Source organism: Telluria sp. ZB4P36, from assembly GCF_059685865.1.
Genome location: NZ_JCASIE010000016.1, coordinates 56,861 through 113,353 on the forward strand (window position 1 = coordinate 56,861; position 56,493 = coordinate 113,353).

The 56,493-nt window shown below is 67.4% G+C and carries 51 protein-coding genes and 1 riboswitch (1 of these 52 running past the window's edge); of the genes, 19 read left to right on the forward strand and 32 right to left on the reverse strand.

All coding sequences use genetic code 11. The features are described from left to right. The first annotated feature begins 200 nt into the window (after positions 1-200). Positions 201-785, forward strand: a complete 585-nt coding sequence (locus tag AC56LK_RS19010; RefSeq protein ID WP_497186049.1) for a PEP-CTERM sorting domain-containing protein — start codon at positions 201-203, stop codon at positions 783-785. Positions 786-939: 154 nt separating this feature from the next. Here the strand turns inward: AC56LK_RS19010 and AC56LK_RS19015 are convergent, their stop codons facing one another. The 10 genes from AC56LK_RS19015 to AC56LK_RS19060 all read right to left on the reverse strand — a co-directional run bounded on the left by AC56LK_RS19015 (position 940) and on the right by AC56LK_RS19060 (position 15,007). After that, positions 940-1,434 (reverse strand): MarR family winged helix-turn-helix transcriptional regulator, encoded by a 495-nt coding sequence (locus AC56LK_RS19015; protein WP_497186050.1) that lies wholly within the window; start codon positions 1,432-1,434, stop codon positions 940-942. Between the two features lie 7 nt (positions 1,435-1,441). Then, the gene (locus AC56LK_RS19020) at positions 1,442-3,076 is read right to left on the reverse strand and encodes an AMP-binding protein (RefSeq protein ID WP_497186051.1); all 1,635 of its coding nucleotides are present in this window, start codon (positions 3,074-3,076) and stop codon (positions 1,442-1,444) included. Between the two features lie 103 nt (positions 3,077-3,179). Then, complete coding sequence (locus AC56LK_RS19025; protein ID WP_497186052.1) at positions 3,180-3,830, reverse strand: response regulator; 651 nt, start codon at positions 3,828-3,830, stop codon at positions 3,180-3,182. Between the two features lie 77 nt (positions 3,831-3,907). After that, complete coding sequence (locus AC56LK_RS19030; protein WP_497186053.1) at positions 3,908-8,203, reverse strand: hybrid sensor histidine kinase/response regulator; 4,296 nt, start codon at positions 8,201-8,203, stop codon at positions 3,908-3,910. Further along, complete coding sequence (locus tag AC56LK_RS19035; protein ID WP_497186054.1) at positions 8,200-9,381, reverse strand: patatin-like phospholipase family protein; 1,182 nt, start codon at positions 9,379-9,381, stop codon at positions 8,200-8,202. Before AC56LK_RS19035 ends, AC56LK_RS19030 begins: the two co-directional genes overlap by 4 nt. Before the next feature lie 94 nt (positions 9,382-9,475). Further along, a complete protein-coding gene (locus tag AC56LK_RS19040; RefSeq protein ID WP_497186055.1) occupies positions 9,476-10,879 on the reverse strand; it encodes a hypothetical protein in 1,404 nt (467 codons plus the stop codon). A gap of 71 nt (positions 10,880-10,950) precedes the next feature. After that, positions 10,951-11,583: a class I SAM-dependent DNA methyltransferase gene (locus tag AC56LK_RS19045; protein ID WP_497186056.1), complete on the reverse strand. Its 633-nt coding sequence runs from the start codon at positions 11,581-11,583 to the stop codon at positions 10,951-10,953. Between the two features lie 4 nt (positions 11,584-11,587). Next, positions 11,588-13,369, reverse strand: a complete 1,782-nt coding sequence (gene ggt, locus AC56LK_RS19050; RefSeq protein ID WP_497186057.1) for a gamma-glutamyltransferase — start codon at positions 13,367-13,369, stop codon at positions 11,588-11,590. A 94-nt stretch (positions 13,370-13,463) separates the two neighbouring features. Next, on the reverse strand, positions 13,464-14,222 hold the full coding sequence (locus AC56LK_RS19055) for a 3-hydroxyacyl-CoA dehydrogenase (protein WP_497186058.1): 759 nt from the start codon (positions 14,220-14,222) through the stop codon (positions 13,464-13,466). A gap of 113 nt (positions 14,223-14,335) precedes the next feature. Beyond that, positions 14,336-15,007: a hypothetical protein gene (locus tag AC56LK_RS19060; protein ID WP_497186059.1), complete on the reverse strand. Its 672-nt coding sequence runs from the start codon at positions 15,005-15,007 to the stop codon at positions 14,336-14,338. A 248-nt stretch (positions 15,008-15,255) separates the two neighbouring features. Here AC56LK_RS19060 and AC56LK_RS19065 point away from each other — a divergent pair, with 248 nt between their 5' ends. Further along, complete coding sequence (locus AC56LK_RS19065) at positions 15,256-15,363, forward strand: DsbA family protein (RefSeq protein WP_497186060.1); 108 nt, start codon at positions 15,256-15,258, stop codon at positions 15,361-15,363. A gap of 44 nt (positions 15,364-15,407) precedes the next feature. On the opposite strand, the gene adk is transcribed toward AC56LK_RS19065, so the two are convergent. The 6 genes from adk to AC56LK_RS19095 form a co-directional block, all read right to left on the reverse strand. Further along, a complete protein-coding gene (adk, locus tag AC56LK_RS19070) occupies positions 15,408-16,064 on the reverse strand; it encodes an adenylate kinase (RefSeq protein WP_436106984.1) in 657 nt (218 codons plus the stop codon). Between the two features lie 173 nt (positions 16,065-16,237). Beyond that, positions 16,238-16,990, reverse strand: coding sequence for a 3-deoxy-manno-octulosonate cytidylyltransferase (gene kdsB / locus AC56LK_RS19075; protein WP_497186061.1), 753 nt, complete (start codon positions 16,988-16,990; stop codon positions 16,238-16,240). Then, positions 16,987-17,157: a Trm112 family protein gene (locus AC56LK_RS19080; RefSeq protein ID WP_436106986.1), complete on the reverse strand. Its 171-nt coding sequence runs from the start codon at positions 17,155-17,157 to the stop codon at positions 16,987-16,989. Before AC56LK_RS19080 ends, kdsB begins: the two co-directional genes overlap by 4 nt. Further along, the gene (gene lpxK, locus AC56LK_RS19085) at positions 17,138-18,163 is read right to left on the reverse strand and encodes a tetraacyldisaccharide 4'-kinase (RefSeq protein ID WP_497186099.1); all 1,026 of its coding nucleotides are present in this window, start codon (positions 18,161-18,163) and stop codon (positions 17,138-17,140) included. The genes AC56LK_RS19080 and lpxK overlap by 20 nt, the downstream gene beginning before the upstream one ends. Beyond that, positions 18,160-18,603 (reverse strand): ExbD/TolR family protein, encoded by a 444-nt coding sequence (locus AC56LK_RS19090; protein WP_497186100.1) that lies wholly within the window; start codon positions 18,601-18,603, stop codon positions 18,160-18,162. The genes lpxK and AC56LK_RS19090 overlap by 4 nt, the downstream gene beginning before the upstream one ends. Continuing rightward, positions 18,603-19,208 carry a MotA/TolQ/ExbB proton channel family protein gene (locus AC56LK_RS19095; RefSeq protein ID WP_497186062.1) on the reverse strand — a complete coding sequence of 202 codons (606 nt, stop codon included), beginning with the start codon at positions 19,206-19,208 and terminating at the stop codon, positions 18,603-18,605. The genes AC56LK_RS19090 and AC56LK_RS19095 overlap by 1 nt, the downstream gene beginning before the upstream one ends. A gap of 1,088 nt (positions 19,209-20,296) precedes the next feature. Between AC56LK_RS19095 and xseA the strand changes: the two genes are divergently transcribed. Then, a complete protein-coding gene (xseA, locus tag AC56LK_RS19100) occupies positions 20,297-21,667 on the forward strand; it encodes an exodeoxyribonuclease VII large subunit (RefSeq protein ID WP_497186063.1) in 1,371 nt (456 codons plus the stop codon). An 89-nt stretch (positions 21,668-21,756) separates the two neighbouring features. After that, entirely contained in the window at positions 21,757-22,335 is a 579-nt protein-coding gene (locus tag AC56LK_RS19105) for a superoxide dismutase (protein WP_497186064.1), read from the forward strand. A 55-nt stretch (positions 22,336-22,390) separates the two neighbouring features. Here the strand turns inward: AC56LK_RS19105 and AC56LK_RS19110 are convergent, their stop codons facing one another. Then, positions 22,391-23,290: a LysR substrate-binding domain-containing protein gene (locus AC56LK_RS19110; protein ID WP_497186065.1), complete on the reverse strand. Its 900-nt coding sequence runs from the start codon at positions 23,288-23,290 to the stop codon at positions 22,391-22,393. Between the two features lie 97 nt (positions 23,291-23,387). On the opposite strand from AC56LK_RS19110, the gene AC56LK_RS19115 reads away from it, so the two are divergent. Beyond that, entirely contained in the window at positions 23,388-24,470 is a 1,083-nt protein-coding gene (locus AC56LK_RS19115) for a tartrate dehydrogenase (RefSeq protein WP_497186066.1), read from the forward strand. On the opposite strand, the gene AC56LK_RS19120 is transcribed toward AC56LK_RS19115, so the two are convergent. Next, positions 24,463-26,433, reverse strand: coding sequence for a S9 family peptidase (locus AC56LK_RS19120; RefSeq protein ID WP_497186067.1), 1,971 nt, complete (start codon positions 26,431-26,433; stop codon positions 24,463-24,465). The two genes, AC56LK_RS19115 and AC56LK_RS19120, sit on opposite strands and share 8 nt — an antisense overlap. Positions 26,434-26,600: 167 nt before the next feature. On the opposite strand from AC56LK_RS19120, the gene AC56LK_RS19125 reads away from it, so the two are divergent. After that, positions 26,601-27,290, forward strand: a complete 690-nt coding sequence (locus AC56LK_RS19125) for a response regulator (RefSeq protein WP_497186068.1) — start codon at positions 26,601-26,603, stop codon at positions 27,288-27,290. Positions 27,291-27,320: 30 nt separating this feature from the next. Here AC56LK_RS19125 and AC56LK_RS19130 read toward each other — a convergent pair whose 3' ends face one another. The 3 genes from AC56LK_RS19130 to AC56LK_RS19140 all read right to left on the reverse strand — a co-directional run bounded on the left by AC56LK_RS19130 (position 27,321) and on the right by AC56LK_RS19140 (position 30,154). After that, positions 27,321-28,019, reverse strand: a complete 699-nt coding sequence (locus AC56LK_RS19130; protein WP_497186069.1) for a hypothetical protein — start codon at positions 28,017-28,019, stop codon at positions 27,321-27,323. Continuing rightward, a complete protein-coding gene (locus AC56LK_RS19135) occupies positions 28,019-28,858 on the reverse strand; it encodes a MipA/OmpV family protein (RefSeq protein ID WP_497186070.1) in 840 nt (279 codons plus the stop codon). The genes AC56LK_RS19130 and AC56LK_RS19135 overlap by 1 nt, the downstream gene beginning before the upstream one ends. A gap of 69 nt (positions 28,859-28,927) precedes the next feature. Further along, positions 28,928-30,154, reverse strand: a complete 1,227-nt coding sequence (locus tag AC56LK_RS19140; protein ID WP_497186071.1) for a protease complex subunit PrcB family protein — start codon at positions 30,152-30,154, stop codon at positions 28,928-28,930. Between the two features lie 261 nt (positions 30,155-30,415). Between AC56LK_RS19140 and AC56LK_RS19145 the strand changes: the two genes are divergently transcribed. From AC56LK_RS19145 to AC56LK_RS19160, 4 genes are read left to right on the forward strand one after another with little or no spacing between them, the layout of a single operon-like run. Continuing rightward, positions 30,416-31,717, forward strand: coding sequence for an ATP-binding protein (locus AC56LK_RS19145; protein WP_497186072.1), 1,302 nt, complete (start codon positions 30,416-30,418; stop codon positions 31,715-31,717). Between the two features lie 23 nt (positions 31,718-31,740). After that, positions 31,741-32,280: a lipopolysaccharide transport periplasmic protein LptA gene (gene lptA, locus AC56LK_RS19150; protein WP_497186073.1), complete on the forward strand. Its 540-nt coding sequence runs from the start codon at positions 31,741-31,743 to the stop codon at positions 32,278-32,280. Then, positions 32,277-32,582 carry an antibiotic biosynthesis monooxygenase family protein gene (locus tag AC56LK_RS19155; RefSeq protein ID WP_497186074.1) on the forward strand — a complete coding sequence of 102 codons (306 nt, stop codon included), beginning with the start codon at positions 32,277-32,279 and terminating at the stop codon, positions 32,580-32,582. The genes lptA and AC56LK_RS19155 overlap by 4 nt, the downstream gene beginning before the upstream one ends. Continuing rightward, entirely contained in the window at positions 32,579-33,175 is a 597-nt protein-coding gene (locus AC56LK_RS19160; protein ID WP_497186075.1) for a DUF6151 family protein, read from the forward strand. Before AC56LK_RS19155 ends, AC56LK_RS19160 begins: the two co-directional genes overlap by 4 nt. 6 nt (positions 33,176-33,181) lie before the next feature. Here AC56LK_RS19160 and AC56LK_RS19165 read toward each other — a convergent pair whose 3' ends face one another. The 4 genes from AC56LK_RS19165 to AC56LK_RS19180 all read right to left on the reverse strand — a co-directional run bounded on the left by AC56LK_RS19165 (position 33,182) and on the right by AC56LK_RS19180 (position 37,169). Beyond that, a complete protein-coding gene (locus tag AC56LK_RS19165; RefSeq protein ID WP_497186076.1) occupies positions 33,182-33,511 on the reverse strand; it encodes a hypothetical protein in 330 nt (109 codons plus the stop codon). Further along, entirely contained in the window at positions 33,508-34,170 is a 663-nt protein-coding gene (locus AC56LK_RS19170) for a thiol:disulfide interchange protein DsbA/DsbL (protein WP_497186077.1), read from the reverse strand. Before AC56LK_RS19170 ends, AC56LK_RS19165 begins: the two co-directional genes overlap by 4 nt. A gap of 90 nt (positions 34,171-34,260) precedes the next feature. After that, positions 34,261-35,169: a cobalamin-binding protein gene (locus AC56LK_RS19175; RefSeq protein WP_497186078.1), complete on the reverse strand. Its 909-nt coding sequence runs from the start codon at positions 35,167-35,169 to the stop codon at positions 34,261-34,263. Beyond that, a complete protein-coding gene (locus tag AC56LK_RS19180; protein ID WP_497186079.1) occupies positions 35,169-37,169 on the reverse strand; it encodes a TonB-dependent receptor in 2,001 nt (666 codons plus the stop codon). The genes AC56LK_RS19175 and AC56LK_RS19180 overlap by 1 nt, the downstream gene beginning before the upstream one ends. A 78-nt stretch (positions 37,170-37,247) precedes the next feature. Further along, positions 37,248-37,482: riboswitch (cobalamin riboswitch) on the reverse strand. Positions 37,483-37,596: 114 nt separating this feature from the next. Between AC56LK_RS19180 and AC56LK_RS19185 the strand changes: the two genes are divergently transcribed. Further along, positions 37,597-39,801, forward strand: coding sequence for a M1 family metallopeptidase (locus tag AC56LK_RS19185; protein ID WP_497186080.1), 2,205 nt, complete (start codon positions 37,597-37,599; stop codon positions 39,799-39,801). After that, a complete protein-coding gene (locus AC56LK_RS19190) occupies positions 39,798-40,685 on the forward strand; it encodes a hypothetical protein (RefSeq protein WP_497186081.1) in 888 nt (295 codons plus the stop codon). Before AC56LK_RS19185 ends, AC56LK_RS19190 begins: the two co-directional genes overlap by 4 nt. A 64-nt stretch (positions 40,686-40,749) precedes the next feature. On the opposite strand, the gene ylqF is transcribed toward AC56LK_RS19190, so the two are convergent. Beyond that, the gene (gene ylqF, locus AC56LK_RS19195) at positions 40,750-41,697 is read right to left on the reverse strand and encodes a ribosome biogenesis GTPase YlqF (protein WP_497186082.1); all 948 of its coding nucleotides are present in this window, start codon (positions 41,695-41,697) and stop codon (positions 40,750-40,752) included. 169 nt (positions 41,698-41,866) lie between these two features. Between ylqF and AC56LK_RS19200 the strand changes: the two genes are divergently transcribed. Both AC56LK_RS19200 and AC56LK_RS19205 read left to right on the forward strand, forming a co-directional pair. Beyond that, complete coding sequence (locus AC56LK_RS19200) at positions 41,867-42,016, forward strand: hypothetical protein (RefSeq protein WP_497186083.1); 150 nt, start codon at positions 41,867-41,869, stop codon at positions 42,014-42,016. A 74-nt stretch (positions 42,017-42,090) separates the two neighbouring features. Continuing rightward, positions 42,091-44,169, forward strand: a complete 2,079-nt coding sequence (locus AC56LK_RS19205) for an MASE4 domain-containing protein (RefSeq protein WP_497186084.1) — start codon at positions 42,091-42,093, stop codon at positions 44,167-44,169. A 6-nt stretch (positions 44,170-44,175) separates the two neighbouring features. Here AC56LK_RS19205 and AC56LK_RS19210 read toward each other — a convergent pair whose 3' ends face one another. The 4 genes from AC56LK_RS19210 to AC56LK_RS19225 all read right to left on the reverse strand — a co-directional run bounded on the left by AC56LK_RS19210 (position 44,176) and on the right by AC56LK_RS19225 (position 48,280). Further along, positions 44,176-45,390 (reverse strand): hypothetical protein, encoded by a 1,215-nt coding sequence (locus tag AC56LK_RS19210; protein ID WP_497186085.1) that lies wholly within the window; start codon positions 45,388-45,390, stop codon positions 44,176-44,178. Continuing rightward, complete coding sequence (locus tag AC56LK_RS19215; protein ID WP_497186086.1) at positions 45,380-46,255, reverse strand: hypothetical protein; 876 nt, start codon at positions 46,253-46,255, stop codon at positions 45,380-45,382. Before AC56LK_RS19215 ends, AC56LK_RS19210 begins: the two co-directional genes overlap by 11 nt. Positions 46,256-46,394: 139 nt before the next feature. Then, positions 46,395-47,276 (reverse strand): hypothetical protein, encoded by an 882-nt coding sequence (locus tag AC56LK_RS19220; RefSeq protein WP_497186087.1) that lies wholly within the window; start codon positions 47,274-47,276, stop codon positions 46,395-46,397. A 74-nt stretch (positions 47,277-47,350) separates the two neighbouring features. Continuing rightward, entirely contained in the window at positions 47,351-48,280 is a 930-nt protein-coding gene (locus tag AC56LK_RS19225) for a histone deacetylase family protein (protein WP_497186088.1), read from the reverse strand. 175 nt (positions 48,281-48,455) lie between these two features. On the opposite strand from AC56LK_RS19225, the gene AC56LK_RS19230 reads away from it, so the two are divergent. The 5 genes from AC56LK_RS19230 (at position 48,456) to AC56LK_RS19250 (ending at position 54,380) form a co-directional block, all read left to right on the forward strand. Further along, on the forward strand, positions 48,456-49,376 hold the full coding sequence (locus tag AC56LK_RS19230; RefSeq protein WP_497186089.1) for an AAA family ATPase: 921 nt from the start codon (positions 48,456-48,458) through the stop codon (positions 49,374-49,376). Further along, a complete protein-coding gene (locus AC56LK_RS19235; RefSeq protein WP_497186090.1) occupies positions 49,377-50,390 on the forward strand; it encodes a DUF58 domain-containing protein in 1,014 nt (337 codons plus the stop codon). Further along, a complete protein-coding gene (locus AC56LK_RS19240) occupies positions 50,387-52,405 on the forward strand; it encodes a transglutaminase TgpA family protein (protein WP_497186091.1) in 2,019 nt (672 codons plus the stop codon). The genes AC56LK_RS19235 and AC56LK_RS19240 overlap by 4 nt, the downstream gene beginning before the upstream one ends. Continuing rightward, a complete protein-coding gene (gene mltB, locus AC56LK_RS19245; RefSeq protein ID WP_497186092.1) occupies positions 52,402-53,592 on the forward strand; it encodes a lytic murein transglycosylase B in 1,191 nt (396 codons plus the stop codon). Before AC56LK_RS19240 ends, mltB begins: the two co-directional genes overlap by 4 nt. Before the next feature lie 452 nt (positions 53,593-54,044). Further along, positions 54,045-54,380 (forward strand): hypothetical protein, encoded by a 336-nt coding sequence (locus AC56LK_RS19250; RefSeq protein ID WP_036216124.1) that lies wholly within the window; start codon positions 54,045-54,047, stop codon positions 54,378-54,380. 115 nt (positions 54,381-54,495) lie between these two features. Here AC56LK_RS19250 and cysM read toward each other — a convergent pair whose 3' ends face one another. Continuing rightward, positions 54,496-55,398, reverse strand: coding sequence for a cysteine synthase CysM (cysM, locus tag AC56LK_RS19255; RefSeq protein WP_497186093.1), 903 nt, complete (start codon positions 55,396-55,398; stop codon positions 54,496-54,498). 98 nt (positions 55,399-55,496) lie between these two features. Further along, positions 55,497-56,493 carry the 3' portion of a M20/M25/M40 family metallo-hydrolase gene (locus tag AC56LK_RS19260; RefSeq protein WP_497186094.1) on the reverse strand. It continues 395 nt past the right edge of the window, so 997 of the gene's 1,392 nt are visible here — the last part of the coding sequence; its start codon lies off the right edge, out of view; the stop codon is at positions 55,497-55,499.

The following is a 56,493-nucleotide window of genomic DNA, read 5'->3' on the forward strand; positions in this document are numbered from 1 at the left end:
GCCCTCGTGCAGTCCTCTATTGTACCAGCCGTCTTGCCAAAGCAGAACTAGCCGGCTGCCCGATGTCGAAGAACTTTACAAGCCACCCCTCGCGGCAGCAGCGATTTTCCTTAAATCATTGATTTTCATAAATATTTTCCACCTGGCACGCACTTTGCTAAATAGAAAACATTCGTTTCCAATTTACAAAGTGAGTGAACATGACCGCAATTCTTCGCCGCCTCCCTGCCCTGCTGTGCGCGCTTGCACTGCTGAGCGCGCCTGCCGCCGCACTGGCGACACCGATCTACGCGGTCGACGTCAAGATCGGCGAAGCGAAGATGAGCAATTCCAGTGATGCGGCGGAACTCGAGATGCTGCGCAAGTTTTCCGGCGATAAGACCCTGGTCCTGAGCGGCAAGACCGACGCGAACGCGAGCAGCGCCAGCGCCGTCCCTGGCATGCCGGGCGCCTGGTTCCTCACCGACCTGAGCCAGCCGGGCTACTTCGCCCTGAAGTTCGGCATCGGCGGCACCAATGCCACGGCGACCACCTTTTTCTTCCGCAATACGAGTGAGCTCAGCTACCTGGTCTGGACCGACGAGCAGGTCCAGTACCTGACCGGCGGCGCCTGCGCGCGCAACCAGAGCAAGTGCAATATCGGCCGCCTCAGCCACTACACCACCACGGCCGGCATGCCGGACGACCTGGTCGACGTGCCTGAGCCGGGCAGCATCGCGCTGCTTGGCCTGGGCCTGCTGGCCGCCGCGGCAGGGACGCGCCGCAAGGGTGCTGCAAAGGGCTAAGCCCTGGCAGCCCCGTCGATCTCGGCCGGTTCGCGAAATGCGGGACGGCCGAACGCTTCATCCATGCAGACACGCTGCGTGAGTGGATCCATCATTAAAACTGGCATCGCCCGCACCAGGGTATCGACCGAAACAACCTCTTGCAATTTCACAGCTAGCGCTCCTCGTCCACCCTGAGCCGCTCCTTCATCGACGCCAGCAGCGCGATCAGGCTGGCCTTGTCACCGGCCGGGATATCGGCCAGCATCTCGTCGATCCAGCGTTCGTGCACGACCGCCATTTCGGCGAAGGCGCTGCGCCCGGCCGGAGTCAGGCGCACCGCCCAGGCGCGGCGGTCGTGCGGGTCGGGCACCCGGACCACCAGCCCCTCGCGCTCGAGCTGGTCGGTGATGCCGGTGACGTTGCCGCCGGTGACCATCATGCGCTTGGACAGCTCGCCCATGCGCAGGCCGTCGGGATGGCGCTCGAGCTGGGCCATCAGGTCGAAGCGCGGCAGCGTGATGCCGAAGCTCGCGCGCAGCCGGGTGCGGATCTCGTTCTCGATGCGCACGGTGCAGGACAGCATGCGCAGCCACAGCTTGAGCGACTGGTGGTGCTCCTGGCGCAGGCGGCTGGCCAGGTCGAGCTCGTGGCCCTCGAAATCCGACATGTTTTCCTCAGACCGCATCCATGCGTAATTTAAACCGCTGCAGTTTACCGGTTTCGGTGCGCGGCAGCTGTTCGCGAAAGCGCACCACGCGCGGATACTTGTAGGGCGCGATCTGGGCCTTGACGAATTCCTGCAGCACCGCGGCGGTCTCGCTGCTGGCTTCGACGCCCGGCTTGAGCACGACGTGGGCCTCGACCACCTGCCCGCGCTCCTCGTCGGCGCGCCCCACCACGCCGCACTCGGCCACCGCCGGATGGTGCAGCAGCACGTCCTCGACTTCGGCGCCGGCGATGTTGTAGCCGGCCGAGATGATCATGTCGTCCAGCCGCGAGCGGTAATAGAAATAGCCGTCGGCATCCATTTCGTAGGCGTCGCCGGTGATGTTCCAGCCGTCCTGCACGTAGTTGTGCTGGCGCGGATCGTCCAGGTAGCGGCAGCCGGTCGGACCCTTCACGGCCAGGCGCCCGATCACGCCCGGCCCCAGCTGCCGCCCGTTCTCGTCGAGGATGCAGGCCTGGTAGCCCGGCACCGGCCTGCCGGTGGCGCCGGGACGCACCTCGCTGCCGGCGGCGGAAATGAAGATGTGCAGCATCTCGGTGGCGCCGATCCCGTCGATCATGTCGAGGCCGGTCGCAGCCTTCCAGGCCTCGCGCGTCGCCACCGGCAGCGCTTCGCCGGCCGACACCGTGCGCGTCAGGCTGCGCAGGTCGAAGCGCGGGGCCATCTGGGCCATCTGGCGGTAGAAGGTGGGCGCGGTGAAGCAGACCGTGGCGCGGTGTTCCTGGATCGCCGCCAGCAGGCTTTCCGGCGTCAGCTTTTCACACAGCACGGCGCCGGCGCCCACCCGTAGCGGGAACAGCAGCAGCCCGCCCAGGCCGAAGGTGAAGGCCAGCGGCGGCGTGCCGATGAAGACGTCGTCGCGCCGCGAGCGCAGCGTATGGCGCGGGAAGCAGTCGCAGATCGCCAGCAGGTCGCGGTGGAAGTGCATGGTCCCCTTGGGCACGCCGGTGGTGCCCGAGGTGAAGCTGATCAGGCAGACATCGTCGGCCGCCGTGTCGGGCGCCCTGAAGGCCCCGTCGTGCGCCGCCATGCGCGCTTCCAGAGACTCGGGCGCGTCCGGCGCGGCGTCGAACAGCAGCAGCGGCAGGCCGCCCGGCTCCATCGCATCGACCTCGGCGCGCAGCGCGGCCGCGCACAGGATGGCATCGACGCGGGCGCGGCCGGCGATGGTGGCCAGCTCGCGCGCGCGCAGCAGCGGCATGGTCGGCACCGCGATGCAGCCGGCCTTGATCACGGCCAGGATGCAGGCCGCCATCATCGGACAATTGGCGCCGCGCAGCAGCACCCGGCTGCCGGTCGCGAGCTTGAGGTCTTGCCGCAGCACGTGGGCGATGCGGTCGACCCGGGCGCGCAGGCCGGCATAGCTGAGGCGCTCGCGGCTGCCGATCAGCGCGGTGCGCTCGTCCCAGCCGCGCAGGCTGGCCGTGTCGAGCAGTTCGGCCGCGCTGTTCAGGCGCGGCGGGTACTGCAGTTCAGGCAGGTCGAAGCGGAATTCGGGCCATTCGTCGAGTGGCGGCAGATTGGCGCGGGCAAAGCCGTCGGCGTAGCCGGACGGCGCAAGTGCTGCGGAAACGTCGGTCATGTCGGGTCCCTGGTGAAATTCCGGCAACATCCAGGCTTACTTTAAATCTAAAGTAATTTGCCAGCAAGTGAAATTGGGACCGGGTTTGCGCTCATCGTCGCCGTCATAGCCGGCGCGCCACCGCGGCGCGCGCATGCGCCAGCGCCGCACCGGTGGCGGCGGCATCCTCGCCTGCCGCCACGGCGCGCAGCCGCGCCGCGCTGTCCATCAGTCCCAGCGTGGCGCAGCCTTCGGCCAGGCGCTGCAGGCGCGCCTCGCGCTCCGGCGCCGGTTCGGACGCAGGCCCGGCCCCTGCTTCCTCGAGCTGGCGCTGCAGGCCGCCGAGGTAGAGCAGCAGCCGCTCGGGCGCGATGCCGAGGCGCTGCGCCGCCGCCGCGGGGTCTTCGTCGAGCGGCGCCAGGCGCGCGAGCTGGGCCCGCACCTGCCCGGCGGCGAAGGGCTTGACGATGTAGCCGTCGGCGCCGAGGCGCCCGGCCTCGGCCAGGGTATCGGCATCGGAAGCCGCCGACACCAGCACGAAAGGCAGCGCGGCCAGCTCCGCGCTGGCGCGCACCCGCGCCAGCAGTTCCATGCCGCCCAGCTTCGGCATGCGCAGGTCGCAGAACACGATGCCGGGACGCAGGCCGGACGCCAGCAGGCGCCAGGCGTCCTCGCCGTCCTCGGCCTCCACGATCTCGTATTGCCCGCAGCTGTCGACCAGATGCATCAGCATCATGCGCGCCACCACGTCGTCATCCACCGCCAGCACCTTCATCTCACCCTTTGCCCTTTTAACAAGTGTGTTGGCGCCATCTTACTAGGGAAGGCGAGCTGGGGCGAGCACGGAAATGCTCAGGAAGGCTGGAAGGCGGCCAGCTGCACGCCCAGCCGCGCGACGCCGGCCAGCAGGCGTTCGCGGTCGCCGCGGTCGGCGGCGGCCTCCAGCTCGGCGCACAGCTGGCCGAGCGCCGCTTCGCCCAGGTAGGCGGCGCTGCCGCGCAGGCCGTGCAGCACCCTGCCCGCCGCGTCCTGGTCGTCTGCCTGCAGGGCCGCCTCGAGTTCGGCGCGGCGGCGCGGCAGGTCGGCGGCGAAGGCGGCGCGCAGGCGCGCCGCCAGGTCGTCGGCGCGCCGGCCCGGATTCAGCGGTCCCGCCTCGCCCGCCGGCTGCGCCGCGGGCTGCACCCCGAACATCGCATCCAGCGCGGCCAGCGGCGGCACCGCCGCCTGCGGCTGCGCCAGGGCCGCGGCGCCTTCCGGCATCGGCGGCAGCGCGATGCCGCGCGCCAGCTGGCGCTCGATGGCGCGCGAGACCTGCTGGTGCAGCGCGTCCTCGTCGATCGGCTTGGTCAGGAAGGCGTCCATGCCGCAGGCCAGGTAGCGGGCCCGGTCTTCGCCGCTGGCGTTGGCGGTCAGGGCCACGATCATCAGGTGCTGGTCGAGCACCCGCGCATCCGGCGTGCCGCCGGCGCGGATGATCCGCGTCGCGGTGGCGCCGTCCATCTCGGGCATGCGCCCGTCCATCAGGATCAGGTCGTAGCGCGTGCGCGCGCACATCTGCACCGCCTGGGCGCCGTTCTCGGCGATGTCGACCTGGTGGCCCATGTCCTCGATCATGGTGCGGGCGATGATCTGGTTGGTCGGGAAGTCCTCGGCGCACAGGACGCGCAGGCGGTGGGTGTGCGGCGCGCGCGGCGCCTGTTCCGCGTGCGGCGGCTCGACGCCGTCGGCCAGCGGCAGCACCACGCTGAAGGTGCTGCCCTTGCCCTCGGCGCTGTTGACGCCGATGGAGCCGCCCATCAGGGCCACCAGCTGGCGGCAGATCGCCAGCCCCAGGCCGGTGCCGCCGTAGCGGCGCGTGGTGGTGGTGTCGGCCTGCTCGAACTTCTGGAACAGGCGCGGCAGCGCGTCGGCCGGGATGCCGATGCCGGTGTCGCGCACCGTGAAGCGCAGCATGTGCCAGCCCTCGCCGCGCACCTGGTCGTCCTCGCGCAGCTCGACCCCGAGGTAGATGGAACCGGTGCGGGTGAACTTGAAGGCATTCCCGACCAGGTTGACCAGCACCTGGCGCAGGCGGGTCGGGTCGCCCACCACGAAGCGCGGCAAGGCCGGGTCGAAGGACACGTCGAAGTCGACGCTCTTGCCGGCCGCCTGCTCCTCGAACAGGCTGGCCACGTTGCGGATCATCGCGTGCAGGTCGAAGTCGATGTTCTCGATGCTCAGCTTGCCCGCCTCGATCTTGGAGAAGTCGAGCAGGTCGTTGATGATCGCCAGCAGGGCCTGGGCATTGCCCTGGCCGCGCTCGATCTGCTCGCGCGTGGTCGCGCGCAGCAGCGGGTCGCGCAGCGCGAAGCCGAGCATGCCGATCACGCCCGCCAGCGGGGTGCGCATCTCGTGGCTCATGTTGGCCAGGAATTCCGACTTCTGGCGCGTCGCGTCCTCGGCGCGCTGCTTGGCCTGGCGCAGGAACTCCTCGTTCTCCTGCAGCGCGCGGTAGGCGCGCGCCAGCTCGTTGGACTGCTGGCGCACGCGCTTCTCCTGGTCGCGCAGTTCCTGGGTCTGCTGCTCGAGCATGCGGTTCTGCTGCTCGACCTGCTCGGTGCGCGCGCCGACCTGGCGCGCCAGCTGCTCCTTCTGGCGCCGCAATCCCGACATGCGCATGCGCACGCCGGTGTAGCCGAGCGTCGCCAGCAGCAGCACGGCGATGGCGCGGAACCAGGGCGTGCCCCAGGGCGGCGGCTCGATCGTGATGGCCAGCGCCGCCACCTGCTCGCTCCAGACGCCGTCCTTGTTGGCCGCGCGCAGGCGGAACACGTAGGTGCCGGGATCGAGGTTGGTGTAGGTGGCAAAGCGCTTGCTCGCATCGCCCTGCACCCAGTCGCGGTCGAAGCCGTCGAGGCGGTAGGCGAAGCGGTTGCGCTCGGGCGCGGCGAAGTGCAGGGCCGAGAATTCCAGCGAGAACACCGAGGCGCCGGCCGGCAGCGTCACCGTCTCGGCATGCTCGACCGGCCCCTTGAGCAGGCCGGGCAGCACCTCCTCGACCGGCTTGTTGAAGATCGTCAGGCCGGTGATGACGGGACGCGGCGCCACCCGGTTGTCGCGGATTGCGCGCGGGTCGAAGGCGGTGATGCCGTTGAAGCCCCCGAAGTACAGGACGCCGCCGGCGCCGCGCACCGCCGAGGAGTCGAAGAAGGCTCCCTCGGTGAGGCCGTCGGCGGCGGTGTAGTTGCGCCAGCGGCCCGACTCGGGATCGAGGCGGGAGATGCCGCTGGTGGTGCTGACCCACAGGAGGCCGTCCTCGTCTTCCAGGATGGCGGCCACCGCGTCGTCCAGCAGCCCTTCGCGCGTCGTGTAGCGCACGAAGCTCACCGAACCGTCGCCGGCCGTGACCATGCGGTTCAGGCCCACCGCCGTGCCGACCCAGACGTCGCCGCGGCTGTCCTCGAACAGGGCATGCACCTCGTCGTGGCTCAGGCTTGCCGCATCGTAGGGATCGTGGCGGAAGTGCCGGAAGCGCCCGCTGCCGCGGTCCATCAGGTCGAGACCGTCGAAGGTGCCGATCCACATGCGGCCGCGCCGGTCCTGCAGCATCGGGCGCACGATGTCGTCTGCCAGGCTGGTGGACCGGGACGGATCGTGGCGCCAGCTCTCGACCTTGCGGGTGGCGGGGTCGAGCCGGTGCAGGCCGCCGCGGGTGGCGACCCAGATGCTGCCGTCCGGCGTCGCATACAGGCCGCGCACGTTGTTGGCGTCGGCGTCGCCGGGCAGCGCCAGGCGCGTGAAACGCCGCGTCTTCGGGTCGAACGAGCTCAGGCCGGTTCGGCTGCCGATCCACAGCAGGCCCTTGCGGTCGCGCGCCAGCGCCGATGCCGGCAGGCCGCCCAGGCTGTTCGGCTGGTTCGCCTCGTGGCGGTACACGGTGGTGGCGCCGGTGGCCGGGTCCACGTGGTTCAGTGCGGTGGCGGTGCCGACCCACAGCTTCTGTCCCTGGCCCGGCGCATCGGCGAGCAGCGCACGCGCCTTGTTGTCCGGCAGGGTGTCGGGCAGGCCCGGTGCATCTGCGCTGCGTACGATGCGGGCGAAGCCGCCGCTGCCCAGGTCCACGCGCGAGACGCCGGCGTACCAGGTGCCGACCCAGAAGGTGCCGAGGCGGTCGCGGTACAGCGCCGACACCTGGTTGTCGCCCAGGCTGTGACGGTCGGTGACGACGTGGCGGTGGCTCTCGAAGCTGTCTTCGCGGCCGCGCCAGCGCAGCAGGCCGTCGTCATGGGTGCCGATCCAGATCTCGCCGCCGGCGTCGCGGTACAGGGCCGTGATCCACCAGGGGCCGATGCCGTCCGCCGGGCCGAAGCGGCGCACCGTTCCCGCCTCCGGGCCCTTGAGGGCCTGCCGTTCCAGTCCGCCCAGGCGCCCGACCCACAGGCGCTGCTCGCCGTCCACCATCAGCGCATGCACCGGGCTGCTGCGCGGCCCGAGGCCGGACGGGTGGTGCTCGATGTGGGCGCGGCCGGCGTCGGCGGCGGGCCCGGTGGCGAGGCTGTCGAGTCCCCCGCCGGTGCCGATCCACAGGCGTCCGCCGGCGTCCAGCGCCAGCGCGTTGACGTTGTCGTCGCTCAGGCTGCGCTCGTTGCCCCGCTCGTGATGCCAGGTGGTGAAGCGGCGCAGCGCGGTGTCGAAGTGCTGCAGGCCGTCGTTGGTGCCGATCCACAGGCCGTCGCGGCCGTCGCCGACGATGGCGTTGATGTGGCGGTTGCCGTTGCCGCGCCGCGCAGTCTCTTCCGGCACGAACAGGGTGAAGGACTGGGTGACGGGATCGTAGAGGTTGAGGCCGCCGTCGGTGCCCAGCCAAAGCCTGCCGTGGCGGTCGAGGTGCAGCACCCGCACCCAGCTGTTCGACAGCGAACGCGGCTTGCCCGGCACGCTGCGGTAGTTGATGACACGGTAGCCGTCGAAGCGCGACAGGCCGTTCTGGGTGCCGAACCACATGAAGCCGTCGCGGTCCTGCAGCACGGCCAGCACGGATTCCTGCGCCAGGCCTTCGGCCACCGACAGGTGCTCGAAGCGCAGCGTCGGACGCGGCGGCGCGGCGGCGGCGCCCACGCACAGGGCCAGCAGCAGCGTGGCGGCCAGGAGCCTGAAGAAGGCGCTCATTGCGGGAAAAACGCCAGCACGTCGTCGCGCCGGGCCAGGGTGTCGCGTTCGCCGAGGCGGATCAGCTCGCGCGTGTAGCCGCCTTCGAACAGCAGGTAGGACGCCAGCGCCGCGCCGCGGGTTTCAGTCGCGCCGATCCCGCCCAGCAGCGTGCGCACCGGGGCCGGCAGGCTGTGGACGTGGCGCAGCGCGATGTCGTCGAGCCGCTCGGACGGCGCGATCACCAGCAGTTCCACGCGCCGCAGCGGCAGCGCGGCGCGCGCCTCGGGCGGCACCCGTTCGAGCGTCTGGTTGACCCGCTGCAGGCGCTCGATGTCGGCCGCCAGGCTGTCGAGGAAGATCGAGGACAGCGCATGGCCGGCGACCTGCGCCAGGCTGGGGTAGCCGCTGCTTGTCAGCACACCTTGCGCGGGATCGACGGCCGGCTCCGACATGCGCCCCGCCCCCACCACCAGCACGCGCGTCGCGCCCAGGTGGATGGCCGGCGCGATCGGCGCCAGCTGGCGCATCGAGCCGTCGCCGCAGTATTCGCGCCGCCCGCCCAGGTACAGGGGCACCGCCGGGAAGATGAAGGGGATCGCGCTCGAGGCCAGCAGGTGCTCGACGCTGATCTGGGTCGCCAGCGCCAGGCGCTGGTGGCGCAGCCAGGGCGCGATCTCTCGCGCCGACTGGTAGAAGGTGATGTGGTGGCCGCTGGAGTACGAGGAAGCGGTGATCGCCAGCGCGTGCAGCACGCCGTCGGCCAGGGCGGCATCGAGGCGCGGCAGGTCGAGCGCGCGGTGCAGCAGGCCGGCCAGCGGGGTGTTGTCGAGCAGGGACTGGGGCGGCGCAGCATGCCACTTGCGCAACAGCCAGCCGAAGGACAGCAGCGACAGCCAGCGTGCGCCCGAGCGCAGCACGGCGAGCGAATCGGCGCGGTAGACCTGGTGGGCGGCCACGCCTTCCCACACGCCCAGCAGGCCGCGCACGGCGCTGGTGAAGTCGTCGGCGCGGCAGGCCAGCGCGGTGGCGTTCAGCGCGCCGGCCGAGGTGCCGCAGATGATGTCGAAGGGCGAACGCAGGGCCGGACGGCCGGCGTCGGCGAGAATGCGGGCGATCGCATGCATCACGCCGGCCTGGTAGGCGGCGCGCGCTCCACCGCCTGTGAGGACCAGGCCTGTTTTCTCGTTGCTGTCCACCCGCCAAGCTTAGCAAAAGTCCGGTATCTCTTGGGAAATAAATGCTTGTTAGTTGGTTTTCGCTGACGTTCAGACCGCTTTCTGTTCCTCAGTCTCAGGGAACCCGGAGGCTGCGCACGTAGCCGTCTGCCCGCAGCAAGGCAGAATCCGCATCGGCCGAATGCGTACCCGGCCCGTTCTCCATGCCCGCACCCAGCCAGGTGCCGTCATATGGCGCCACCGAGCGCAACTGGTTGTGGCGCGGTCCGGCGGCAACGCTCAGCTGCTCGCGCACCCTGCCCTCGCTGTCGAGGACAGCCAGCAGCGGCCTGGCCTGCTCGGAAATGCTGGCGCCGGTCGGGTTCTGCCAGTAGCCGGTGCTGCCCGCCGCCAGGAGGCGCCCATCCGGCAAGGAGGCGACGTCGAGCAGCACGTCGCCCTTGTCGATATCGACCGCATGGTAGGCGGCCCGTCCCGTCCGGCCGGCCGGAATCACGCTCAGCATCCCATCCCATCCATGGCCGTCCGGCAAGCGGGCCGGCAGCAGGCGGCCGACCGCGACGATCGCATTGCCATGCCAGCGCACGGCTTTCAGTTCGGTCGGCACCCGTGTGTCGAGATAACTGGTGCCGACCCGGCGTCCGTCGGCCGCCAGTTCGGTAATCAATGCGCCGCTGTAGAAGTCGGCCGGCAGCGCTTCCCTGAAATGCTCGGCATGGCCGGCGGCGTAGTCGGTCGGATTCAGGTTGACGCCCACGGCGATGCGCCCGCTGGCGTCGGCATCCAGCAGCACCTGCCACTGTCCGGCCAGGCCGCCGAAGGGATCATACGTGCCGGTGATGGCCGAGCGGCCGCCAACGAAGACGCCGGGTTCGACCAGGGTGCGCCAGCTGCGCACGAAACCGGCGGCGCCGTAGGAGTAGCGGTAGGCGAGGATCGAATTGCGCGCCGTGTGCAGGGCCAGCGCCAGGTGCTCGCCGAGGGGCGCCAGGCGCACGGCGTCGCGGGTGGCGCGCGGCAGCAATGCCTTGTGGTCGGGGATGTAGAGGGGTTCGCCGATAAAGGGGTCGTCTGGGATGGCGGCGTCCTGGAAATCGAGGGTGCCGATGGGCGCGCCGCGCCGGTCCAGGCGCAGCAGGCGCACCTGGCTGTCCGTTGCGATGACGACGCTGATCTCGCGGCTGGGGTGGACGGCGAAGTCGAGCAGCGACCAGCCTTGCGGCGGCGTGTAGCCGCCCGTTGGCGTCGCGCCTTCGGCCACCAGCAGGCGGCGTATCGGGCGCAGCAGGGGCACGAAGGAGGGTTCCAGCTTCTCGGCCAGCGCCACCCAGCCACCGCCGCTGCTGCGTACCTTGACGATGGCTTCGCCGGTGACACGGTGTTCGACCGACGTCGGGACCGGCGGCGGACGGTTGCCGTTGCCGCCGTCATTGCCTGCGTCCCCACCTCCACCGCCGCAGGCGGAAAGCAGGAAAAACAGGCTGGCGGAAAGGATGGAAAGGCTGGTAGTGGGGCGCATGGTCGTCACGATGAGGAAGGAGTCCCCTCATCGTAGGCAGGCGCGGCGCCCCGTCTGTCGCAAGATTGTCCTCAGGGCGTCATGATTTCGTCACCGGCTGTCGGCCGTTGCACGACGACGAACAGGTGCTTCTCCGGATACTGGTCGAATTCGAGGTGCCGGCAGACGCAGCCCCCTTCCTCCACCACCTCGAGCAGTCCCGGGATCCCGAGGGTGCTGTAATGGACCGCGGGGCCCATCGTGGCGTCGACATGTTCATCGGGCCGGTCGAGGCCGCCCGCCGAGAAAACGAAGACCCCGCCCGGTTCCAGCCCGCGCATCAGCTTCAGCATCAGCGGACGCTGTTGCTCCAGCCGCAGGTGCCAGATGCTGTCCCAGGCCGTGATGAAGCGGTAGGCGCGCGGGAGCGGCCAGGCCGTGACGTCGGCCTGGTGCACGACCACCGCCGGGTCGGCGGCACGGGCCATGCCGATCATGCGCCCCGAGACATCGACGCCTTCGATCTGCAAGCCATGTTCGCGCAGCAGGCCATTGAAACGGGTATTGCCGCCGCAGCCGACGTTCAGGGCCCAGCCATCGGCCCCGTGCTCGAGGAAGCCAAGCGCCTGCCGGTGCTGGCGCATGCCGTTGGCGCCGTCGAAGACACCGTCGCGCCAGCGTTCGGCCAGGGCGTCATAGGCGGCGGCGATCGACGGCGCTTCCATGCCTTCAGTCGCCTTTCGCCACGCCTTCGCGGCGCGGGTCCGCCCCGCCGTACCACAGTGGCACGCCATGCACCTCGATGCGCTGGATGCCATGCAGGCCCGAGGTCTGTTCGCCCAGGCGCACCTTGTGGCCGCGCGCATTCAGGGCCTCGATGGTGGTGGACGGGAAGCGCCCCACTTCGAGTTCGGTCGGACCGTTGCGGCTGCCGAAGTTCGGCAGGGCGATCGCCTGCTGCACGTTGAGGCCCCAGTCGAGGGTCCCGACCAGCACCTTGGCGACGTAGTTGATGATGGCCGGGCCGCCGGGCGAGCCGACCGTCAGCACCAGCTTGCCGGTCTGGCGGTCGAACACCACGGTCGGCGACATCGCGCTGCGCGGGCGCTTGCCCGCTTCCACGCGGTTGGCGATCGGGCCGTCGGCGTCACGCGAGGCGAAGGAAAAATCGGTCAGCTGGTTGTTGAGGATGAAGCCGTTCACCATCTGGCGCGCACCGAAGGCGTCTTCGATGGTGGTGGTCATCGCCAGGCCCATGAAGTAACCGTCGACCACTGCCACGTGCGAGGTGGACGGGGTCTCGATGGCGTTGTCCCTGCCCCAGTGCCAGGCCATCTCCATGCCGGGCGGTTTGCCGGCCGGCGCCTCGCCCATCGAGCGCGGCCCCACCAGCCCGGCACGCGCGGCCAGGTAGGTCTTGTCGATCAGGCTCGGCACGCCGCGCCCCGGCAGCGGCACGAAGTCGGTGTCGGCGGCATAGCGGTTGCGGTCCGCGTAGGCCAGGCGCCCCACTTCGCTGAACACGTGCAGCGCGTCCGGGCCCGGCACGCCGTTGGACGGCGCCAGCGCCCGCATGTCCATGGTCTCGAACATGCCCAGCATCTGGGCCACGGCGATGCCTCCGGAAGAAGGCGGCGGCATGCCACATACCGTATAGGCGCGATAGTCGCTGCACACGGGGGTGCGGACCTTGGGCTGGTAGCCGGCGATGTCGGCGGCGCTGAGCAGGCCCGGATTGGTCGGGTGGGACTGCACCTTGGCTGCGATGTCGCGCGCGATGCGGCCGGTGTAGAAGGCGTCGGCGCCGCCGTCCGCGATCTCGCGCAGGGTCCTGGCCAGCGCCGGGTTCTTCAGGACGTGGCCGACCGGCCAGGGCTTGCCGCCGTTGCCGTAGAAGTAGCGGGCGGCTTCCGGGTCCTTGCGCAGGTGGGCATCGCCCGACAGGAGCGCGTGCAGGCGCGGGCTGACCGCGAAGCCTTGTTCCGACAGCGCGATGGCGGGCGCGAACAGCGCCTTCCACGGCAGCTTGCCATGTTCGCGGTGGGCCAGTTCGAGCATGCGCAGCACGCCGGGCGCGCCGACCGAGCGGCCGCCGACCACACCCTCGGTGCGCGACACCGGCGTGCCGTCGGGACGCTGGAACAGGCGCTCGTCGGCTTTCGAGGGCGCGGTCTCGCGGCCGTCGAAGGCCTGGGTCTTGCGGCCGTCGTAATGCACCAGGAAGGCGCCGCCGCCGATGCCGGAAGACTGCGGCTCGACCAGGGTCAGCACCAGCTGGGTGGCGATGGCGGCGTCGATTGCGCTGCCGCCCTGCTTCAGGATGCGGTAGCCGGCTTCCACCGCCAGCGGATTGGCCGCGGCCACCATGTAGTTCCGGGCAGGCCAGCCGGCCTTTTCCTGGTAGCCGGTGGCGGCTTCGGGGGCGGCCTGGCGGGTGTCCTGCGCCAGGGACGGCGCGGCGCCGGCCAGCGCCAGTGCCAGCGTCGAAGCCGGCAGGGTCAGTTTGTTCAATCGTTTCTCCAGAAAGCAAAACGGGCGCGCGGCTTGCGCCACGCGCCCGACATCTGCCAATCGTACAACAATTGGCAGCAGCCTTCAGGCCGGCTTACTTCGGCTGCATGCGGATCGCGCCGTCGAGGCGGATCGTTTCGCCGTTGAGCATGACGTTTTCGATGATGGCCTTGGCCAGGTGCGCATACTCCTTCGGCATGCCGAGGCGCGGCGGGAAGGGCACCATCTTGCCCAGCGAGTCGCGCACTTCCTGCGGCATGCCCATCAGCATCGGGGTCTCGAAGATGCCCGGGGCGATGGTCATCACGCGCACGCCGCTGCGCGCCAGGTCGCGCGCCATCGGCAGGGTCATGCCGGCGACCGCCGCTTTCGAGGAGCCGTAGGCGGCCTGACCGATCTGGCCGTCGAAGGCCGCGACCGAGGCGGTGTTGATGATGATGCCACGCTCGCCGTACTCGCCGGCTTCGGTTTTGCCCATGGCGTCGGCCGCCAGGCGGCACATGTTGAAGGTACCGACCAGGTTGATGTTCACGGCGCGCTGGAAGGCATCCAGCGGATGCGGGCCGTCCTTGCCGACGGTCTTGACGGCCGGCGCCACGCCGGCGCAGTTGACCAGGCCGCGCAGCGTGCCCAGCTTGACGGCGGCGTCCACGACCGCCTGGCCGTCGGCTTCCGAGGTGACGTCGCACTTGACGAACTGGCCGCCCAGCTCGGCTGCCAGGGCCGCGCCGGCGTCCGCCTGCACGTCGGCGATGACGACCTTGCCGCCCGCTTCGGTGATCATGCGCGCGGTGGCTGCTCCAAGGCCCGAGGCGCCACCGGTCACGATGAACACATTGTTCTGAATTTGCATGGTTTTCCCTTTTAAAAGTTCTAGTGTGCTGAGGTCAAGCGGTCTTACGTTAACGTAAACGTCAAACAGCGGCATTGTAGCGAACTTTTAGCAAGAAAAACCATGTCACGGCCTCACAGGCACTGCATATTGGCGCCGTTCTGGGTGCACAGGCGGCCGTTGCTGCTGACCGTGGTGTTGCCGGGGCCGCCGGCGTTGTAGGTGGCGCCGGCGGCGTCGGTGCAGGTGCCGCCCACGCAGCCCACCACCTGGCTGGAGGTCGGGCCGACCGGGGTCGGCACCGCCGGCGTCCCGGCGCGCGCAGCCGGCGCGGGCGCCGGGGCGACGATGCGCGGCGTGGCTTCGACGCGCTGGACCGCGCCCGGACGGCGCTGGGCCTGCTTGTCCTTCTTCGTTTGCTGCTTCGGCTCGGGGCGCCCTTGGAGCTCCTGCTGGGTCTTCGGCTGCATCTGCGGGGTTTGCGGGATTTGCGGCGGCGTTTGCGGCTGCACGGTCTCCGGCGCCGGGCGGGCCGAGGGATCGACTTCGTTCTGCTTGCCGGTCACCGGCGGCTGGCCGGCACGTTCTTCCTGCGCCTGCGGCCGGCCCTCGCCGATGGCCTGGCTGCCGTTCTGGGTCGGCTGCTGGGCGGCGGGGGCCGATCGGGGCGTCAGCACCGGGCCGTAGGTGGCGCTGTCGGACACCGGCTTGCCGGTCGGCGGCTGCGGCGCTACCTGGTTCTGGGCCGGCGCGCCCGCCGAACCCAGCGCGAACAGCACGGCAATCATGGACTTGATGGGACTCATGGTGCACCTCATGCGATTCGAATAGTGGAGGACCATTATCTGCCTGTGCAGCTCGCGCGGGCGCACGCGAAACACGCACTGACAGGATTGATGGATGGTAACGGGCGGCGTGCCCGGCGGCAGGCATGCGAAGATCGGGCCCTCACCTTCAGGGGGAGCGGGATGCGCCAGGTGCAGATCACGGAACACGACCACGTGCGCGGCAAACCGGATGCCGACATCGTCATCGTCGAGTATGGGGATTTCCAGTGGCGCTGGGGGCGAGCGGGACGCCGAGCTTTTTCATCAATGGCGAGCGCTACCAGGGGGATTCGGACCGCGAAGCGCTGACGGCGGCGGTGGAGCGCTACCTGTAAAACAAAACGGCCCCGCGGGGCCGTTTGCTCAAGTTGCTGAGTATTTATTCCGACAGCGCCGCGAAGGCTGCATCGCGCACCTGCTCGACCGGGCCGACGCCCGAGATCTTGCGGTACTTCGGTGCGCCCGGCAGGCCCGACTGGGCCCACTTGTTGTAGTAGCCGAGCAGGACTTCGGTCTGGTTGTGGTACACGGACAGGCGCTTCAGGACGGTTTCTTCCTTGTCGTCGTCGCGCTGCACCAGCGGCTCGCCGGTGAGGTCGTCGATGCCTTCGGCCTTGGGCGGATTGAACTTGGTGTGGTACACGCGGCCCGAGGCGGCGTGGGTGCGGCGGCCCGACATGCGCTCGACGATCAGCTCGTCCGGCACGTCGATTTCCAGCACGTAGTCGATCGCCACGCCGCTGTCCTTCATGGCGTCGGCCTGCGCGATGGTGCGCGGGAAGCCGTCGAACAGGTAGCCGTTGGCGCAATCGGTCTCTTTCAGGCGCTCTTTCACCAGGCCGATGATGATGTCGTCGGAGACCAGCTGGCCCGCATCCATCACCTTCTTGGCAGCCATGCCCAGTTCGGTCCCGGCCTTGATGGCGGCGCGCAGCATGTCGCCGGTGGAAATCTGAGGAATGTTGAACTTTTCCTTGATGAAATTGGCCTGGGTGCCCTTACCGGCGCCGGGTGCTCCTAACAGAATGAGACGCATGAGTTTCCTAGATTCTTAGAGGATGTTGATAATTTTTATGGTGGCGAACGAGTTCGCTTGATGCATATCTGGCTACCTTGACACGAAAGTTACCACAAAAGTCAGCTTTTACGCCAATCCCCGGGCATTCCACCAACCCGTTTTGATGTGGCACAGATACGCAAAAGATCGCTTCAAATGGCGTAGTGCCGGCGCACGCGCTCCAGGTCGTCGGGGGTGTCGACGCCGGCATGCGGCGCGCCGTCCGTGATGTGCACGGCGATCGGATAGCCGTGCCACAACACGCGCAACTGCTCCAGCGCCTCAATGGTTTCGAGCGGCGACGGTACCAGCGACGGGTAGGCCTGGAGGAAAGCGTTGCTGTAGGCATAAAGGCCGACGTGGCGCAGCGGCGCGTAGCCTGCCGGCAGCGAATCCTGGGTCGCAGCGAAGGCGTCACGATGCCACGGAATAGTGGCGCGCGAGAAATACAGCGCCCTGCCCGCCTTGTCGAGCACCACCTTGACCACGTTCGGGTTGAACACGTCGGCAAGCGCGTGGATTGGGTGGGCAACGGTCGCCATCGGCACGCCGTCGCGGATGCGCGCGGCGCAGGCGGCCAGCAGGCCGGGGTCGATCAGCGGCTCGTCGCCCTGCAGGTTGACCACGACGTCGTCCGGCGCCAGGCCCAGCTGTTGGGCGACTTCGGCGATGCGGTCGGTGCCCGACGGATGGTCGGCGCGGGTCATGCAGGCCTCGATGCCGTGGGCGGCGCAGGCGTCCAGGATACTGGGCGCGTCGGTGGCCACGATGATGCGGGCCGCACCCGATGCGCGCGCGCGTTCGGCCACGCGCACCACCATCGGCTTGCCGCCGAGGTCGGCCAGCGGCTTGTTCGGCAGGCGGGTCGAGGCCAGCCGTGCCGGGATGATGACCGTAAAGCTCATACCGGCTCGATCTTGCGCGCCTGGTCAGCCCACATGATCGGGATACCATCGCGAATCGGGTATGCCAGGCGGTCGGGGCTGCAGATCAGTTCCTGCGCCTTTTTGTCGTACTGGAGTGGGCCCTTGCACAGCGGGCAGACCAGGATATCAAGCAGTCGAGCGTCCACGACATTTCTCCACGATTTGTTCGGCCAGCGCGGGGTCGATCCGCGCCGTCACCGGCACGACCCACAAGCGCGGATCGTCCTTCAGGTTATCAAGTTGCCGACATTTTACTGCATCCTTCTCCGTGATCAGGATGACATCGGCGTCCACGCCGTCGAAAGGACGGTCGAGGAAATCGTGGTGGTCGGGCAGCGGCAGCTCCCTGAACGCCAGTCCGGCCGCGCGCAGCATGGCGAAAAAGCGGCCCGGGTTGCCGATGCCGGCGGCCGCGACGATGCACCTGCCCTTCAGCCGGGCCAGCGGCAGGCAGTCTTCCGGGCTGGCCAGGGGTTCGGCAAAGCCGCCAGCCAGTTGCATGCGGAAGGGCTCGCCGCCGACCGCAGCCGCCAGGGAAGGCGTGATCTCGGGGGCGTTCACCACGGTGAAATCGCGGCGCCGCGAAGACGGCTCGCGCAGCGGGCCGGCCGGCAGCAGCCAGCCGTTGCCGGTGCCGCGGCCGTCGAACAGGACGATCTCGATGTCGCGCGCCAGCGCGTAGTGCTGCAGGCCGTCGTCGGTGATCAGCACGTCGACGTCGGGATGCGCCGCCAGCAGCGCCCTGCCCGCCTCGGCACGCCGGCGTCCGACCACGACCGGACAGCCGGTGCGGGCCGCGATCAGCAGGGGTTCGTCGCCGACCTCAGCCGGATCGGACTGCGGCGTCACGGCGCGCGGCGCGGATCCGGAGCCGCCATGGCCGCGCGAGATCACGCCCGGACGCATGCCGGCCCCGCGCAGCGCCTCGGCCAGCCAGATCGTCAGCGGCGTCTTGCCGGTCCCGCCGATAAAGATATTGCCGACCACGATGACCGGCACCGGCAGGCGTTCGCTCTTTTTCAGGCCAAGGCGGTAGAGCAGCGTGCGCACGCCGGCCAGCAGGCGGAACAGCAGCGCGAGCGGCAGCAGCGCCAGGGCCAGCGGGCCGCGGCGCAGCCAGGCGCGGGTGAGGGTCGATTCGAGGCTGCTTATTTCTTGGTCCCGGTCTGGGCGGCGAAGGTCAGCTTGTCGTAACCGGCCACGCGCGCCGCTTCCAGCACGTTGATCACCATCTGGTGCATCGCGAACTGGTCGGCATTGACGATCACGACCGGGTCCTTGACCGGCTGGCCGTTGGGGCCGCCGCTGCGGGCCGCGTTCTTGAGGTCGTCGGCCAGGCCGGCCACGCTGTGGAAGGACACCGGCACGTTGTTCACCGTGTAGTTGCCCTTGGCGTCGATGGTGACGTTGATCTCGAAAGGCCGTTCCTGCACCTTGTCGGCGTCGGCCGTCGGCAGCGTGATCTGCAGTTCGGTGAACTTGCTGTAGGTCGTCGAGACCATCAGGAAGATGAGGACGACCAGCAGCACGTCGATGAAGGGGATCAGGTTGATCTCCGGTTCCTCGCGCTGGCGGCCGCGGCGGAAGTTCATCATTTGCGGGTCCCGTGCACGACGTCGACGAATTTCACGGCCTGCAGTTCCATCTCGACGATGAAGCTGTCGACCAGGGCGCGGAAGTGGCGGTAGAACACCAGGGCCGGCATGGCGATGGCCAGGCCGAAGCCGGTGTTGTACAGGGCCACCGAGATGCCGTGCGCCAGCTGGGCCGGGTTGTTGCCGGTCGGGCTCTGGGCGCCGAAGATCTCGATCATGCCGACCACGGTGCCGAACAGGCCCATCAGCGGAGCCAGCGAGGCGATGGTGCCGAGGGTGGTCAGGAAGCGCTCGAGGCCGTGGGCGACGCCGCGGCCGGCTTCCTCGATCGATTCCTTCATCACGTCGCGCGGGGCGTCGACGTTGCGCAGCGCGGCGGCCAGCACGGTGCCGAGCGGCGAATTGTGTTCGAGCTTGTCCACGACTTCCGGCGTGACCTTGCCGGCGCGGTAGACGCGGATCACTTCATCCAGCAATTGCTTCGGGAGGATCTTCTCGCGGCGCAGGTAGATCAGGCGTTCCACGATCAGGGCGACGGCGACGATCGAGGCAATCAGCAAGAGCCAGATTGGCCAGCCTGCAGCTTGGAAAATAGCGAGCAAGAGAAACTCCTGAGGTAAAGAAATCAATTCAGCAATGTAACAAGTTGCTAGCAGTGCGGCAAGTGCAGTCCGTGCAAGGTTCTGCACAAGTTCTGTGGATAAAAATGTGCGCAAGGCCCTTGGCTTGGCGGAAGAGCGTTGATTTCAAAGGACATTCTGCGCCTGCGCAAGAAAACAGCACCGGTAGAAGCGCATGCTTCCTGGTATGTGGGTTTCGTATTGATCCAGCTCAAGGGTTCGCAGTTACGAACAAATTCTGTGGACAAAATTGTGCGCAATGGCATCCGTGACTTGCTAAGTCTTTGATTTACTAAGATAAATTTCCACAGCGCAAAAAACAGGCAGTGTGGCAATGTAGTCTTCACGCCTGGTCACTGTGTGGTTCCTCACAATTTTTGTGGACAAAAATGTGAGCAAGGACCTATTCCGATGCCTAAGTGTTTGATCCAAAACAAAAAAGCTGCGCTGCACAAAATTTCATCACTCAGCAATATAGCAAGGGAATGCGTGCATGAATCCTGTTTCCTGCATGACTTATTCAGCTGTAGAGACAGGGTGGCAAAGAAAATTCAGATCTGCACATTTTTTGTGGATAAGAATGTGGTGAAGCCTGTATGCCCAGGCTTAAGCTGTTGATTCTTAAGGGATCATTCCTCACTGCCTGCGAAAGATGCAAATGACTAAGAACACAGTTTGCCCTGCCCCAGTCTGCGCCAGACCTTGTTGTGCACACTTTTTGTGGACAACATTGTTTGCAAAGGCAAGCTCGGTCCGATAAGCCATTGATCTATAACAATAAAATTTCCTAGCGTCATTTTTAAGCATGGCCGCGGCTGGAATTTTCTCACCCGCGTTATTCTTCGGTTTTGCAGTCCGCAGTCTTATGGATGAGTTGCCCACAGATTTTGTGGATAAAGTCGTATGAATGCCTGAAGACCCCTCTGCAAGTCATTGATTTCAAAGCCTTCCAATAGAATGCATTGAAAAATGGCAACTTCGCTTGGCGTGCGCACGCCTGGCGGTGAAGGCTTGTCGTTTTCGCCAAGATATGACATAAGCATCAGCTTTGCCCCAGCACTGACGCAGCCATGGAATTCCAACCCGACGCCGACTCCGCCTACAAGGCAGCACCCGTCCTGACCGTGACGGCCCTGAACCAGCAGGTCGCGCGCCTGCTCGAACGAAGTTTTCCACTGGCCTGGATCAGCGGTGAAATCTCGAATTTCACGCGCGCCGCGTCCGGCCACTGGTATTTCACGCTGAAGGACGATGCCGCCCAGGTGCGCGCCGTCATGTTCCGCAGCCGCGCGCAATATGCCGGTTTCAACCCACGCGAAGGCGACAAGGTCGAGGTGCGCGCCCTGGTGACCCTGTACGGCGCGCGCGGCGACTACCAGATCAATGTCGAGACCATCCGCCGCGCCGGTGTCGGCCAGCTTTATGAAGCCTTCCTGCGCCTGAAGGAGAAGTTATCCAGCCAGGGCCTGTTCGACGCCGAGCGCAAGCGCCCGCTGCCGCTGTTCCCGCGCACCATCGGCATCGTCACCAGTCCCCAGGCCGCCGCGCTGCGCGACGTCCTCACCGCCCTGCGCCGCCGCGCGCCGCACGTGCGCGTGATCCTCTACCCTGCCCCGGTCCAGGGCCAGTTCGCCGCGGACAAGATCGCCGAAGCCATCATGACCGCCTCGCGCCGCCAGGAAGCCGACGTGCTGCTGGTCTGCCGCGGCGGGGGCTCGATCGAAGACCTGTGGAGCTTCAACGAGGAATGCGTGGCGCGCGCCATCGACGCCTGCCAGATCCCGGTGGTCTCGGGTGTCGGCCACGAAACCGACATCACCATCGCCGACTTCGCCGCCGACGTGCGCGCCGCCACGCCGACCGCCGCCGCCGAACTGGCGGCCACGCCGCGCGCGGACTGGCTGGCTTCGCTCGAAGCCGACGCGCTGGACCTGCGCCGCGCGATACGCCGCAGCCTGTCGGAAGCGAGCCAGGGCCTGGACAACTACAGCCGCCGCCTGCTCAGCCCATCGGCGCAGATCCGCCACCAGCGCGTCAAGCTGTTGTCGATGGCGGCCGCGCTGACCCACGCGGTGCGCACGCCGGTGAATCGCCGGAACCTGGTGCTGGCCCAGCTGCAGCAGCGCTGGATGCGCCACCGCCCCGACATGCGGACCTTGCGCGCCCAACTGATCGCCAACGGGCGCCACCTGAACACCAGCCTGTGCAACGCGGTCAAAGGACGGCGCGACGCCCTGAACGCCCTGGCCGCCCAGCTGGAACTGCTGAACCCGCAACGTACGCTGGAGCGCGGCTATGCCATCGTCCGCAACGTCAAGGGCGAGGTGCTGCGCGACCCGGCCCAGGTCAAGGCGCGCAACAAGCTGAACGTCAGGCTGGCGGGCGGCAGCGCCGACATCGTCGTGTCCAGCGTGCAGAGCACGCTGGATGAAAACGCTTGAATGGCCAAGCATGCAACATCGCGTTATCCGGTTTAGAATAGCGCGGTTTTGGAACAAAACCCGTCCAACCAACGCACAAGGAATAGAACATGGAACATACCCTGCCGGCACTGCCATACGCTAAAGATGCTCTGCAACCGCACATCTCGGCCGAGACCCTGGAATACCACCACGGCAAGCACCACCAGACCTATGTCACCAACCTGAACAACATGATCAAGGGGACCGAGTACGAAAACATGTCCCTGGAAGAGATCATCCAGAAGTCGCAGGGCGGTGTGTTCAACAACTCTGCCCAGGTGTGGAACCACACCTTCTTCTGGAACTGCATGTCGCCGAACGGCGGCGGCGCACCGGCCGGCAAGGTCGCCGACGCGATCAACGCCAAGTGGGGCTCGTTCGACAAGTTCAAGGAAGAGTTCAACAAGTCGGCACTGGGCAACTTCGGCTCGGGCTGGACCTGGCTGGTGCAGAAGACCGACGGCAGCGTCGACATCGTCAACACCTCGAACGCCGGCACCCCGCTGACCACTTCGGACAAGGCCCTGCTGACCGCCGACGTCTGGGAACACGCCTACTACATCGACTACCGCAACGCCCGCGCCAAGTTCCTGGAAGCGTTCTGGAATGTCGCTAACTGGGAATTCGCGAACCAGAACATGGCGTAAGCTGTTCTCGTTCACGCATGAAGAGTGGCCCGCAATTGCGGGCCATTTTTTTATCTCAGGCCGTCGCCAGGTGCCGGCGCAGGAAATCCACGCACACCCGCACCCTGCCCGACCCGGCCAGCCGCTGCGGATACACCGCCCACACGCTCGCCGGCTGGGTGTATTCGGGCAACACCTGCACCAGCCTGCCCTCGTCCAGATAGGCCCGCGCATCCCACATCGAGCGCAGCACGATGCCCGCACCCTCCACCGCCCAGCGCAGCGCAATCTCCCCATGGTTGGTCGACAGCGCCCCCGCCACCCGCACGGTCTCTTCTTCGCCGCCTTTGCCGCGCAGGCGCCAGGTGCCGAAGGGATGGTCGCGCTCCTTGATCGCCAGGCACTGGTGGCTCGCGAGTTCCTTCAGCGACTTGGGAACGCCGTGCTGCGCGATATACGCCGGCGAGGCACACAGGATGCGGTGGTTGTCCATCAGCTTGCGCGCCACCAGCTGCGGCGGCAGCTCCTCGCCGATGCGCACGTCGAGGTCGAAGCCTTCCGCCACCGTGTCGACCAGGCGGTCGAACACCTCGAAGCGGATCTGCAGCTTCGGATGCGCCGCCGCCAGCCTGGCGATCACCGGCGCCACCACGTTGCGGCCGAAGCCGAAGCTGCTGCAGATGCGCAGGCGCCCGGCCGGTTCCTGGCGCCGCTCGGAAACGTCGTCCAGCATGTCGTCGAGCTGCTCCAGGATCTGCTGGGCCCGCGCGTAGACCTGCTCGCCCTCTTCCGTGATCACGACACGCCGCGTCGAGCGCTCGAACAAGCGCACCCCGAGCATCGCTTCCAGCACGCCGATGCGCTTGCTGACGAAGGCCGCCGACATCCCCAGTTCTTCCGCCGCCGCCGAAAAACTGCCCTTGCGGACCGCTTCGACAAAGACCCGCAGGTCGCCGTTCTCGATTTGATTATTCACGATTCGTGTTCTATCACGCTACGAAACAGGGGATTATAAACGCAGCGTTTTCTTGCTAAACTGATCCCCAGCATACAAACAGCACCAGGAGCCAGCCATGAAGCAGCACAAGATCGCCGTGATCGCCGGGGACGGCATCGGCAAGGAAGTCATGCCCGAGGGCCTGCGCGCCCTGGAAGCGGCTGCACAACGCTTCGGCATCGGCCTGGAGTTCGCCCACTTCGAATGGGCCAGCTGCGACTACTACCTCCAGCACGGCAAGATGATGCCGGACGACTGGAAGCAGCAGCTCGACGCTTGCGAGGCCATCTTCTTCGGCGCGGTCGGCTGGCCCGACACGGTGCCCGACCACATCTCGCTGTGGGGCTCGCTGCTGAAGTTCCGCCGCGAGTTCGACCAGTACGTCAACCTGCGCCCGGTGCGCCTGATGCCGGGCGTACCCTGCCCGCTCGCGAACAAGAAGCCGGGCGACATCGACTTCTACGTGGTGCGAGAGAACACCGAAGGCGAATACTCGGCCGTCGGCGGCCGCATGTTCGAAGGCACCGAGCGCGAGCTGGTGCTGCAGGAAGCGATCTTCACCCGCCACGGCACCGACCGCATCCTGAAGTACGCCTTCGAGCTGGCCCAGCGCCGCCCGAAGAAGCACCTGACCGCGGCCACCAAGTCGAACGGCATCGCGATCTCGATGCCCTACTGGGACGAGCGCTTCGCCGTCATGGGCGAGGCCTATCCGGAAGTCCGCTGGGACAAGTACCACGTCGATATCCTGGCGGCGCGCTTCGTGCTGTCGCCCGAGCGCTTCGACGTGGTGGTGGCCTCGAACCTGTTCGGCGACATCCTGTCGGACCTCGGTCCGGCCTGCACCGGCACGATCGGCATCGCGCCCTCGGCCAACCTGAATCCGGAACGGAGCTTCCCCTCGCTGTTCGAGCCGGTGCACGGCTCGGCGCCGGACATCTACGGGAAAAACATCGCGAACCCAATCGCCATGATCTGGTCGGGGGCGATGATGCTGGAGTTCCTGGGTTATAAGGACGCGCACGATGCAATCGTGCGGGCGATGGAGCATTGCCTGGTGAACGGGCCGCGCACGCCCGACATGGGCGGCACGGCCAGTACGACGGAGGTGGGCAAGGCACTCGCCGAGTACCTCGCAACCGCTACTTCGGCTACTTGAGCAGGTAGGTATTGAGGAAGTCGATCGTCGAATAGAACAGGTAATCGGCATTCGCCTTCTTGCCGAAGCCGTGCCCTTCATCGTTCGCCGTCATGTACCACACCGGCGTGCCGTTCTTCTTCACCGTGGCCACGATCTGGTCGGCCTCCTGCCAGGGCACGCGCGGGTCGTTCTTGCCCTGCACGACGAACAGCGGCTTCCTGATCTTGGCCGCGTTGCTGGCCGGCGCCGTCGCCTCCATCCACTTGCGCATCTCCGGATCGCGCTCGTCGCCGTACTCCACGCGGCGCAGGTCGCGGCGGTAGCTCTCGGTGCGTTCCAGGAAGGTGACGAAGTTCGAGATGCCGACGATATCGATCGCCGCGGCGATGCGCTCGGGGTACATGGTCGATACCGCCAGCGTCATGTAGCCGCCGTAGGAGCCGCCCACCACCGCCACGCGCGAGGCGTCCATGTCGGGTTGCGTGGCGATCCAGTCGAGCAGCGCGCCGATGTCCTTCACCGAATCCTCACGCAGCTTGCCGTTGTCCAGCTTCAGGAAGCTCTTGCCGTAGCCGGTCGAGCCGCGCACGTTCGGGTAGATGACGGTCAGGCCCATCTCGTCCGTGTAGTAGTTGTTCCGGCCCAGGAAGCCCGGCGTGGACTGCCCTTCCGGCCCGCCGTGGATGTTGATCACCACCGGGCGCTTGCCCGGGAATTTGGCGGTATCCGGACGGTAGGCGAAGCCCGAGATCATGCGGCCGTCGAAGGACTTCCAGCGCACCAGTGCAGGCTCGACGAACTTGTTCATGTCGACGTCCATCTTCTCATGCTGGGTCCAGCGCGTCACCGCGCCGGTCTTCGCATCGATGCTGTAGACCTCGGACGGGCTGCGCGCCGAGGACAGCGACAAGGCCAGGTTGCGGCTGTTGTTGTGCCACTCGATGCGGCCGATGACGCCGATCGGCAGCTTGGGCCGGGCCACCAGCTTGCGGTCCGCGGTGCGCATCATGCGCAGCACACTGGTCCCGTCTTCGTTGGCGACGAAGGCCAGCAGCTTGCCGTCCTCGGACAGGTCCATGTCGTCGATGTCCCAGTTGATCTCCGGCGTCAGCACGGTCTCCTTGCCGCTGGCCAGGTCGATGTAGACCAGGCGGCGGAATTCCGAGCCGCGGTCGCTGGTCGTGTAGACGCCCTTGCCGTCGCGCGCGAACACGGCATTGCCGTAGGCGACCTTCTCTCCGCCCTTCTCCGTCAGGCGGCGACTCTTGCCGCTGGCGACATCCATCAGCCACAGATAGGATTCGTTGGCCGACACGTACTCGCTGTACACCAGCTGTTTGTCGTCGTGCGAGAAGGCGAAGGAGCCCCAGCCGCCGCCCGGCAGTTCGGCCAGCACGCGCGCCTGTTCCGGTTGCAGCGGATCGGCGATGCTGATGGTCGAGGTGATCTGGTCGTTCGAGCCCTGGCGGCCGACCGGCACCGTCACGTACAGCAGTTTGCCGCTCTTCCTGGCCCAGGCGGTGTCCTGCACGCGGCGGTTGTCCGGCGTGACCGGGATCGCGTCGGCACTTCCCACATCGCGCCGGTAGGCGCGGAACACCTCGTTGCCGCCGGTATCGCGGCCGAACACGTAGAACTTGCCGTGGCGCGGTTCATACTGGGCGCTGCGCACCGGTTCGGCATAGTCGGTCATCAGCTCCAGCGGCGCGCCCGGCTTCGCCACGCGGAACAGCTGGGGCGTGTTGTTGTGGCGGCGCGAGACGATCATCTCGAGCCTGGTCGGGTGCCAGGACGCATACGAGGTCGGCTTGAACTCGTTGTACTTCGCCACCTGGCTGGCCAGGCTGGCGCGGACCGGCGGCACGTTCTCCAGCACCATCGCGCTTGGGGGTGCGACGGGGGCCTCCTGGGCCAGGGCCGCGCCGGCGGCAAACAGGGTTGCAATCAGGGTCAGCCCGAGCGGGCGGCGTACAGGTCTCATCCGGTATTCTCCGTGTAGGGTCGTGTTGGCATTACTGCATTCCAACTTTACACGATGTCGGCCCGGCGATATACATGTCACCACTTGTATCCGAATGTCCCCCCTTTGTAGGGGCTGTGCTGCCGAGCAGGTAGTTCGATACAATCTCGGACCAAGGAGAATCAAGCATGTACCGAGTGATGTTGGTGGAAGACGATGCGCGCCTGGCGGAGCTCGTCACCGAATACCTGTCTGGCTACGAATTCGCGGTCGACCTGGTCACCCGCGGCGACCAGGCGCTGGAACGTTTCAAGACCCTGTCGCCCGACGTCGTCGTGCTCGACCTGATGCTGCCGGGACTCGACGGCATGGTGGTGTGCCGCCAGATCCGCGAGATGTCCGAGGTGCCGATCCTGATCCTCACCGCGCGCGAAGACTCGTACGACGAAGTCTCGGGCCTGGAACAGGGCGCCGACGATTTCGTGAACAAGCCGGTGCAGCCGCGCGTGCTGCTGGCGCGCCTGCGCGCCTTGATGCGGCGCACGGCCCAGGCCAAGGGCGGCGTCGACAGCCGCGTGCTGCAGTTCGGCGCGCTGCGCATCGTCACGACCGACCGCAGCGTGGTCTGGCGCGGCGAGCCCTGCGTGCTGTCGAATACCGAATACAAGCTGCTGCTGGTGCTGGCCGAAGCGGCCGGCCGCGTGCTGTCGCGCGACGCCCTGCTCAAGAAGATGCGCGGTATCGAGTTCGATGGATTGGACCGCAGCATCGACAACTGCATCTCGAAGCTGCGCCGCAAGTTCGACGATGCGGAATCGGAGAAGATCAAGACGGTGTGGGGCGAGGGTTATTTGTTCTCGCCGTCGGCCTGGAATTGAGACGGCGGGCCGCCCGGCCCGCCATGCGCCTCACTCGAACAACGGCACGATCGCCAGCGGCGCGCTGAAGGTGATCAGCTGGGCGCGCTCGGCGCCGAAACGGTAGTTCACGGCCGGGAAGTCGGCATCGGGGTCGCCGCCGAAAGCCGGTCCCGGCGTGACGGCGAGCGCCTGTTCGCCCTCCGGACGGCGCAGCTTGACCGAGGTCTCCACGCCCTTCTTCGGGAACACCATGCGCACCCCCACGCACTGGCGCGAGCGCGTCGTGGCGTCGACGTGGCGGGCATACGCCAGCGCCTGTTCGCAGGCCGCGCGCAGCTCATCCGTGTCGTAGACATTGTCGGCCTGCGGCGCGATCGTCACCCGGGCGCGCAGGCCGAAGGGCCCGATCCTGCGGCCGGGGGCCAGCACGGCGTTCTCGTCGTAGGCCGCCTTCATCAGCGGCAGCACGCCGCGGCCGAGCGCATCCAGCGCCAGGCTGGTCTGTACGCTCTTGCCGGTCAGGACCAGTTGCAGGCCCTCACCCAGGACGCCTTTTTCGCGCGGCAGCAGCTGCAGGTGGTTCTGCAGCAGGTTCTTGGCGCCGCCGTACTTTTCGAACACCACCACCGTACGGTAGGCATCGCGGTAGCTCGCCCACTCCGAGGCCTGCGGCTGCACCTGTGCCGCGGCCAGGGTGGCCGTGCTCAGGAGGCAGACGCATGCGGTGGCGTGTGCGAGTCGCATCATCAGAACCGGTAGGCGAAGGCGGTCGAAACCGTCAGGTTGGTGGGCCGCTCGACGAGCGGGCTATGGCGGGCGTCGCCGGCCAGGCGGGTGGCCTGCAGGCTGGAGGTCAGCATCCACGAGGGCGACAGCACCCAGTTCCAGCGTGCGCCGATGCGCAGGTCCTTCAGGCCGCCGTCCGGGCGGTATGGAGGATTGCCGCTGGCCACCGCCTGGGCGCCGGTGACGCCGAAATAGGACTGCTGGTAGGCGCGGTTGGCGAAGCCCAGGCCGGCCGACACCGACACCGTGTGGTGCGGCGCGAGTTCCATGGCCAGGCGCTGGATGCCGATCTCGCCGCGCACGCCGTTACGGTCGTTGCCGGCGCCGGCCAGCACCGAGCTGGTCAGGCGCCATGACGGCGACAGGTAATAGTTGAAGAAGGCGCCGGCTTCCGGGCGCGTCTTGATTTCTTCCATCCCGGCCAGCGGGTTGCCGGGGAAGGCGCGCAGCGCGGTCGGCAGCAGGCTGGCGCCGGCGACGTCGCCGATCTCGCCACCGGTGCCCGACTCGGTGCGGCGCGGGTGGATCGCCAGCAGCGGGCCGTATTCGATCGTCGGGTTGGCGGACAGGTGCATCCCTGCGCTCATGCCCGAAATGAACATGCCGTTGCTCCACTGGACCTGAAGCACCGGCAATGCCCTCGTCTTCCTGCTGTCCGCCCCTTCGTAGCGTGGGCCCGACACGACGCCCAGCCCCGCATACATGTCGCGGCTGCCGTCGGGCATCGGGTTGGTGGTCGGCGTCTGTGCGCTGGCGGCGCTTCCCGAGACAGCCAGGACCAGGGCGAAGAGCTTTTTCATGTGTTCAACAATCGGTTTTGGCGAGCCTGATATTTTACGTCGGGCAAGCCAAACTCTCACGCATTGTTACTACTGGGTACGAGCATGGGTCAGGAATTCGACCGGCGCCTCGCTGCGGTTGACCACGATCAGGTGGGCCGGGTAGACCATCATCATGCCGCAGACGATGCCCGGACCAGGCACGGTGTCGACGATGCCGACCTTCAGCTTGCCGCCCTCGAAGTCCACCGAGCTGACGCCGCCGCCGTGGCAGGTGCTCGGCTTGGGACCGCGGAACACGCCGATCACCATTTTCTTGCTGAAATCGATCTTCGGCAGGGCATGTTCGTTGCCCGCATGCTCGGCCCACAGGGTGGCCCAGGCCGCCTCGTCGCGCACGACCACGTTGCGCTCGCTGTGGATCGCGGTACGGACCGCCGGCTCGACAGTCGTGAAATTCGGATAGTCCGTGACGATCTTGCGGATTTCCACCGGCGCATCGAGCTTCGGCACCGCAATCACGCGCATCGGCTGGGTAATGGCGGCCAGGCACAGCGCCACCGGGGACAGGTCGCGGACTTCGTATTCGACCAGCAGCTTGCCGTCCTTGGCGCCGACGTGCACCACGTCGAAGCTGCCGCAGACCGGGTTATTACCCAGGAATACGGCCACCAGCATCTCGCGCGAGAAATCGACCTCGGGCGCGGCGATGCGGGCCTTGCTGTGTTCGGCCCACAGGGCCGACCAGGCGGCGGCGTCCTTGATCACGACTTCGCGCGCCGCCTCGACGCCCGAGAAGGAGTCGGTCACGATGGTCTTGTAGGCGACCGGGGTGTCCGACTTGGGCAGGAAGCTGACCGGCTCGACCTTGTGGCCGGCGCCCAGGCCGAGGTCGGCCTTGTCGAGATTCTTCAGCATGGTGTCGAACAGCGCACGCTTGCTCTCGTCGGTGCAGCCGGTGCGCGGGCCGGCAATGCTGTCGCCCGCCGAGCACAGCACGGCCTGCGGAGTCGCGCCCATCAGGACCTGGCCATAGGAATTGTCGGCGCAATTGCCGGCGCGGTCCCACAGCACGTACTTGCCGTCGACCAGGAAGAGCTTGTTGCGGGTCGATGCGCAGGAAGCCTCCTGCGCCATCTTGATGTACTCGGAAACGACCGGAACGCCGCCATTCGGCTCGCCGACGACGATGCCTGCCTGCTGGTTGCGCATGACGGCAGGGGTGTCGCCACCGCCGCCGCAGGCTGCCAGGGTCACGCCGGCCATGGCGGCGGTGATGAGAGTGCGTCCGACCTTGCTCATTTTCTTCTTCTCCACCGATCGCTTCCTTAGGAATAAAAAAACCCGCCGACACTCGCATATCAGGCGGGCAAACGGAAAACCAGATAATCCTGAACCTGATGTTGAGCATAGTAAGAAATCGCCGCCTTGCATTCCCCCTCGAACTGTCGATGAATTGTCATCAATTTGTAAGGCCGGCGGGGCTAACCAAGCTTCCTTTGCTCCTATACAATGCTGTCAAGGAGATACTATGTGTAGGGCAGCAATTCGACACCGCCGGTTATGCAGGATGGGCACGTGAACCGGATTTTCTTCCGTTTCTTCGTGCTGGTCATGCTGTCGATCACGGCGGCTACCTTCGTGATCTATTTCGCCTTCAGCCGGCTGTTCGGGGACCCGCTCGAGGACATCGCACGCCGCCAGGCGGCGGCCCAGATTTTCCTGCTTGAACAATACGTCGACCAGGCGCCGCCGGACGAGTGGCTGGTGCGGCTGAACAATGTGCGCATCGTGTCGGACGTGCGCTATGACCTGGTACCGCTGGCCGATGCGCGCCAGGCCCTGCCCGCCGGCCGGCGCGCGCTGCTGGACCGCGGCGAGCTGGTGCTGGATCCCGCCGCACGCAGCTTCTACCGGCGCGTCGACCTGGAGGGCGAGCGCTACATCGGCAGCCACGAGGAAGTGCTGCGCGCCCAGAACTTGCCGGTCGACGTCAAGCAGGCGCTCATCATGGAAGCGCTGCGCTACGTGATCGTCGCGGTGGCGCTGCTGCTGCCGATCGCGCTGTGGTCGCGCGCGCATTGGCAGGGGCTGCAGTCGCTGTCGCGCGTGGCGGACGAATTCGGCAGCGGCAAGCTGACCGCCCGCGCCCAGATGAAGCCCTCGGCCAGCATCTACCCGCTGGCCGAACGCATCAATCACATGGCCGACCGCATCGAAGACCTGCTGGAAGCGCAGAAGAGCCTGCTGCATTCGGTGTCGCACGAACTGCGCACCCCGATCGCGCGGCTGGAATTCGGCCTCGAACTGCTGGACGCGCGCGCCAAGGATCCGGACCTGAGCAAGCGCATCCGGGGCATGGAGGGCGACCTGCACGAACTGAATTCCCTGGTCAATGAATTGCTCGACATGAGCAAGCTCGACAGCGCACGCAAGCTGCAGGTCGCGCCCACCGCGCTGGCCGAGGTGCTGCGCGAATGCACCGAGATGTTGCCGCCCTCCCCGCATGCGCTCGATTGCGCCTTCGGCGACGACCTGGGCGAACTCGAACTCGACCGCCGCCTGCTGGCGCGGGCGGTCTGCAACCTGCTGCGCAATGCCCAGAAATATGCGGCCGGCCGCATCCTGCTGTCGGCCACGCGCGGCGCCGGCGGCGTCGAGATCACCGTGGACGACGACGGCCCCGGCATTCCGGAAGAGGAACGCGACAAGGTATTCGAGCCTTTCTACCGGCTCGACCGCAGCCGCGACCGCGCCACCGGCGGCTTCGGCCTCGGCCTGTCGATCGCGCGCAAGGCGGTGGCGCTGCACGGCGGCAGCCTGCGCGCCGACAGCGCGCCGCTGGGCGGGGCGCGCTTCCTGATCACCCTGCCCGCCTGAGACGACAACCCATGAGACCAGCCATGCAACGCTCCATCCTTTTGGCGGTGCTGCTTGCCGCGGCGGGCCAGGCGGCGGCCGAGAAGGCCGATGCCTATAAACCGACGCAGATCAGCTGCCGCTCCTGCGATGCCAACAGCCTGACCCGCAGCTTCATGGTCGCGGGCGGGGTGGAACTGACGCGCGGCACCCTGACGATCAGCGCCGACGGCGGCCGCGTCGAAGAGTCGCCGGAAGGCTACCAGCGCATCCTGCTGCAGGCCGATCCCGGCAAGAAGGTGCGCTTCCGCCAGAAGGCCGACGGCCCCGGCGAACGCTGGATGGAGGGCGAAGCCGACCGCGTGGAGTACGATGACCGTTCGGCCATGGTCAAGCTGATGTCGAAGGCGAAGGTCAGGCGCACCCTCGGCGGGCTCCAGACCGAAGAGGCCGAAGGCGAATACATCTCCTACGACAGCCGCACCGAGGAATTCAGCCTGCGCAATACGAGCACGGGCGAAGACCGTCCGGGCGGCGGGCGCAACACCATTACCCTGCAATCGAAACGCAAGGCACAGCCATGATCCTCGAAGTCGCCACCCTCGACGTCCGGCCCGGCCAGGAAGACGCCTTCGAAGCGGCCTTCCGCCGGGCCTCCGGCATCATCGCCGGCATGCCGGGCTATGCCAGCCACCAGCTGCAGCGCTGCCTGGAGCGGCCGAACCGCTACGTGCTGCTGGTGAACTGGCAGACGCTGGAAGACCATACCATCGGTTTCCGCGGCTCGCCCGGCTACCAGGAGTGGAAGGCCCTGCTGCACCATTTCTACGATCCTTTCCCGACCGTCGAGCATTACACGATGGTCCTCGACGGAGGTACACAATGAGTATTGCCTTACGCTGCCGCTGCGGCAAGCTGCGCGGCCAGGTCGCCGAGACGCGCGTGGCCGCGCGCGCGGTGTGCTACTGCAAGGACTGCCAGGCCTACGGCCATTTCCTCGCCAGCGGCGTGCTCGACGAGGCCGGCGGGACCGAGGTGGCCGCCACCCTGCCCGCGGCCGTGCGCTTCGACGCCGGCCTGGAGCACCTGGCCTGCATGTCGCTCAGCCCCAAGGGGCTGTACCGCTGGTACGCCAGCTGCTGCCATACGCCGGTCGGCAACACGCCGCGCGATCCGCGCACGTCCTACGTCGGGCTGGTGCGGGCCTGCCTGGATGCGCCGGATGCGGAACTCGCGCGCACGCTCGGGCCGCTGCGCTGCCGGACCCAGACGGCGACGGCCACGAAGCCGGTCGCCTCGAGCGGCCTGAGTACGGCCTGGGTGGTGGTCAAGGTCGGCGCCATGCTCATGAAGGCGCGCCTGGGAGGGGGATACAGGAACAATCCCTTCTTCCGGCCGGACAGCGACGAGCCGGTGAAACCGGTGCAGGTGCTGTCGCTGGAAGAAAGGAAGGCGCTGACCGCACAGGGCCAGCGCTAGAAAGGATCAGCGGCCGCCCTGCTCGGGCCGCGCACGCACGTGGGTCACGCCGTACCACAGGTGTTCCCACCAGTGGTCGCGCGAGCGCACGGTCACGAGACATGCCTTGTCGATGCCGCCCTTGAAGAGCGGATCGGGGCATTTGTTGGTCATCAGGGCGTAGCGCTGGTTCTCGGCATTGACGAGGCAAATGGCGAGCCAGACGGCCAAGCCCGCGAAGAACACCGCCAGCGACCACGCCACGTGGTTCACATTGCTGGTTTCAAACAGGTCGTCCTCGTTGGGCCGGGACCCATCGTACATCTTGAGGACTTCGCGTTCGACGTCATTGCTCATTTCGTGGCAGCCGCCTTCTTGACGAGAGCGTCCATGACCTGGGTCGTGGCCTGCAGCATCTGGCCGACGTCCTGGATCTTGTTGGCCTCGGCCACCTGGCTCGGCGACACCACGTACTTGCCGTCGATGATGATGGTCGGGGTACCGGAGACCTTGTAGGCGCCCGAGATCTGGCTCAGGCGGCGCAGCTTGGTCGTCACGCCGAAGGAGTTCCAGGTTTCCATGAACTTGGCGCGGTCCAGGCCGTTCTTCACTGCCCACTCGATGATCTGCTCATCCTTCATCAGGCGCTGGCGCTGGACGTGCACGGCCTGGAATACGCGGTGGTGATACTGGTCGAGCTTGCCCATCGCTTCGAGCGTCAGGAACAGGTGGGCTTCCGGATCGGCCGGGCCCTGGAACGGCAGGTGGATGCGGCGCACGTGGATGTTGTCGCCCTGCTTCTTGATCCAGCCGTTGAAGGCCGGCTCCAGCATGTTGCAGGCCGGGCAGTGGTAAGCGAAGAACTCGATGACCTCGACCTTCTTGCCCGTTGCCTGCACCGGCTGCGGCGCGCTCAGGGTCTGGTAGTCGACACCGTTCTTCGGGTCGGCAGGCGACGCGAACGCGGTGCTGGCGACCATGGTGGCGGCGATGAGGGCAAAACGCAGAGAACGCATAGGTTTCCTTCACAAGTGATTGAGCAAACGCCGGGAGATTACCACTTTTTTCGCCCTTGATTCTGAGGAAGGGCTGAATTTTGCATTTGCTTACGGAATTAACGCGGGGGAAACGCGGGGCCGGCGCTGCCGCACCCCGTCCAGGGCCTCGCACAGCAAGGCGGCGCCCTCGACAGTCCGCGGGCCAGGCCGCGTCAGCAGTTCGCCATTCACCGTCAACAGGTTGCCCCGCTTCACCGCCGTCATGCTCTTGTAGGGCTCCCACAGCTTCAGTCCCGGATTGGCCGGATCATACCGCTTGCCCGCCATGATCGCCTCGGGATCGGCCGCCAGCACCGCTTCGAGGCTGACCTCCGGCGCGACGACCTTGAGCCCGCCGAACACATTGCGCCCGCCGCAGACGCGGATCGCGTCGCTGGCAATCTGCGCATCGTTGAGCGTGTACAGCGGCTGGTCCCAGATCTGGTAGAACACCGTCACCGGCGAACGCCCGCCGTAGCGCGCTTCCAGCCCGGCCAGCTTCCCGCGCAGCGCGCCAGCGGCGCTGGACGCCGCCGGGCCGGTGCCCAGCAGCTGCCCGAGGCGCTCGATGTTGTCGGCCACCTGCGCCAGCTTGCGCGGCTCGCTGTGGAAGACCGGCACGCCCAGCGACTCGATCTGGGCGATCTGGCGCGCCGTATTCCCGCTGTGCCAGACCACGACCAGGTCGGGCTTCAGGGCCAGCACCCGCTCCATGTCGATCACGCTGTTGCTGCCGACCAGAGGGATGGTCTTCGCCGCTTCCGGGTAGTCGCTGTAGTTCATGGCCCCGACCACGCGCGCGCCGCCGCCGGCCGCGAACAGCAGCTCGGTGGCGTGCGGCGCCATCGAGATGACGCGGCGGGCCGGCTGCTGCACGGTGACGCGGCGGCCGGCATCGTCGACCACGGTCACCGCGGCCCCGGCGCCGGCAGTTGCCAGCGCCAGCAGCGCCGCTGCGGCAAGTCGGGGCGAATCCATCAGAACGCGTACCGCAGCGACAGCTTCAGCTGGCGGCCGTCGCTCGGGTAGATGCCCGAACGGCAGCCGAAGGCATTGCTGTAGTACTGGCGGTCCGCCAGATTGAGCCCGCTGACGGCCGCTTCCCAGCCGCCAACGCGGTAGGCGTAGCGCGCGTCGAGCGTGGTATACGACGGGATGCGCGCGCCGCAGCTGTTGCTGAAGTCGCTGCCATAGCGCTGGCTGTCCACCCACTGGGCGCCGATGTCGGCGCTGTGGCCGCCGGCAGGCGTCCATGCCGCGCGCAGGGTCACGACGTTCTTCGGCACCAGCACCATCTCGCGGCCGGCATTGGGGTACGCAGCATCTCGGCCGCCGGTGAATTCGGCGTCCACGCGCTGCCACTTGGCGCTCAGGCGCAGGTCCCGGGTAACCGCATGCTGCCCTTCCACTTCGATGCCCTGGCGGCGGGTCGGGTCGAGGTTGGTGTTGGCGCCCCAGCCGATGGTCGGATCGTAGAAGATCTCGTCCTTCAGGCGGTGGCGGAACAGGCGCGCGCTGATCTGGCGCACGGCGGAACCGGCGCTGACGCCCAGCTCGAGGTCGCGCGAGGTCTGCGGCGCCAGCACCTCAGGGCCCGAACGCAGGCTGTTCTCGTCCACGTTGGCGATGCGGTAGCTGCGGCCGGCCTTGGCGAACACGGTTACCTGCGGCAGCACGTCGATGCTGCCTTCCAGCGACCAGGCATTGATCGACTGCTTGCGGTGCTCGTTCAGCACCGGCGGGAAGGCCAGCGGATCCGAGTAGTCCTTGGTGAAGCGCTCGTGGCGGCCGCCGATGGCCAGGCGCGCGTTGTGGGGCGCGTTCCACAGGATCTCGTTGCGCAGGTAGACGGCCTTGGCATCCTGCTCGGCGGCGCCGCGCGAGAAATCGGAGCTGGTCTGGCGTTCCCAGCGCACCAGGTCGAGGCCGGCCACCAGTTCGTTGCGCTTGTCGCCCAGCGCGGCGGTGTGGCGCAGGCGCGGCGAGAACTGGGTCTGGCTGGCGTCGTAGCGCGAATGCGAGGCGACCTTGGTTCCGCCCAACATGTAGAAGTAGCTGGCTTCGACTTCGCGCTCGCGGCGCGACAGCTCGGCGGCCAGTTCGACCGCACCGATGCGGTGCTCGACGAAGGCCGTATAGCGGTCGGTGTCGAGGGTGCCGAAATCGTCCGGCGTCAGGGTCTGGCGCGGATTGGCCAGGTACTGGGCTTCGGTCAGCGAGCCGGGGAAGCGCGCGTCCTGTTCCGAACGCTCGAAGCGCAGGCCGGCGCGGCCCGCGCCATAGCTGTATTGCACCCCGCCGCTGGCGGTCTTCTGCTTGAATTCGCTGTTCTTGCGGTAGTTGTCGGTGCCGCGGTCTGCCACGGCGACGTCGAGCGACCAGGGACCGGCGCCATGGCTCAGCGAGCCGCGCAGGTCGTGGGCATCGAAGCGCCCGGCTTCGGCGAACAGCGAACCGTGGGTACCGCTTGCCCCGGCGCGGCGGGTGATGATGTTGATCACGCCGCCGGTCGCACCTTCGCCATACAGCACGCTGCTGCCGCCGCGCTGGATCTCGATGCGCTCGACGGTATCGACCGGAATGCTGGACAGGACCGCGTTGCTCAGTTCGTTCTCGTTCAGGCGCACGCCGTCGACCAGGATCACCAGGTTCTGGGCGCTGTTCGAGCCGAAGCCGCGCAGGTCGAGCGCGAAGTCCGGCGACGCATCGAGGCTCTGGCGCCCGTAGACGCCGCCGACCTTGCGGATCGCGGCATTGACGTCGGTGGCGCCGGCACGGCGGATGTCTTCGGCGGTGATGACGGTGGCGCCGATCGGCGCGGCGGCCGTCTGCGCCGGGAAGCGCGCGCCGGTGACGACGATCGAGGGAAGGGCTTCCTGTGCCAGCGCATCGGCGGCAAGGACGGACAGCGACAGGGCGCAGGCCAGCGCGAGCGGCTTGAACGCCGGCGCGCTGCGTGGTACGACAGCAAATTTCATGTGGATGTTCTCGGTAATGGCACCGGCCTGCGTCCCCGCACACCGGTTTCAACGGAAGCCGCAGGCGATGAACACGTCGGCGCTTCCACCTGTCTGGCCGGTATCCGGGCTTGCAAGACGGACCGCCCCACCTTCCTATGCGATGCACAGTGGTTATCGGGGTGGCCTATCGCTCTCGGGAGAGTAGCGATGCTTGTTCACCGTTGCGGGGGCAGCACACCTCGGCGTAGGCGCGCAGCGCCTTTGCCTCGTGTTTCCCGTTTAACTGCGCATGCGGAGGGCATGCGCGGGCACCAGAACCCCGAGATTATAACCTGACAAGCTTTTTGCGCTTTCTGTCGCCCTATTTGCGTTTCCATCCTAAAAGCTTGGAAGTTTAATAATCTTCTGGATATAGTCGCGCTCATACCAAAACAGGGAGTTTTGCATGCAGATCCGATGGAAGCACGACGTGCTCGCGGCAACGCTGCTGGCGCTCGGGGTAGGCGGCGCCTGGCTCGCCTGGGCCGACGCGCCGGCGCCCGCCGTCCCGCCCTCGCTCGACGGCATCGCGCTGGCGGCACCGGACGCCGCCGCCGTCGCCGTCCCCAGCAGCCCGGACGCCTGGGGCGGCATCCGCAGCGGCGACCACGCGACCCTGTCCGACCGCGTGGTGAGCTACCGCATCGCCGCCACCCTCGACCCGGTCAGGCACGTGGTCAGCGGCCGCCAGCAGCTCACCTGGCGCAACCGCAGCAAGGTAGAGGTGCGCAGCGTCTACGTCCACCTCTACATGAACGCCTTCGCCGGCGAAGGCAGCAGCTTCTTCACCGAGCAGCGCCGGCGCGGCGAGGCTTTCCGCAGCGGCGTCGGCACCGGCGACGGCGAATGGGGCCACATCAGCCTGCAGGGCGTCAGCCAGGGCGGCGCCCGGGTCGCGTGGCGCTTCGTCCAGCCCGACCAGGGGCCCGCCACCGACCACACGGTGGCGCGCCTCGACCTGCCCGAAGCGGTCGCCCCGGGCGCCTCCACCACGCTCGACATGGCCTTCAGCACCCAACTGCCGCGCGTGATCGCGCGCACCGGCTACTACGGCAGCTTCCACCTGGTGGCGCAGTGGTTCCCGAAGATCGCGGTGCTCGAACTGCCGGGCGAACGCGGCGCCACGGCACCACGCTGGAACGCGCACGAGTTCCACCTGGATTCCGAGTTCTATTCGGACTTCGGCAGCTACGACGTCAGCCTGACGGTCCCGCAGGGCTATACGGTCGGCGCCACCGGCGAACTGCAGGGCGCGCCCGTCGAGAAGAACGGCATGCTCACCCACCGCTACCTGCAGCACGACGTGCACGACTTCGCCTGGACTGCGGACAAGCGCAGCGCCCGCCCGCTGGTGGAGACCTGGACCGGTCCCGGCAGCCCCAACGTGACCGTGCAGGTGCTCTATCCGCCCGAGTACGAGGCCAGCGCCAAGCCGGCGATGAAGGCGGCCAAGGAGTCGCTGGCCTACTTCTCGCGCGCGCTCGGCCCCTATCCCTACCGCACCCTCACCGTCGTGATTCCGCCCGAAGGCGCGGAAGAAGCCGGTGCCATGGAGTACCCGACCTTCTTCACCGTCTCCGGCCATGCCGAGGTGGCGCCGAACACGCAAGCCGCCTTCGATCTCGACGCGGTGACGATCCACGAATTCGGCCATGGCTACTTCTACGGCATCGTGGCCAGCAACGAGTTCGAGGAACCCCTGCTCGACGAAGGCCTGAACTCGTACTGGGAGAGCCGCATGATGCGCGACCGCGGCCAGCAGATTTATCCGGCCACTGGCTTCCTGAAGCGGATCGGCATCGATCCGGCCTTCGAGGGCTTCGACGGCATGCGCCTGGTCATGCCGCGCGACCGGCCCGCCGACGCGCCGGGGCAGAACGCCTGGCGGCGCCTGCAGGGCATCGGCCCCGTGTACACCCGCAGCGCGGTCGTGCTGCGCGACCTCGAAGAACGCATCGGCAGCGAGGCGATGGAGCGCGGCTTCAAGGAATACTACCGCCGCTGGAAATTCCGCCACCCGGGCGTCGCCGACCTGCGCGAGGCGCTCGCCGACGGCAGCGGCGAACGCGCCGCCGTCGAGGATGTCTTCGCGAAGCAGATCTATGCCACGGCGCGCGTGGACGACCGTGTGGCCAAGCTGACGAGCGAGGAAGAACTTCCGCTCGCCGGCACCCGTGTCGTGAACGGCAAGCGTGTCGAAGAATCGCGCGCGGCGGTGGAGGAGCGTATCGCGAAGCTGCGTGCCGAGTGGGAGAAGGGGAACCCGAAGGCCAGGGACGGCCTCGGCCCCTTCCCGTGGCGCACCGAGGTGACCCTGCGCCGCGACGGCGCCGCCGTGCCGCAGACGCTGGTGGTGCGCTTCGCGGATGGCAGCAGCGAAACGGTCGCGTGGAACGCAGCCTCGCCCGACGAGAAGTGGCGCAGCTTCAGCTGGGTCAAGCCGGCGCGCGCCGTGTCGGCCGAACTGGATCCGCGCCGCGCTCACTACCTCGACGTCAACAAACTCGACGACAGCCGTGCCATGGCGCCTGACCGCAGCGCATCGACCCGCTGGACGGCCGATGCGGCAGCCTTCTTCCAACTCATCCTGTCCCTGATCGCCACCGTATGACGACAACCGCCGCCACCTTCGAACCGACGCAGGCGCAGGCCGCGCCGGCTGCCGGGAACAGCCTGCTGCGGTCGCTGCGCCCTGCCCTGCAGTGGCGCCTGATGCTGCTCTGGCTGCTGGGGCTGCTGCTGCCCACCCTGGCCGCCGCGCTGCCGCTCTGGACCATGCTGGGCGCCGCCTTCGACCATACGGTGCACGCTGCGGCGCTGGCCCGGCGCCTCGACCTGGTCGCCATCGCCGACGTCATGAGCCTGCACACCCGGCATGCCTCGGCCCTTGCCGGCGGCGGCGGCGTCGCGCTCGTGCTGACCCTGCTGCTGTCGCCCCTCCTCACCGGCGCGGCCATCACTGCCGCACGGGCGCCGGCGGCGCTCGGCTTCGCGGCCCTGGCCGCCGGCGGGGTGCGCGAATACGGGCGCCTGCTGCGCATGCTGCTGTGGGCCGTGGTCCCGCTCGGCGTCGCCGCCTTTGTCGGCGCGCTGGTGCTGGACGCCGCCGACGGCCAGGCGGACGGCGCGGTCATGGGTGCGTCACTGGTGGCAGGCCTGCTGGTGCTGCTGGCCCACGCCTCGCTCGACCTGGGGCGCGCCGTGCAGGCGCTCGACCGCCGCCGCAGCTCGGCGGTGCTGGCCTGGTGCGACGGCCTCGGACTGCTGGTGCAGCGTCCCTTCGCGGTGCTGGGCCTGTACCTGGGCCTCACCGCACTCGGCCTGCTGCTCGCGGCCGCGCTGGCGCTGGCGCGCCTGCACGTCCCGGCGCTGGGCGCGGGCAGCCTGCTCGGCGGCCTGCTGCTGGCCCAGTTGGCGGTGCTGGCGCTGGCCTGGATGCGCTGTGCGCGCCTGTTCGGCCTGATGGAACTGGCGCGCGACATGCAGGCACGCTGATCCGGTTCCGGTCTGGAAGTACGTGGGGTAGACGGCGTAAGACAGTCCACCCTGCGATAAAGCGTCAGGTCCCGCGCTTGCCGCGCGTCGCCTCTTCCGCCTTTGCCGCTGCCTTCTCTTCGGCGATCCGCGCCTTTTCCGCCATCTCTTCCGCGTGGCGCGCCAGCGCCGCGGCGCGGCTGACCGGCGTTTCGAGGCTGATTCGTCCCAGCGCTCCGGTGCGGTAGTCGTGCAGCAGCACGTGCGCCGCCTTCTCGTAGTCGAATTCGCCGCCGCGCACGCGGAAGCCGCGGCGCTGGGCCACGTTCTCGATGACGGCGATGCCGTCCAGCCCCTCGGTCTTGAAGCCGTAGCGGGCCGTGAGCAGCTGCGGATAACGTTCCAGCAGCGAGTTGGCGAGGAACTCCGCCACTTCCTCTTCGATCAGGGCATTCGAGCCGACCGCGTGGCTGGCGGCCAGCATCAGGCCATCGCTCGCCATCGCGATCTTCGGCCACAGCATGCCCGGGGTGTCGACCAGCACGATGTGCTTGCCGAGGTAGAGCTTCTGCTGGGTCTTGGTCACGGCCGGTTCGTCGCCCACCTTCGCCACCCGCTTCTTGAGCAGCGCGTTCATCAGGGTCGACTTGCCGACGTTCGGGATCCCCATGATCATGATGCGCAGCGGCTTGGTCGGCACGCCGCGGTGCGGCGCCAGCGACTGGCAGATGTCCGGGATGCGCGCGACGTCGGCCGGCTTCTTGGTCGTCATCGGGTAGGCGGTCACGCCTTCCTGCGCGTCGTAATAGGCCTTCCAGGCCGCCGTTGCGGCCGGGTCGGCCAGGTCGGTCTTGTTCAGGATCTTCAGGCAAGGGCGTTGGCGGAACTTGCGCAGTTGCTCAACCAGCGGGTTGCAGCTCGCCTCGGGCAGGCGGGCGTCGAGGACTTCGATCACCAGGTCGGTGTTCTCCATCTGCTCGGCGGCTTCCTTCTTGGCCGCATTCATGTGCCCCGGGAACCATTGTATCGACATGCTGTGCTTTCTTAAATACTTCAATCAAGCCGCTATTTTACGCTGGCGGCCGGATCGGGAAAAAACAGCAGGCCTGAAGCGACAGTCTATTGATTCAATGCAATGTATTTGCAGCGCATCGGCGCAGACTGGCGTTTCCGCCCGCTGGGCCGCATCCGGAAGATGCATCATGCACCACCTGCCAAGGAAAACGCCGCGCTGGGCCGCGATCGCGCTCCCGCCGAAAAAGTCGCTGGGACGCTGGTTCGCGTTCGGCGTGCTGTGCGCGATGATCGGTGCGGCCTGCTTCATCGATCGTTTCCCGCTGCTGTCTGGTTAACGACACAATTTCTATCAAGCAAGATAAACAATGCTATTCTCGGGACTTCCCTCAGGCAACGCGCAGGAAGCCCCATGCAATCCACTTTCGACGGCCTGCGGACGACACCCCCGCAGTCCGCACTCGCTCCCTTCCAGCGCCAGGCCATGCTGGCCGCCGTGCTCATCGGCATCGTCAGCGCCGGCCTGATGCCCTTGGCGGCCCACAAGTGGCCGAACATCCCCGCCTTCGTGCCTTCCTACCAGACCGCCCTGATCGGCGCCTACCTGGTCGCCGCCTACCTGATCCACGGCTACTTCAAACAGACCCGGCTCCGCGCGATGCTGTGGCTGTGGGGCGGCTGCATCTACACGGCCGGTGTGCTGCTCGCGCAGTTCCTGTCGCTGCCGAACGCCTTCGTCGCCGACACCCGCCTGCTGGGCGGCGCCCAGACCACGATCTGGCTCTGGTTCTTCTGGCATATCGGCGCCAGCGGCATGCTGTTCGCCTACGCGCTCGCCGAGCTGCGCCGGCCGGGCGCGCAGGTGGCCAGCGCGGAGAGCGGCTTCCTGCATTGCGTCCTGCTGACCTGCGCCGCGCTCGGCGCGACCCTGGTCGCCGTGACCGTGTTCCACGACGCCTTGCCGCCGATGGACAGCGGCGGCGATTTCAGCGCCATCACCCGCACCGGCTATGCACCGCTGATCCAGGCCATCATCATGCTGGCGCTGTTCATGCTGTGGCGCGCGACCCGCTTCGCCACGCCGATCAGCGCCTGGCTCGGGGTGGCGATGCTGGCCCTCGCCTTCGACAATGCCATCACCATGGCCGGCGGCGCGCGCCTGTCGATCGGCTGGTACGTCGGCCGCATCAATGCGCTGGTGTCGGCACTGGTGATGCTGGCGCTGTACATGAAGGAAGTGAACCGGGTCTACCTGAACGCCGCGCTCAATGCGGGCGAACTGGCCGAGGCCAAGGAGGAGCTGGAGCGCCACCAGCTGCACCTCGAGTCCCTGGTTGCCGAACGCACCCGCTCGCTGGAAGAGGCGCGCGACGCGCTGTTGCACGCACAAAAGCTGGAAGCGATCGGCAAGCTCACCGGCGGCGTGGCGCATGACTTCAACAACGTCCTGCACATCATCAGCGGCAACCTCGACCTGATCAGGATGTTCGCGGCCGGGAACGAGAAGATCCTGCCGCGCTGCGTCTCGGCCCAGGATGCGGTGCGGCGCGGCGCCCGCCTGTCCTCGCAGCTGCTGTCCTTCGCGCGCAAGCTGCCGCTGCAGCCGGCGCCCACCAGCCTGGCCCAGGTGCTGTCCAACATGGACGTGCTGCTCAAGCGCGCCGTCGGCGAACGCATCGACATCGCGCTGCAGATCGATGCCGATGCCTGGAACGTGATCGTCGATCCGCAGCAGCTGGAGAATGCCATCCTCAACCTGACCCTGAATGCCAGCGACGCAATGGAAGGAAGCGGACGCCTGACGATCGGCGTGCGCAACCTGGTGCATGCAGAGGGCGAGGCGGTACAGATCAGCTTCGCCGACACCGGCTGCGGCATGACGCCGGAAGTCAGGCAGCGCGCCTTCGAGCCCTTCTTCTCGACCAAGGAAGTCGGCAAGGGAACGGGCCTCGGCCTGAGCATGGTCTACGGCTTCGTCAAGCAGAGCGGCGGCCAGATCGACATCGAGAGCCAACCGGGCCAGGGCGCCACCATCGTCATCCTGCTGCCGCGCACGCCGGCATCGGCGGTGGACAAGAAGCCGGCGCAGCCGGGCGAGGCGGTGGGCGGCAGCGAAACCGTGCTGGTGGTCGACGACGAAGCCGAGATCCGCGCCAACGTCGCCGCCATGCTGTCGGGACTCGGCTACCGCATCCTGAGCGCCGCCGGCGCCGACGAGGCGCGCACGGTGCTGGAACAGCACGCGCGCATCGACCTGCTGTTCACCGACGTGATCATGCCGGGCGCTACCAGCAGCACCCGGCTGGCCGAACTGGCGCGCGCCGCCCATCCGGCGATCCGCGTGCTGTTCACCTCGGGCTATACCGAAGATGCCGTCATCCACGACGGCAAGCTCGCCGAAGGCGTCAGCCTGCTGAGCAAGCCCTATGGCCGCGACGAGCTGGCGCATGCGGTACGCACCGTCCTGCACGAAGGCGCCACTGCCGCCTGAACGTTTTCAGGGGCAGGCGCTCGGCGGCAGCGGCTGGCCCGGCTCGAATGCAGCCAGCTGCCGTCTGGCGGCCGCGCGGTCCTTCGCGTATTCCGCCATGTAGCGCGCGCGCTCTTCGCTCTCCCATTCCGCGTCCGACACGCCTTTCAGGGACTGGGTGCGGCTGGCGAACACCTGCCCTTCGAGGCGCGGCAGCAGCAGGCGGTCGGGGTCGACGTTTTCGCGCAGCAGGTAGCCGTCGACGTCGCGCAGCCGGAGCGGCAGCGCGGGCGCGCCATCCGTCATCAGCTTGCCGAATACCGTCAGCTTCACCTCGCGCGCGCCTGCCCCGAGCACCTCGTTGAAGGTGGCCAGGGCGAACGGCCGGCCGCGCGCATCGTCGATCCGGCCGCTGACCACGTAGCGGCCCGGCTGGCGCACGTCCAGGCCGAGGTAGAAGGCCAGCGAGCCCTGGTCGAGCCCTTCGCGCACCTGGCCGGTCCAGCTGGCCGGCAGTACCGGCGTGTAGATCACGTCGAACAGGGCGAAGCCCTTGCGCCCGCCGGCGCTGTAGCCTACCTCAAGGCGGATGGTGCCGTGGAAGCCGGCCAGGCCGGTCTGGCCCGGCGCCAGGATGCCGGCGTAGGCATGGTCGCCGGCCACCGGGTCGGCGCCGCCGCCATCGTCCGCGAAGGGCACGGCCACCTGCGGCGTCGGGCGGCTGGCGCCGTAGGTCATTCCGGCCGCCACCGCACGCGTGATCACGACCGGCACGGTGGCGCCCTGGGCGTCCACCGCGCGCAGCGAGAAGGCGGCCGCTTCGCCGGCGGCGAGGTAGACGCGCGACTGCGATGTCTGCAGGAACACCCTGGTATTCGTGCCGCCGCCTTCGACCCGCATCGGGTTCATCTCGGTGACGGGCTGGTTCGGGTGCAGCTGGTCCGGGTTCTGCGCGGCCGGGCGCGACTCCATCGGGTACTTGCTGCCCTCGCGGTAGCTGCAATAGGTATGGTCGGTCAGCTGGACGTTGTCCAGCAGCTGGCGGCGGAGCTCGGCGCGTTCGTCCGGGATTGCCAGGCCCTGGCTGGATGCGAGCTTGCCGAAGAACTGCGGGCCGGACGGCGGCGGGCTGGAGGCCGCCGGCGGCGCCGCCTCGCGCCCGCCGCCCCCGAGCCACAGGGCGAGCGCAGCGATGCTCGCCACGCCCAGCCCGACCAGCGCATTTTTCGACTTAAAGGGCACTGTTCACCACGGCGCTGCGCACGACGCCCACGATCCCGCCCCAGTTGCCGTTGGCGTAGTGGTTGTAGGCTTCGCTGTCGTCACGGAAGACCACCGAGTGGTAGCTCCACTTGGCGCTGCCGCCCTCGTTGGCGGCAGTGCCGAGCGTGAGGTCGTTGCAGAACCAGTCGCTCGGGTTGCAGTAGGAGCCTCCGGAGCTGCCGGCCACGCCGCCGGTGCTGTGGTAGGCGACGGCTTCGTCGTCCTGGCCCGGCAGGATGCCCGAGTAGGCGGTGCCCTTGGCGGCCGCATACATGTAGAACCAGAGGTTGCGGGTGGTGTTGTGGTTGTACATGGCGCGCGCGGTGGTGGTCTTGAGGTCTTGCACCAGCGGTTCCGAGGTGGTCCAGGAACCGGCGTCGGACAGCTCCGAGCCGCCCGCCGCGCCGGAGGCGGCGCGCACCCACTTGATGTTCCAGCCGGTCTGCGTGCTGCCGTCGCTGTTGCCGCATACGCCGCCGCTGCCGGGGCTGGCGTTCTTCTTCAGGCGCGCCGAACCGCCGTAGTTGGCCAGGGTGTAGCCCATCATCAGGTCGCCGGCGCTGTGGGTGACGATGTAGCACCAGTTGGTGCCGGTGCAGAAGCAGTCGAGGGCATCGCGCACCTTGCCGCTTTGCGAGGCGATGCTGCTGCGGCCATCCCAGTTGACGGCCTTCTTGTTGACGCCGGCCGCGGTCGTGGACGGGCCCCAGTAGGTGAAGTCGTTGTAGTTGCCGATCGCCCCGCCACCGGTTCGACCATTGACCCAGAGGGTGTAGTTCGCGGCGGACGCCCAGCTTGTTACCAACATCAGGCACAGCGCACACAGAATGCGGATTCGTCTCACTGTCTTCTCCTTAATGATAGTCGTGGCCATCGGTCTTATGGCTGAGTTCGACACTACGCCTGGCATACAGACGTGTCAAACCGCACACTCAGGAGTGTGGCGAGCGCTGCATTCCCTTGTCGCAAGCGTGGCGCGGACGCTACTGTGCGCTGCCCACCACGGCATTGCGCACGACGCCGACGATGCCGCCCCAGTTGCCGTTCAGGTAGTGGCTGTAGTCCTCGCCATCGTCCCGGAACAGCACCGAATGGTGGCTCCACTTGGCCCGGCCGCCCTGGTTGTTGGCGGTGCCGTAGGTCAGGTCATTGCAGAACCAGTCGCCCGGGTTGCAGTAGGCGCCGCCCGAACTGCCGGAGACGCCGCCCGCGCTGTGGTAGGCGATCACCTCGTCGTCCTGTCCCGGCAGGATGAAGGAATAGGCCGTGCCCCGGGCGCCCGCGTACATGTAGAACCAGAGGTTGCGCGTGTCGTTGTGGTTGTACATGGCGCGCGCGGTGCTGGTCTTGAGGTCTTGCACCAGCGGCTCCGAGGTGGTCCAGGAACCGGCGTCGGACAGCTCGGAGCCCCCGGCCGCCCCCGCCGCGGCGCGCACCCACTTGATGTTCCAGCCGGTCTGCGCGGTCCCGTCGCTGTTGCCGCACACGCCGCTGCTGTTCGGGCTGGCGTTCTTCTTGAGGCGCGCCGAGCCGCCGTAGTTGGCCAGCGTATAGCCCATCATCAGGTCGCCGGCACTGTAGGTGACGATGTAGCACCAGTTGTTGCCGGTGCAGAAGCAGTCGAGCGCATCGCGCACCCTGCCGCTCTGCGAGGCGATACTGCTGCGGCCATCCCAGTTGACGGCCTTCTTGTTGACGCCGGCGGGCGTGGAGGATGGTCCCCAGTAGCTGAAGTCGTTGTAGTTGCCGATGGCGCCGACGGCGCCGCCGGCGCGGCCGTTGATCCAGAGCGTGTAGTTGGCCGCGGCTGCCAGGCCGGATACGAGGAACAGGCACAACGCGCAGAAAGTCCCAAATGGTTTCACCTTGATCTCCTTTTTGTCATGTGGAGACTTAGAGCGGTGAAACGGAACTGCGTTCCGCGCCGGGGCTGCGAAAGCTACTCGAGCTCGGCCAGCACCTTCAGGTGCGCCACCACGCTGCGTCCCAATGCCGACAGTGCATAGCCGCCCTCGAGGCAGCTGACGATGCGCCCCTGCGCATATTGTTTGGCAACCGCCATCACCTGGCGCGTAATCCAGGCATAGTCGGCCTCGAGCAGTCCGATACCGCCCATGTCGTCCTCGCGGTGGCCGTCGAAGCCGGCCGAGATGAAGATCATCTGCGGCTTGTGCGCGTGCAGCGCCGGCAGCCAGTATTCAAGGACCAGCTTGCGTACCGCCTCGCCGTCGCACATGGCCGGCACCGGCACGTTGACGCTGGTGGCGGTGATCGGCTCGGGGTCGCAGTAGGGATAGAAGGGATGCTGGAACAGGCTCACCATCAGCACCCGCGGGTCATTGCGGAAGGCGTCCGCGGTGCCGTTGCCGTGGTGGACGTCGAAGTCGACGATGGCCACGCGCTCGAGCCCGTGCACCTCCAGCGCATGGCGCGCCGCGATGGCGACGTTATTGAAGAAGCAAAACCCCATCGGCTCGGTCGGCGTCGCATGGTGCCCGGGCGGACGCACCGAGCAGAAGGCATTGTCGATCTCGCCCGCGATCACGGCGTCGGTCGCCGCCACCGCCGCGCCGGCCGCGCGCAGCGCCGCCCGGTAGCTGTCGTGACAGAGGATGGTGTCGCCGTCGAGCGGATAGTAGTCGCCCGCGGCGGGCACGTGGTCGCGCACCAGCGCCAGCGCGCCGGGCGTGTGGTTGCGCAGGACGTCGCTGAGTGCGGCCAGCGGCGCGCTGCGCTGCTCGAGCAGGCCGTCCAGGCGGGCCAGGATCAGCTGGTCGTCGATCGCCCGCAGCCGCGCCGGCGATTCGGGGTGCCACTCGCCCATTTCGTGCTTCAGGCAGTCGGGGTGGCTGTAGATTGCTGTGCTCATCGTGCTCGCGTGTGTGCTGGTTCCGCGGCTGCTCATCCATAGCGCACCTTGGCGGCCGTTCTCGCATAGAATCGACCCCAAGGCTTGTTGCCGACGGAGTATAAAGCTTGCCAATGGCGCTAATCTACCATGGGAGCGCCCGGCTCCGCTCCGAACAGTTCACCGGAACCCAACCATGTTCAATCAACTGCATGCCGCCGCACGCCAGGTCAGCCAGGTCGTGGTCGGCAAGGACCAGCAGGTCCGCCTGGCCCTGACCTGCCTGCTGGCGGGCGGCCACCTGCTGCTCGAAGACCTGCCCGGCGTCGGCAAGACCACGCTGGCGCACGCGCTGGCGATCTCGCTCGGCCTGAAGTTCAACCGGGTCCAGTTCACCAGCGACCTGCTGCCGGCCGACGTGGCCGGCATCTCGGTGTACGAGCGCGAGACCAACGGCTTCGTATTCCACCCCGGCCCGATCTTCACCCAGGTGCTGCTGGCCGACGAGATCAACCGCGCCACGCCCAAGACCCAGTCCGGCCTGCTGGAAGCCATGGAAGAGCGCCAGGTCAGCGCCGACGGCGTCACCCGCGCCCTGCCCGAGCCCTTCTTCGTGATCGCGACCCAGAACCCGGCCAACCAGGTCGGCACCTTCCCGCTGCCCGAGTCGCAGCTCGACCGCTTCCTGATGTGCCTGTCGCTGGGCTACCCGGATGCCGCCGCCGAGCGCGCGCTGCTGATGGGCGAGGACCGGCGCGCCATGCTGCGGGCCCTGGCGCCGGCGATGCAGCCGGAGCAGCTGGCCCAGGCCCAGCGCGCCCTCAAGGAGATCCACGCCTCGGCCTCGCTGGTCACCTACGTGCAGGCGCTGGCCCAGGCCTCGCGCCAGAACGGCCTGTTCGCCGAGGGCCTGTCGCCGCGCGCCGCGATCGCCCTGCTGCAGGCCGGCCGCGCCTGGGCCGCGCTCGAGGGGCGCGATCATGTGATTCCCGAAGACATCCAGGCCGTGCTGGTGCCGGTCTGCGCGCACCGCCTGCGCCCGCTCAAGGCGGCGCACGGCCAGGCGCTGGCCAGCCGCGACCTCGTGCTGCAACTGCAGAAAGCGGTGCCGGTCTAGATGGCGGGCGGCGCGTCAAGTGGATTCAGGGGCTGGCTGCGCCGCACCACCGGCAAGTGGCTGCCGCGCCGCGGCACGCTCGACGCCGGCGAAGTGGTGCTGAGCCAGCGCCGCGTCTTCATCCTGCCCACGCGCGCCGGCCTCGGCTTCGCGGTGCTGGTGCTGGTGCTCCTGATCGGTTCCATCAACTACAGCCTCGGCCTGGGCTTCGCACTCACTTTCCTGATCCTGTCCTGCGCGCTGGTGGACATGGTCTTCACCTACCGTAACCTGGCCCACCTGGCCCTGCAGCAGGGCCGCGTGCCGGCCGTCTTCGCCGGCCAGGAAGCGCAGTTCGAGCTGCACATCGCCAACCGCACCGGGCTGGCGCGCTACGGCGTCTGGATCGATTTCGCGGACGCGAGCAGGAAGGGTGAACCGCGCCACGTCACCGACATCGCCGCCCACGGCAGCGCCAGCGTGCTGCTGGGCGTACCCACGGCCGCCCGCGGCTGGCTGCAGCCGGCGCGCGTGCTGCTGTCCACCCGCTTCCCGCTCGGCCTGTTCCGCGCCTGGAGCTACTGGCGTCCCGCCACCCGGACCCTGGTCTACCCGCGCCCGGAAGAAGGCGCGCCGCCGCTGCCCGTGAGCGGCAACGCCGTCGGGAGCGGCCGTGCCGGCGGCCATGACGATTTCGCCGGCGTGCGCAGCTACCAGGCGGGCGACTCGCCGCGCCAGCTGGCCTGGCGCCAGATCGCGCGGCTGGATCCGGCGCTCGGCGGACAGCTCGTCACCAAGCATTTCGAGGGCGGCGTGGGCGATGAGCTGGTCCTCGACTTCGCGCTCCTGCCCCTCCAGCTCGACCTCGAGCTGCGCCTGTCGCGCATGACGCGCTGGGTGCTGGACGCCGAACAGCGCGCCCTGCCCTATGCCTTCCGCCTCGGCGCGCTCCGTTACGACGCCGGCAACGGCGCCGCCCACCAGGCGGCCTGCCTGCGCGCGCTGGCCCTGTACGGCATCAAGGAGCCGGCATGAAGCTCCTGCATTCCCTGCCCCGCTTACCGAGAGATAAGGCCGACACCCTGCTCCTGCTGGGCAGCGCGGTGCTGGTGCTGGCGCCGCACGCGGCCCACCTGCCGCTGTGGGTGTCCCTGCTGTGCGCGGCGACGCTGGCCTGGCGCGCCGCGGTCACGCTGCGCGGCAGGCGCATGCCGTCCACCCTGGTGCTGCTGCCGATCGCGGTGGCCGCGATGGCGGGCATCCAGTTCAGCTACCAGACCCTGCTCGGGCGCGACGCCGGGGTCGCCATGCTGGTGCTGCTGGTCGCCTTCAAGATGCTCGAGATGCATGCGCGCCGCGATCTCTACGTGGTGATCTTCCTGTGCTTCTTCCTGGTGCTCACCAACTTCTTCTACGCCCAGGGCATCGGCACCGCCCTGCTGATGGTGGCGGCGGTACTGGCCCTGCTCACCACCCAGCTCTCCTTCCAGTTCACCGGCAGCGTGCCGAAGCTGGGGGCGCGGCTGGCGATGGGGGCCAGGATGCTGCTGCTCGCGGCGCCGATCACGGTCATGCTGTTCTTCGTGTTTCCGCGCCTGGGCAGCCCGCTGTGGGGCATGCCGGACGGCGCCGGCAGCGGCGGCAAGTCCGGCCTGTCGGAGCGCATGGCGCCGGGGGAGCTGTCGAACCTGGCCATGTCGGACGAACCGGCCTTCAGTGTACGCTTCGAGGGAGCGGTGCCGCCCAAGGCGCAGCTGTACTGGCGCGGGGTGGTGCTGGATGCCTTCGACGGCAGGGCCTGGACCCGCGGCGGCTCGATCGCCACCAGATCAGGCACCTCGGTCAGCGTGCGTGGACAGGCACAGCGCTACGAGATCACGCTGGAGCCGTCCGAGACGCGCTGGCTGTTCGCGCTCGAGATGGCCGGCCACATGCCGGAGCTGCCGGGCTACCACGCGAGCGCCTCGCACCAGCTCGAGCTGAGCACGGACCGGCCCCTGACGGAACGGGTGCGCTACCGGATGATCTCCTATCCGGACTATGCGCTGGACGGTCGCGATGCGCTCGACGACCCCAACCAGTGGCTGCTGCTCCCCTACGGCTACAACCCGCAGGCGCTGGCCGCCGGCCTGGCGCTGCGCAGGGAGCCGCAACCGGCGCGCCGGGTCGAACTGGTGCTGCGCCGCTTCCGCGAGCAGCCCTACAGCTACACGCTGGAGCCGCCGCTGCTGGGCCGCCATGCGGTCGACGAATTCCTCTACGGGACCCGGGCCGGTTTCTGCGAGCATTATTCGGGCGCCTTCGTGTTCCTGATGCGCGCGGCCGGCATCCCGGCGCGCGTGGTCACCGGCTACCAGGGCGGGGAACTGAATCCGCTCGACGGCTACGTCACGGTGCGCCAGTCCGACGCCCATGCCTGGGCCGAAGTCTGGCTGCGCGGACGCGGCTGGGTGCGGGTCGACCCGACCGCCGCCGTGGCGCCGGAACGGATACGCCGCAACCTCGCCGCCGCGGTCAAGCCGCCGGCGCCCTTCGGCATCGATGCGCTGCGCGGCCTGTCCCTGTTCGAGCCCGGCGCCGATTCGCTGCTGGGACGCGTGCGCAATGCCTTCGGCGCCATCGACAACGGCTGGAACCAGTGGGTGCTGAACTACACGCCGGAACGCCAGCGCGGCTTCCTGCAAATCCTGGGCGCGAGCCTGGCCGGCTGGCGCGTTGCCGGCTTGATCATGCTTGGCGCCCTGGTGTTGCTGATGGCGAGAATTTTCTATCTCCGTAGGGAAATTGATCCGATCGAGGCGGTATACTCTTCCCTATGCAAGCGCCTTGCCCAGCTGGGCCTGGCACGTGCAGCGGACGAAGGGCCCACCGCCTATGCGGCCCGGATCGCGGCCTCGCAACAGCTGGCGCCGCCATCACGCGAAGCCGCCGCCGAATTCTTGCGCCGCTTGAGCGCCTGGCGCTATGCGCCGCCCCAGCCCGGCCCGGCTCCAACGGCCACCCGGCAGCTGGCCGCTACCTTGAAGAGATTACTGTCGCAAGTCAGATGAAAATCGTTCCCCTGTTTGCCGCGCTGGCAATCGCCTTTGCCCCGGCCGGGCAGCCGCTCGCCGCCCCGAAGGATCCGCACACCGCGTCGAGCCCCGCCAAGGCCAAGGCCCAAGCCAAGAAAGCCAGGAAAGCCAAGGCCGCGGGCAAGGCCGGCAAGCGCGTCTCGATCAAGTCGACCCGGGTGCTGAAGGCCGCCCCGGCCGCAGCCGTGATCGACTACGACGGCGAACACCACAACTTCCTGGAATGGCAGGCGGTACGCGCATTCATGGACGACATCAGCGCGCAGCACGGCTTCGACCGCGCCTGGCTGGAATCGCTGTTCGGCCAGGCGCGCTTCATCGATTCGGCGGTACAGCTGGTCAAGCCGGCGCCGCCGGGCAAGCCGAAGAACTGGCAAGCCTACAGCGCGCGTTTCATCGAGCCGATCCGCATCGCCGCCGGCGTGCGCTTCTGGACCGAGAACGCCGAGGCGCTGGCGCGCGCGGAAGCGGCGTATGGCGTGCCGGCCGAGATCATCGTCGGCATCATCGGCGTCGAGACCATCTATGGCCGCGATACCGGCAAGTTCCGCGTGCTCGACACCCTGGCGACGCTTGCCTTCGCCTACCCCGAGACGCCGAACCGCAGCAGCCGCATGGCCTTCTTCCGCAGCGAACTGGCGCAAACCCTGTTGTTCGCCCGCGAGCACAAGCTCGATCCGTTCTCGCTGCTGGGTTCGTTCGCGGGTGCGGTCGGCATGCCGCAATTCATGCCCGGCAGTATCCTGAAGTACGGCGTGGATTTCAATGCGGATGGCCAGATCGACCTGCGCAATTCGGCGGAAGATGCGATCGGCAGCGTGGCCAACTTCCTGATCCAGCATGGCTGGAACCCGGAGTACCGCGGCAACCCGGCCACCCCGGCCGAGGTGTCGCCGAGCCGCGCCTGGGAACCGCTGCTCGGGCGCGGGCTGGCCGCGACCCTGCGCCCCGAGGAACTGCGCGCGGCCGGCGTCGTCACCGAGGCTGCCTTGCCGGCCGAGCGTCTGTACGGGCTGGTCGACCTGCAGAACGGCGCCGAGCCGACCGAGTACTGGGTGGCGAACGATAATTTCTTCGCCATCACGAAGTACAACCGCAGTTATTTTTATGCGATGTCGGTAATCGAGCTCGGCCGCGCCGTGCGCGCTTCGCGCGGCGGCTAAACATTGCCTCGCGGGAAAGTTTGTATCGATTTGTAACTTCTTTCCCGTCTTTTCTCCCCTTCTAGGCGGCCTTGGCATTCCTATACCCCCCGGGGGTATAGGCTCGTATTGTGCAGATTCTCTGCAGAAACACCCCCCCTCCCCTCATACTCCCGTTTTTCTTGCATCTATGTCAGGGTTTTTCATACCGTGCGGCACTAAAAGCCCCTTGGCTATACACTGCTGATTAATCAAAAAACAATTAATATTTCAGTGAGATTATGAGAGAATTGCATTGAGGCTATTGTTGCGATGAGACAACAATCCTAAGCGAGTTCATCTGATTTTTATTGCCATTAAGTATCAGATAAGAAATTAGTTGTACAATTGAATAGAAAATTACGAAATAATACCGAAGCATGGAGCCGAGGGCCGCATGGGGCTCCGCCCAACCCAAAATAGGATATTGAATCATGACAAACCAAGTCGGCATTGATATGAATAGCGATTCGGAGTCCGATGAGCTCCTGCAGTACAACCCGAACCGCCTGCTCGACACCCTGATCGAGAACCTGCGCCTGAAGAACGACGCTGCCCTGTCGCGCGCGCTGGAAGTCGCACCGCCGGTGATCTCGAAGATCCGCCACCACCGCCTGCCGGTCGGCGCCTCGCTGCTGATCCGCATGCACGAAGTGAGCGACCTGTCGATCCGCGACCTGCGCTACCTCATGGGCGACCGCCGCGCCAAGTTCCGCATCAGCGACAAGCAGTTCAAGCCGAAGGAAGGCGCCGCGCCAAAAGAGGCGTAATCGGCGCGCGGCGCGCAAGCGCCGCGGTGGGCCTTGCATCCGGGCGTGCAAAAAGTTGCACATAGTAAAAAGCCATCCGTCAGGATGGCTTTTTTATTTGGCAATAGGCCGAGGCTCAGGCCGGGAACACGCCGGTCGACAGGTAGCGGTCGCCGCGGTCGCACACGACGAATACGATGGTCGCGTTCTCCACGGTCTGCGAGATGCGCAGCGCCACTTCGCAGGCGCCGGCGGCCGAGATGCCGCAGAAGATGCCTTCTTCGGCCGCCAGGCGGCGCGCCATCTGTTCGGCCGCAGCCTGGCTCACCGGCTCCACCTGGTCGACGCGTGCCTTGTCGTAGATCTTCGGCAGGTAGGCTTCCGGCCATTTGCGGATGCCGGGGATCGACGAGCCTTCTTCAGGCTGGGCGCCGACGATGCGCACCGCCGGATTCTGCTCCTTCAGGTAGCGCGACACGCCCATGATGGTGCCGGTGGTGCCCATGGCGCTGACGAAGTGGGTGACGCGGCCCTCGGTGTCGCGCCAGATTTCCGGACCCGTGCTCTCGTAGTGGGCGCGCGGATTGTCCTGGTTGCCGAACTGGTCGAGGATGATGCCCTCGCCGTTCTTCTGCATCTGCTCGGCCATGTCGCGCGCGTATTCCATGCCGCCCGATTTCGGCGTGAGGATGATCGTGGCGCCGTAGGCCGCCATGCTCTGGCGGCGCTCGATCGACAGGTTGTCCGGCATCAGCAGCACCATCTTGTAGCCGCGGATGGCGGCGGCCATGGCCAGCGCGATGCCGGTGTTGCCGCTGGTGGCTTCGATCAGGGTGTCGCCCGGCTTGATCTGGCCGCGCTCTTCCGCGCCGCGCAGCATCGACATGGCGGCACGGTCCTTCACCGAACCGGCCGGATTGTTGCCTTCGAGCTTGCCGAGGATGATGTTGTTGCGGGCCGCCGCGTCGGCGCCGGGCAGGCGCACCAGGCGTACCAGCGGGGTATTGCCGATCGTGTCTTCGATGGTCTTGTAAGCCATTCCTTGCTCTCTCGCGATTTCCTAAACCGCTATTCTAATCCGGACAGCAAGGAGGCGTATGGGACCGGCCCCGGCGGGCCGGTCCGGGAGCTGCCGGATCAGCGTTGCGGCAGCGGATAGGTGGCGACGCTCACGTTGCCGTCCTTGTCGACTGCCTGCACGCCGAAGAACACATTGTCCTTCGACAGGTCGATGGTCGCCTCGGTGACATTGCCGACCCACTTGGCGCCCTGCCAGTCGGAAGCGGTGGTCTCGCGCCAGACGATGCGGTAGCCCGCCACGTCCGGTTCGGCATTCGCCTGCCACACCAGGGTCGAGTCGTTGGTCAGCTTGTCGGTGCGCAGCTTGACGTTCTGCGGCGCGGCCGGGGCCAGTGCCAGCGAGGCCAGCGCGGCGGCGTTTACTTTTGCGACCTTGGCGATGTAGTCGACATCATTAAACTCGACCAAATCGCCGTAGACCTTGCCGTTTTCGGTACGCAGGTCCTGGTGCTGGTGCGCGAAGTCCTCGGCCGGCTCGGTGAAGCGCAGCGCCGCGTAGCCCTGCTCCAGGAAAGGCATGTGGTCGCCGCCACGCAGGTAGCGGTCGGCGCGGTGGATCACCGAGACCTTGAAGCCCTTCACGTAGCGCTCGCCCTGCTCCTTGGTATGGCGGGCCAGCTGGCGCGAGAGCGAGTCGCTGTCGCCGCCGGTGGCTACCAGCTGGCGCACGGTCTCGCTCATTTCCTTGGTCGCGGGAATGCTCTGCGAGAACAGGCGCACCTGCTTGTTGTCCACCTTGCCATTGTCGGCGCGCGAGCTGCCGATGATGTCGTTGGTGTACATGCCGGCGATGTTCAGGTTTTTCTGGCGTGCCTGGGTGGCCCAGTGACGGGCGCCCAGCAAGCCCTGCTCCTCGGCCGCCACCGCCATGAAGACGATGGTGGCATCGAACTTGTGCTTGGCCATGACGCAGGCCAGTTCCATGGTGGCCGCGGTGCCGGAGGCGTCGTCGTTGGCGCCCGGAGCGTCGGCGGTGTAGTTCATCACGTCGCTGACGCGCGAATCATAGTGGCCGCTGACCACGTAGATGCGGTCCTTCGAGGCTTCCTGGGTG

What these genes read in the sequence shown, in the direction of transcription:
- AC56LK_RS19155 (WP_497186074.1), top strand. Translation starts at nt 32,277, where the DNA reads ATGATCCTCGAAGTCGCCACCCTCGACGTCCGGCCCGGCCAGGAAGAC.
- AC56LK_RS19230 (WP_497186089.1), top strand. Translation starts at nt 48,456, where the DNA reads ATGTTCAATCAACTGCATGCCGCCGCACGCCAGGTCAGCCAGGTCGTG.
- adk (WP_436106984.1), bottom strand. Translation starts at nt 16,064, where the DNA reads ATGCGTCTCATTCTGTTAGGAGCACCCGGCGCCGGTAAGGGCACCCAG.
- AC56LK_RS19205 (WP_497186084.1), top strand. Translation starts at nt 42,091, where the DNA reads ATGCAATCCACTTTCGACGGCCTGCGGACGACACCCCCGCAGTCCGCA.
- AC56LK_RS19240 (WP_497186091.1), top strand. Translation starts at nt 50,387, where the DNA reads ATGAAGCTCCTGCATTCCCTGCCCCGCTTACCGAGAGATAAGGCCGAC.
- AC56LK_RS19105 (WP_497186064.1), top strand. Translation starts at nt 21,757, where the DNA reads ATGGAACATACCCTGCCGGCACTGCCATACGCTAAAGATGCTCTGCAA.
- AC56LK_RS19135 (WP_497186070.1), bottom strand. Translation starts at nt 28,858, where the DNA reads ATGAAAAAGCTCTTCGCCCTGGTCCTGGCTGTCTCGGGAAGCGCCGCC.
- lptA (WP_497186073.1), top strand. Translation starts at nt 31,741, where the DNA reads ATGCAACGCTCCATCCTTTTGGCGGTGCTGCTTGCCGCGGCGGGCCAG.
- AC56LK_RS19235 (WP_497186090.1), top strand. Translation starts at nt 49,377, where the DNA reads ATGGCGGGCGGCGCGTCAAGTGGATTCAGGGGCTGGCTGCGCCGCACC.
- AC56LK_RS19160 (WP_497186075.1), top strand. Translation starts at nt 32,579, where the DNA reads ATGAGTATTGCCTTACGCTGCCGCTGCGGCAAGCTGCGCGGCCAGGTC.
- AC56LK_RS19170 (WP_497186077.1), bottom strand. Translation starts at nt 34,170, where the DNA reads ATGCGTTCTCTGCGTTTTGCCCTCATCGCCGCCACCATGGTCGCCAGC.
- AC56LK_RS19090 (WP_497186100.1), bottom strand. Translation starts at nt 18,603, where the DNA reads ATGAACTTCCGCCGCGGCCGCCAGCGCGAGGAACCGGAGATCAACCTG.
- AC56LK_RS19045 (WP_497186056.1), bottom strand. Translation starts at nt 11,583, where the DNA reads ATGGAAGCGCCGTCGATCGCCGCCGCCTATGACGCCCTGGCCGAACGC.
- ylqF (WP_497186082.1), bottom strand. Translation starts at nt 41,697, where the DNA reads ATGTCGATACAATGGTTCCCGGGGCACATGAATGCGGCCAAGAAGGAA.
- cysM (WP_497186093.1), bottom strand. Translation starts at nt 55,398, where the DNA reads ATGGCTTACAAGACCATCGAAGACACGATCGGCAATACCCCGCTGGTA.
- AC56LK_RS19165 (WP_497186076.1), bottom strand. Translation starts at nt 33,511, where the DNA reads ATGAGCAATGACGTCGAACGCGAAGTCCTCAAGATGTACGATGGGTCC.
- AC56LK_RS19020 (WP_497186051.1), bottom strand. Translation starts at nt 3,076, where the DNA reads ATGACCGACGTTTCCGCAGCACTTGCGCCGTCCGGCTACGCCGACGGC.
- AC56LK_RS19185 (WP_497186080.1), top strand. Translation starts at nt 37,597, where the DNA reads ATGCAGATCCGATGGAAGCACGACGTGCTCGCGGCAACGCTGCTGGCG.
- AC56LK_RS19010 (WP_497186049.1), top strand. Translation starts at nt 201, where the DNA reads ATGACCGCAATTCTTCGCCGCCTCCCTGCCCTGCTGTGCGCGCTTGCA.
- AC56LK_RS19055 (WP_497186058.1), bottom strand. Translation starts at nt 14,222, where the DNA reads ATGCAAATTCAGAACAATGTGTTCATCGTGACCGGTGGCGCCTCGGGC.
- AC56LK_RS19025 (WP_497186052.1), bottom strand. Translation starts at nt 3,830, where the DNA reads ATGAAGGTGCTGGCGGTGGATGACGACGTGGTGGCGCGCATGATGCTG.
- AC56LK_RS19040 (WP_497186055.1), bottom strand. Translation starts at nt 10,879, where the DNA reads ATGCGCCCCACTACCAGCCTTTCCATCCTTTCCGCCAGCCTGTTTTTC.
- AC56LK_RS19060 (WP_497186059.1), bottom strand. Translation starts at nt 15,007, where the DNA reads ATGAGTCCCATCAAGTCCATGATTGCCGTGCTGTTCGCGCTGGGTTCG.
- AC56LK_RS19130 (WP_497186069.1), bottom strand. Translation starts at nt 28,019, where the DNA reads ATGATGCGACTCGCACACGCCACCGCATGCGTCTGCCTCCTGAGCACG.
- AC56LK_RS19250 (WP_036216124.1), top strand. Translation starts at nt 54,045, where the DNA reads ATGACAAACCAAGTCGGCATTGATATGAATAGCGATTCGGAGTCCGAT.
- AC56LK_RS19190 (WP_497186081.1), top strand. Translation starts at nt 39,798, where the DNA reads ATGACGACAACCGCCGCCACCTTCGAACCGACGCAGGCGCAGGCCGCG.
- AC56LK_RS19200 (WP_497186083.1), top strand. Translation starts at nt 41,867, where the DNA reads ATGCACCACCTGCCAAGGAAAACGCCGCGCTGGGCCGCGATCGCGCTC.
- AC56LK_RS19225 (WP_497186088.1), bottom strand. Translation starts at nt 48,280, where the DNA reads ATGAGCACAGCAATCTACAGCCACCCCGACTGCCTGAAGCACGAAATG.
- AC56LK_RS19115 (WP_497186066.1), top strand. Translation starts at nt 23,388, where the DNA reads ATGAAGCAGCACAAGATCGCCGTGATCGCCGGGGACGGCATCGGCAAG.
- AC56LK_RS19180 (WP_497186079.1), bottom strand. Translation starts at nt 37,169, where the DNA reads ATGAAATTTGCTGTCGTACCACGCAGCGCGCCGGCGTTCAAGCCGCTC.
- mltB (WP_497186092.1), top strand. Translation starts at nt 52,402, where the DNA reads ATGAAAATCGTTCCCCTGTTTGCCGCGCTGGCAATCGCCTTTGCCCCG.
- AC56LK_RS19175 (WP_497186078.1), bottom strand. Translation starts at nt 35,169, where the DNA reads ATGGATTCGCCCCGACTTGCCGCAGCGGCGCTGCTGGCGCTGGCAACT.
- AC56LK_RS19120 (WP_497186067.1), bottom strand. Translation starts at nt 26,433, where the DNA reads ATGAGACCTGTACGCCGCCCGCTCGGGCTGACCCTGATTGCAACCCTG.
- AC56LK_RS19015 (WP_497186050.1), bottom strand. Translation starts at nt 1,434, where the DNA reads ATGTCGGATTTCGAGGGCCACGAGCTCGACCTGGCCAGCCGCCTGCGC.
- AC56LK_RS19030 (WP_497186053.1), bottom strand. Translation starts at nt 8,203, where the DNA reads ATGAGCGCCTTCTTCAGGCTCCTGGCCGCCACGCTGCTGCTGGCCCTG.
- AC56LK_RS19125 (WP_497186068.1), top strand. Translation starts at nt 26,601, where the DNA reads ATGTACCGAGTGATGTTGGTGGAAGACGATGCGCGCCTGGCGGAGCTC.
- xseA (WP_497186063.1), top strand. Translation starts at nt 20,297, where the DNA reads ATGGAATTCCAACCCGACGCCGACTCCGCCTACAAGGCAGCACCCGTC.
- kdsB (WP_497186061.1), bottom strand. Translation starts at nt 16,990, where the DNA reads ATGAGCTTTACGGTCATCATCCCGGCACGGCTGGCCTCGACCCGCCTG.